53 protein-coding genes, 1 pseudogene and 1 riboswitch (1 of these 55 only partly in view) are annotated in these 46,475 nt (G+C 35.5%); of the genes and pseudogenes, 28 read left to right on the forward strand and 26 right to left on the reverse strand.

The genetic code is table 11. The annotated features are described in order from the left end of the window. Nucleotides 1-249, forward strand: partial view of an aspartate/glutamate racemase family protein gene (locus tag SB773_RS18885; protein WP_131246879.1) — the 3' portion only. The gene continues 426 nt to the left of window position 1, outside the view; 249 of the gene's 675 nt are visible here — the last part of the coding sequence; the start codon falls outside the window, past its left edge; it ends in the stop codon at nucleotides 247-249. 157 nt (nucleotides 250-406) lie between these two features. Further along, nucleotides 407-1,708 (forward strand): PepSY-associated TM helix domain-containing protein, encoded by a 1,302-nt coding sequence (locus tag SB773_RS18890; RefSeq protein WP_410591390.1) that lies wholly within the window; start codon nucleotides 407-409, stop codon nucleotides 1,706-1,708. A gap of 37 nt (nucleotides 1,709-1,745) precedes the next feature. Here SB773_RS18890 and SB773_RS18895 read toward each other — a convergent pair whose 3' ends face one another. Then, nucleotides 1,746-2,810 carry a tetraprenyl-beta-curcumene synthase family protein gene (locus SB773_RS18895; RefSeq protein WP_016102926.1) on the reverse strand — a complete coding sequence of 355 codons (1,065 nt, stop codon included), beginning with the start codon at nucleotides 2,808-2,810 and terminating at the stop codon, nucleotides 1,746-1,748. A gap of 37 nt (nucleotides 2,811-2,847) precedes the next feature. Then, nucleotides 2,848-3,651, reverse strand: coding sequence for an alpha/beta hydrolase (locus SB773_RS18900; protein WP_088032211.1), 804 nt, complete (start codon nucleotides 3,649-3,651; stop codon nucleotides 2,848-2,850). A gap of 74 nt (nucleotides 3,652-3,725) precedes the next feature. Here SB773_RS18900 and SB773_RS18905 point away from each other — a divergent pair, with 74 nt between their 5' ends. The 3 genes from SB773_RS18905 (at nucleotide 3,726) to SB773_RS18915 (ending at nucleotide 6,069) form a co-directional block, all read left to right on the forward strand. Next, on the forward strand, nucleotides 3,726-4,238 hold the full coding sequence (locus SB773_RS18905; protein ID WP_088032209.1) for a gamma carbonic anhydrase: 513 nt from the start codon (nucleotides 3,726-3,728) through the stop codon (nucleotides 4,236-4,238). Between the two features lie 145 nt (nucleotides 4,239-4,383). After that, entirely contained in the window at nucleotides 4,384-4,914 is a 531-nt protein-coding gene (locus SB773_RS18910; protein WP_410591393.1) for a phosphatase PAP2 family protein, read from the forward strand. A 12-nt stretch (nucleotides 4,915-4,926) separates the two neighbouring features. Continuing rightward, on the forward strand, nucleotides 4,927-6,069 hold the full coding sequence (locus tag SB773_RS18915; RefSeq protein ID WP_410591395.1) for a glycosyltransferase family 4 protein: 1,143 nt from the start codon (nucleotides 4,927-4,929) through the stop codon (nucleotides 6,067-6,069). A gap of 282 nt (nucleotides 6,070-6,351) precedes the next feature. Here SB773_RS18915 and SB773_RS18920 read toward each other — a convergent pair whose 3' ends face one another. Continuing rightward, nucleotides 6,352-6,951 carry a molybdenum cofactor guanylyltransferase gene (locus SB773_RS18920; RefSeq protein ID WP_410591397.1) on the reverse strand — a complete coding sequence of 200 codons (600 nt, stop codon included), beginning with the start codon at nucleotides 6,949-6,951 and terminating at the stop codon, nucleotides 6,352-6,354. Continuing rightward, complete coding sequence (locus tag SB773_RS18925) at nucleotides 6,948-7,457, reverse strand: MogA/MoaB family molybdenum cofactor biosynthesis protein (RefSeq protein WP_131246886.1); 510 nt, start codon at nucleotides 7,455-7,457, stop codon at nucleotides 6,948-6,950. The genes SB773_RS18920 and SB773_RS18925 overlap by 4 nt, the downstream gene beginning before the upstream one ends. A 427-nt stretch (nucleotides 7,458-7,884) precedes the next feature. On the opposite strand from SB773_RS18925, the gene SB773_RS18930 reads away from it, so the two are divergent. Further along, the gene (locus tag SB773_RS18930; RefSeq protein WP_410591399.1) at nucleotides 7,885-8,067 is read left to right on the forward strand and encodes a hypothetical protein; all 183 of its coding nucleotides are present in this window, start codon (nucleotides 7,885-7,887) and stop codon (nucleotides 8,065-8,067) included. A gap of 192 nt (nucleotides 8,068-8,259) precedes the next feature. Here SB773_RS18930 and metK read toward each other — a convergent pair whose 3' ends face one another. Further along, complete coding sequence (metK, locus tag SB773_RS18935; RefSeq protein ID WP_410591401.1) at nucleotides 8,260-9,459, reverse strand: methionine adenosyltransferase; 1,200 nt, start codon at nucleotides 9,457-9,459, stop codon at nucleotides 8,260-8,262. Nucleotides 9,460-9,628: 169 nt separating this feature from the next. Beyond that, nucleotides 9,629-9,750, reverse strand: a riboswitch (SAM riboswitch). A 228-nt stretch (nucleotides 9,751-9,978) separates the two neighbouring features. Between metK and pckA the strand changes: the two genes are divergently transcribed. Next, on the forward strand, nucleotides 9,979-11,565 hold the full coding sequence (gene pckA / locus SB773_RS18940; RefSeq protein WP_215576612.1) for a phosphoenolpyruvate carboxykinase (ATP): 1,587 nt from the start codon (nucleotides 9,979-9,981) through the stop codon (nucleotides 11,563-11,565). A gap of 296 nt (nucleotides 11,566-11,861) precedes the next feature. Continuing rightward, a complete protein-coding gene (locus SB773_RS18945) occupies nucleotides 11,862-12,059 on the forward strand; it encodes a hypothetical protein (protein ID WP_002089120.1) in 198 nt (65 codons plus the stop codon). 294 nt (nucleotides 12,060-12,353) lie between these two features. Here SB773_RS18945 and SB773_RS18950 read toward each other — a convergent pair whose 3' ends face one another. Beyond that, complete coding sequence (locus SB773_RS18950; protein ID WP_098779661.1) at nucleotides 12,354-12,737, reverse strand: ATP synthase subunit I; 384 nt, start codon at nucleotides 12,735-12,737, stop codon at nucleotides 12,354-12,356. Between the two features lie 289 nt (nucleotides 12,738-13,026). On the opposite strand from SB773_RS18950, the gene SB773_RS18955 reads away from it, so the two are divergent. Then, nucleotides 13,027-13,248: a hypothetical protein gene (locus tag SB773_RS18955; protein ID WP_002123250.1), complete on the forward strand. Its 222-nt coding sequence runs from the start codon at nucleotides 13,027-13,029 to the stop codon at nucleotides 13,246-13,248. Nucleotides 13,249-13,276: 28 nt separating this feature from the next. Here SB773_RS18955 and SB773_RS18960 read toward each other — a convergent pair whose 3' ends face one another. Next, on the reverse strand, nucleotides 13,277-14,182 hold the full coding sequence (locus tag SB773_RS18960) for a DMT family transporter (protein WP_410591405.1): 906 nt from the start codon (nucleotides 14,180-14,182) through the stop codon (nucleotides 13,277-13,279). A gap of 113 nt (nucleotides 14,183-14,295) precedes the next feature. After that, a complete protein-coding gene (locus tag SB773_RS18965) occupies nucleotides 14,296-14,619 on the reverse strand; it encodes an iron-sulfur cluster biosynthesis family protein (protein ID WP_131246941.1) in 324 nt (107 codons plus the stop codon). A gap of 123 nt (nucleotides 14,620-14,742) precedes the next feature. Between SB773_RS18965 and SB773_RS18970 the strand changes: the two genes are divergently transcribed. Beyond that, nucleotides 14,743-14,925: a hypothetical protein gene (locus SB773_RS18970; protein WP_002034443.1), complete on the forward strand. Its 183-nt coding sequence runs from the start codon at nucleotides 14,743-14,745 to the stop codon at nucleotides 14,923-14,925. A 27-nt stretch (nucleotides 14,926-14,952) separates the two neighbouring features. Beyond that, nucleotides 14,953-15,257, forward strand: a pseudogene (locus SB773_RS18975) (Nif3-like dinuclear metal center hexameric protein); the annotation flags it as partial. Nucleotides 15,258-15,309: 52 nt separating this feature from the next. On the opposite strand, the gene SB773_RS18980 reads toward SB773_RS18975, so the two are convergent. Together SB773_RS18980 and SB773_RS18985 are read right to left on the reverse strand one after the other, a co-directional pair. Next, complete coding sequence (locus tag SB773_RS18980) at nucleotides 15,310-16,527, reverse strand: ATP-binding protein (protein WP_088032190.1); 1,218 nt, start codon at nucleotides 16,525-16,527, stop codon at nucleotides 15,310-15,312. A 25-nt stretch (nucleotides 16,528-16,552) separates the two neighbouring features. After that, nucleotides 16,553-17,782 carry an ATP-binding protein gene (locus SB773_RS18985; RefSeq protein WP_410591407.1) on the reverse strand — a complete coding sequence of 410 codons (1,230 nt, stop codon included), beginning with the start codon at nucleotides 17,780-17,782 and terminating at the stop codon, nucleotides 16,553-16,555. 172 nt (nucleotides 17,783-17,954) lie between these two features. Between SB773_RS18985 and SB773_RS18990 the strand changes: the two genes are divergently transcribed. Both SB773_RS18990 and SB773_RS18995 read left to right on the forward strand, forming a co-directional pair. Continuing rightward, complete coding sequence (locus SB773_RS18990; RefSeq protein ID WP_410591409.1) at nucleotides 17,955-19,982, forward strand: catalase; 2,028 nt, start codon at nucleotides 17,955-17,957, stop codon at nucleotides 19,980-19,982. Between the two features lie 21 nt (nucleotides 19,983-20,003). Next, a complete protein-coding gene (locus tag SB773_RS18995) occupies nucleotides 20,004-20,813 on the forward strand; it encodes an alpha/beta fold hydrolase (RefSeq protein WP_033731489.1) in 810 nt (269 codons plus the stop codon). A 486-nt stretch (nucleotides 20,814-21,299) separates the two neighbouring features. Here SB773_RS18995 and SB773_RS19000 read toward each other — a convergent pair whose 3' ends face one another. Continuing rightward, nucleotides 21,300-23,366 (reverse strand): LTA synthase family protein, encoded by a 2,067-nt coding sequence (locus SB773_RS19000; RefSeq protein WP_131246895.1) that lies wholly within the window; start codon nucleotides 23,364-23,366, stop codon nucleotides 21,300-21,302. A 291-nt stretch (nucleotides 23,367-23,657) separates the two neighbouring features. Between SB773_RS19000 and SB773_RS19005 the strand changes: the two genes are divergently transcribed. Beyond that, complete coding sequence (locus SB773_RS19005) at nucleotides 23,658-24,911, forward strand: glycosyltransferase family 39 protein (RefSeq protein WP_131246896.1); 1,254 nt, start codon at nucleotides 23,658-23,660, stop codon at nucleotides 24,909-24,911. 41 nt (nucleotides 24,912-24,952) lie between these two features. On the opposite strand, the gene SB773_RS19010 is transcribed toward SB773_RS19005, so the two are convergent. Both SB773_RS19010 and SB773_RS19015 read right to left on the reverse strand, forming a co-directional pair. Further along, nucleotides 24,953-25,576, reverse strand: coding sequence for a YwbE family protein (locus SB773_RS19010; RefSeq protein ID WP_410591412.1), 624 nt, complete (start codon nucleotides 25,574-25,576; stop codon nucleotides 24,953-24,955). 434 nt (nucleotides 25,577-26,010) lie between these two features. Then, nucleotides 26,011-26,307: a DUF3986 family protein gene (locus SB773_RS19015; protein ID WP_044443916.1), complete on the reverse strand. Its 297-nt coding sequence runs from the start codon at nucleotides 26,305-26,307 to the stop codon at nucleotides 26,011-26,013. A gap of 120 nt (nucleotides 26,308-26,427) precedes the next feature. Between SB773_RS19015 and SB773_RS19020 the strand changes: the two genes are divergently transcribed. From SB773_RS19020 to SB773_RS19030, 3 genes are read left to right on the forward strand one after another with little or no spacing between them, the layout of a single operon-like run. Beyond that, a complete protein-coding gene (locus SB773_RS19020) occupies nucleotides 26,428-27,435 on the forward strand; it encodes an ABC transporter substrate-binding protein (RefSeq protein WP_410591415.1) in 1,008 nt (335 codons plus the stop codon). Nucleotides 27,436-27,446: 11 nt separating this feature from the next. Further along, a complete protein-coding gene (locus SB773_RS19025; RefSeq protein ID WP_016102906.1) occupies nucleotides 27,447-28,211 on the forward strand; it encodes an ABC transporter ATP-binding protein in 765 nt (254 codons plus the stop codon). Beyond that, on the forward strand, nucleotides 28,204-29,010 hold the full coding sequence (locus tag SB773_RS19030; RefSeq protein ID WP_061688350.1) for an ABC transporter permease: 807 nt from the start codon (nucleotides 28,204-28,206) through the stop codon (nucleotides 29,008-29,010). Before SB773_RS19025 ends, SB773_RS19030 begins: the two co-directional genes overlap by 8 nt. Nucleotides 29,011-29,044: 34 nt before the next feature. Here the strand turns inward: SB773_RS19030 and SB773_RS19035 are convergent, their stop codons facing one another. Beyond that, on the reverse strand, nucleotides 29,045-29,272 hold the full coding sequence (locus SB773_RS19035; protein WP_002129567.1) for a hypothetical protein: 228 nt from the start codon (nucleotides 29,270-29,272) through the stop codon (nucleotides 29,045-29,047). A gap of 226 nt (nucleotides 29,273-29,498) precedes the next feature. Then, on the reverse strand, nucleotides 29,499-30,617 hold the full coding sequence (locus SB773_RS19040; RefSeq protein ID WP_410591418.1) for a recombinase family protein: 1,119 nt from the start codon (nucleotides 30,615-30,617) through the stop codon (nucleotides 29,499-29,501). A gap of 93 nt (nucleotides 30,618-30,710) precedes the next feature. On the opposite strand from SB773_RS19040, the gene SB773_RS19045 reads away from it, so the two are divergent. Next, nucleotides 30,711-31,382, forward strand: a complete 672-nt coding sequence (locus tag SB773_RS19045) for an HAD family hydrolase (RefSeq protein WP_410591420.1) — start codon at nucleotides 30,711-30,713, stop codon at nucleotides 31,380-31,382. 47 nt (nucleotides 31,383-31,429) lie between these two features. Here the strand turns inward: SB773_RS19045 and SB773_RS19050 are convergent, their stop codons facing one another. The 3 genes from SB773_RS19050 to SB773_RS19060 all read right to left on the reverse strand — a co-directional run bounded on the left by SB773_RS19050 (nucleotide 31,430) and on the right by SB773_RS19060 (nucleotide 32,961). Beyond that, complete coding sequence (locus tag SB773_RS19050) at nucleotides 31,430-31,966, reverse strand: DUF3267 domain-containing protein (protein WP_107887320.1); 537 nt, start codon at nucleotides 31,964-31,966, stop codon at nucleotides 31,430-31,432. A 113-nt stretch (nucleotides 31,967-32,079) separates the two neighbouring features. Next, nucleotides 32,080-32,559 (reverse strand): antimutator 8-oxo-(dGTP/GTP)ase, encoded by a 480-nt coding sequence (mutTA, locus tag SB773_RS19055; RefSeq protein WP_002015736.1) that lies wholly within the window; start codon nucleotides 32,557-32,559, stop codon nucleotides 32,080-32,082. 84 nt (nucleotides 32,560-32,643) lie between these two features. Beyond that, nucleotides 32,644-32,961, reverse strand: coding sequence for a hypothetical protein (locus tag SB773_RS19060; protein WP_002089150.1), 318 nt, complete (start codon nucleotides 32,959-32,961; stop codon nucleotides 32,644-32,646). A gap of 83 nt (nucleotides 32,962-33,044) precedes the next feature. Here SB773_RS19060 and ytzI point away from each other — a divergent pair, with 83 nt between their 5' ends. From ytzI to SB773_RS19080, 4 genes are read left to right on the forward strand one after another with little or no spacing between them, the layout of a single operon-like run. Further along, nucleotides 33,045-33,194: a YtzI protein gene (gene ytzI, locus SB773_RS19065; protein ID WP_410591423.1), complete on the forward strand. Its 150-nt coding sequence runs from the start codon at nucleotides 33,045-33,047 to the stop codon at nucleotides 33,192-33,194. 1 nt (nucleotide 33,195) lies between these two features. Then, nucleotides 33,196-33,426, forward strand: coding sequence for a DUF3953 domain-containing protein (locus SB773_RS19070; RefSeq protein WP_410591425.1), 231 nt, complete (start codon nucleotides 33,196-33,198; stop codon nucleotides 33,424-33,426). Nucleotides 33,427-33,439: 13 nt separating this feature from the next. Then, entirely contained in the window at nucleotides 33,440-33,670 is a 231-nt protein-coding gene (locus tag SB773_RS19075; RefSeq protein WP_410591427.1) for a YczI family protein, read from the forward strand. Nucleotides 33,671-33,693: 23 nt separating this feature from the next. Beyond that, nucleotides 33,694-33,924 carry a YczI family protein gene (locus tag SB773_RS19080; RefSeq protein ID WP_410591429.1) on the forward strand — a complete coding sequence of 77 codons (231 nt, stop codon included), beginning with the start codon at nucleotides 33,694-33,696 and terminating at the stop codon, nucleotides 33,922-33,924. A 64-nt stretch (nucleotides 33,925-33,988) separates the two neighbouring features. Here SB773_RS19080 and luxS read toward each other — a convergent pair whose 3' ends face one another. Then, complete coding sequence (gene luxS, locus SB773_RS19085; RefSeq protein ID WP_001141371.1) at nucleotides 33,989-34,462, reverse strand: S-ribosylhomocysteine lyase LuxS; 474 nt, start codon at nucleotides 34,460-34,462, stop codon at nucleotides 33,989-33,991. Between the two features lie 128 nt (nucleotides 34,463-34,590). Between luxS and yidD the strand changes: the two genes are divergently transcribed. Next, nucleotides 34,591-34,827, forward strand: a complete 237-nt coding sequence (gene yidD, locus SB773_RS19090) for a membrane protein insertion efficiency factor YidD (protein WP_002112460.1) — start codon at nucleotides 34,591-34,593, stop codon at nucleotides 34,825-34,827. Here yidD and SB773_RS19095 read toward each other — a convergent pair. Continuing rightward, nucleotides 34,824-35,387 (reverse strand): beta-class carbonic anhydrase, encoded by a 564-nt coding sequence (locus SB773_RS19095; protein ID WP_002015742.1) that lies wholly within the window; start codon nucleotides 35,385-35,387, stop codon nucleotides 34,824-34,826. The genes yidD and SB773_RS19095 overlap by 4 nt on opposite strands. Before the next feature lie 224 nt (nucleotides 35,388-35,611). Between SB773_RS19095 and cydA the strand changes: the two genes are divergently transcribed. Together cydA and cydB are read left to right on the forward strand one after the other, a co-directional pair. Then, nucleotides 35,612-36,961 carry a cytochrome ubiquinol oxidase subunit I gene (gene cydA / locus SB773_RS19100; RefSeq protein WP_410591431.1) on the forward strand — a complete coding sequence of 450 codons (1,350 nt, stop codon included), beginning with the start codon at nucleotides 35,612-35,614 and terminating at the stop codon, nucleotides 36,959-36,961. After that, nucleotides 36,951-37,979: a cytochrome d ubiquinol oxidase subunit II gene (cydB, locus tag SB773_RS19105; RefSeq protein ID WP_410591433.1), complete on the forward strand. Its 1,029-nt coding sequence runs from the start codon at nucleotides 36,951-36,953 to the stop codon at nucleotides 37,977-37,979. Before cydA ends, cydB begins: the two co-directional genes overlap by 11 nt. A gap of 170 nt (nucleotides 37,980-38,149) precedes the next feature. On the opposite strand, the gene SB773_RS19110 is transcribed toward cydB, so the two are convergent. Together SB773_RS19110 and SB773_RS19115 are read right to left on the reverse strand one after the other, a co-directional pair. After that, entirely contained in the window at nucleotides 38,150-38,383 is a 234-nt protein-coding gene (locus SB773_RS19110) for a spore germination protein (RefSeq protein ID WP_002015747.1), read from the reverse strand. Nucleotides 38,384-38,467: 84 nt separating this feature from the next. Continuing rightward, complete coding sequence (locus SB773_RS19115; RefSeq protein WP_193662764.1) at nucleotides 38,468-39,280, reverse strand: S-layer homology domain-containing protein; 813 nt, start codon at nucleotides 39,278-39,280, stop codon at nucleotides 38,468-38,470. A gap of 734 nt (nucleotides 39,281-40,014) precedes the next feature. Here SB773_RS19115 and SB773_RS19120 point away from each other — a divergent pair. Together SB773_RS19120 and SB773_RS19125 are read left to right on the forward strand one after the other, a co-directional pair. Further along, nucleotides 40,015-41,049 (forward strand): YdcF family protein, encoded by a 1,035-nt coding sequence (locus tag SB773_RS19120; RefSeq protein WP_410591436.1) that lies wholly within the window; start codon nucleotides 40,015-40,017, stop codon nucleotides 41,047-41,049. Nucleotides 41,050-41,236: 187 nt separating this feature from the next. Continuing rightward, the gene (locus tag SB773_RS19125; protein WP_002138778.1) at nucleotides 41,237-42,109 is read left to right on the forward strand and encodes a YitT family protein; all 873 of its coding nucleotides are present in this window, start codon (nucleotides 41,237-41,239) and stop codon (nucleotides 42,107-42,109) included. Between the two features lie 606 nt (nucleotides 42,110-42,715). Here the strand turns inward: SB773_RS19125 and SB773_RS19130 are convergent. The 4 genes from SB773_RS19130 to SB773_RS19145 all read right to left on the reverse strand — a co-directional run bounded on the left by SB773_RS19130 (nucleotide 42,716) and on the right by SB773_RS19145 (nucleotide 45,226). Next, nucleotides 42,716-43,534: a DUF4247 domain-containing protein gene (locus tag SB773_RS19130; RefSeq protein ID WP_410591439.1), complete on the reverse strand. Its 819-nt coding sequence runs from the start codon at nucleotides 43,532-43,534 to the stop codon at nucleotides 42,716-42,718. A 13-nt stretch (nucleotides 43,535-43,547) separates the two neighbouring features. After that, entirely contained in the window at nucleotides 43,548-44,054 is a 507-nt protein-coding gene (locus tag SB773_RS19135) for a DUF4178 domain-containing protein (protein WP_410591441.1), read from the reverse strand. A gap of 21 nt (nucleotides 44,055-44,075) precedes the next feature. Then, entirely contained in the window at nucleotides 44,076-44,480 is a 405-nt protein-coding gene (locus SB773_RS19140; protein ID WP_107887314.1) for a DUF350 domain-containing protein, read from the reverse strand. A gap of 80 nt (nucleotides 44,481-44,560) precedes the next feature. Beyond that, the gene (locus SB773_RS19145; RefSeq protein WP_002015754.1) at nucleotides 44,561-45,226 is read right to left on the reverse strand and encodes a PspA/IM30 family protein; all 666 of its coding nucleotides are present in this window, start codon (nucleotides 45,224-45,226) and stop codon (nucleotides 44,561-44,563) included. A gap of 565 nt (nucleotides 45,227-45,791) precedes the next feature. Here SB773_RS19145 and SB773_RS19150 point away from each other — a divergent pair. Beyond that, nucleotides 45,792-46,370, forward strand: coding sequence for a lipoprotein BA_5634 family protein (locus SB773_RS19150; protein ID WP_410591444.1), 579 nt, complete (start codon nucleotides 45,792-45,794; stop codon nucleotides 46,368-46,370). Nucleotides 46,371-46,475 lie beyond the last annotated feature (105 nt).

Consider the following 46,475-nt stretch of genomic DNA (forward strand, 5'->3'; position numbering starts at 1 on the left):
TACATTCATCATGAAAAATGGCAGACAATGATTAATCAAATTATTACTTGTATTAAAAGCGGAGAAATTGAAGCAGCTCAAGAATTATGGAGCACGCTCGTTATACAGTTAAAAGATAAAGTAGATACTGCTATTATCGCATGTACTGATTTGAATGTTGTGGTGAGTGAGGATTTTGTGGATTCTGCTCAATGTCTTGCTGAGGCGATTGTTAGGATGTATCTATCAAATACTAAGAGATCCTCATAAAAATAGAAAACAGCCCTTTTGAAATGTGTTTTATGTTTGATGAAAATCCCAAAAACTTTTAACATTTTTCACAATTCCTTCAAAATATCCACACTTAATCTCGCTATATTAAAATGAGGAATCTATTCATATAGGGAAGGTTAGGGGAACTGAAAGTATGAAAGTAAATCGTTCGCTTCATTACATTTTTTGGCGTTGGCATTTTTATGCTGGGCTTTTTATTACGCCGCTTCTTATTACATTGTCACTGAGCGGAATTGGGTATTTATTTCGGGAAGAGGTTGAAGATTTCATCTATAAAGATTTATATTTTGGGAAGAGCGCCCAAACAGAGTCTATTTCGATGGCTGATTCGCTTTTCTTAACAGAGAAAAAATATCCACATTATAGTGTGGCGAAAATTAGTGAGTTTAATGGGGATTATAATACGAGGCTTACTATTGCAAATGAATATACTGGGCAACAAAAATATGTGTATTTAGATAGCAATAATCAAATTGTTGGAGATCAAAATGCAAGTGAAACGTTTGCCAATATAATGAGGGAATTACATAGTTCTCTTTTAGTTGGTGGTACTGTCGTTAACTACATTGTAGAGCTTGCGGCATGCTGGACAATCTTTTTAATTTTTACTGGGTTGTATATGAGTATACGCCAGTTCAAAAACACACCAGCATCCAATAAGCGAGAAAAAGCAAAACGACGTCATTCTATTATCGGTATTATATTTACAATTCCACTCATTCTGCTAGTCGCATCAGGTTTACCTTGGTCAGGATTTATGGGTAACCAAATTTATAAAATCGCAGCGTCGAATGAATCAATCGGATATCCGAAATTGTATATGGCACCACCTGAATCAAAGGTAAAAGAATTACCCTGGGCAACAAGAAAAGAAGCTCCTCCGGAATCAAACTCAAATGAACCAAAAGCCATTTCAATTGATGAGTTACAAAAAGGAATTGAAATAAAGAAGCCATATGTTATCTCACTACCGGCTGATCCGAAAGGTGTATTCACCGTTTCGAAATCAAGCGGTTCCGGTATTACGGGTATGCATGTCGCACCAAATGAAGAAATAACAGCTTATTTTGATCAATATAGCGGAAAACTTATTTCCAAAACGGACTATCGTGATTATGGATTATTTGCACAATGGTTCACTTACGGTATCCCGCTTCACGAAGGACATTTATTCGGATGGCCAAATAAAATATTATGCTTACTAACGACATTATCTTTATTACTTCTTATTTATTACGGAATAAAAATGTGGTTAGCAAGAAAGCCGAAAGGAAAATTAGCAGCACCGCCAAAACAAAGAGATAAAAAAAGCATAATCGTTTTCTTTATCATGATGGTTATACTAGGCGCTGTCATGCCTTTATTCGGACTATCTGTTCTAGTTATTTTCGCAATTGAACTTCTCATATATGTATTTGCAAAAATACGATCATAATAAAAAGAAAACCACTCTACAAGAGTGGTTTTCTTCATCACTGCGCCATTTTCTTTCGGTACATCTTCCCGTTCCAATAGAAGAATCGTGAAGTAAGCCCTCCGTATTTTACAATGCGCCGTGCCATTTTGTGCATATTCTTTTGTGCTGATACTTTTTGATCTGATAAATAAATACCAAGTAACCCTCGGCTTATGAGACGATGAAACTTCGCATGAGGTAAATCACCAATGCTCTTCTCTGCTTCTTCTACAAAATGTTTCATACGATCTAATATCGCTTGCTCGTTTTCATAATAACTACAGAAATTCAAATCCCCGCCTATACGGTCTTCTTCTTGATCGATGAAATAATCAAGTAAAATGTGAAGTCCTTGTACGTAAGGGAAGTATCCTTGTCTAATTTTCGCAATATCTTCATCATGTAATTCATCATGAAATGCATATGCTACAAGACAGAAGATTCCAAGTGTAGAACCGGCACATGCTGAAAATTCAAACCAACTCATCTCTGGTAAGTTTTCTTTATGTGCTTCAAACCATGTTTTTAAACGTGGTTCTCTTTCTTCTAACTTCACGTGTTTATGAATTTGCAAATCACAATAATAACAAGCAAGTTCATGAAGAATTGGAGCAATTTTATCATAATGCTTCGTTTTCTTTAAAACATCCTGACATGTTTCAACAAGCTCATCTAAATAACCACCATCATCTTGATCATCACGATAACGATAATAGTTACCGCCCCCTTCAACTTCAGGGCTTAATGCCATTACCATCGACTCATGAAGAGCCGCAAAGTCTTTCGGGTCAAGTGATGTACTACGATCACATAAATTATCTAAATAGTCGCTAATCGTTTGATAAGCTACGATAAAACGAATGCATTCCTCTCGGTGTTCATTTGCTAGTAGCGCTAAAATGCCACCGCCCTCGCAATGAAATGTTTTATTCTCAATACTTGCGATTGCCTGACTATGAAGCTCGTCATTCGGAATATGGTAGGCACGCTCTTTCCACATCGCTAGCTCATGGTGTACTACCGGAAACACATCACGGTATACTTTCGCCATGAGCGTTATGGGATTACTCGGTACGTTCACTTCTTCCTTCATCTCCTCTATTCAATGTACAAATAATTTACTTATTTGTTTCTATTATGTTATTGATGCGTATTTCAGTAAATGACTGAATATAATTCAAAATTTCATCACGCTCATACTCATTTAATAACTCATGATAACAATTCGGCCATTCTTTAAAAGCCTTATCACTTATTTTAACATTATCAAACCAAGTACGGACACGTGTTTTATCTACAAGTTTATCCTCACAAGCCTGCATTAGCAAGAGTGGAACGTCTGGAAAATCGCCTATTTTTTTATGCGCAATTTCGATAGACTTAATCAATTCACTATACCAACGTACTGATACTTTGCGCAAGAACAATGAATCATTCTCCATCGCATCTCTCACTTCATGATTACGAGTTGACATTTCCACTGTAAGATTCGTTGCAAATTGCAATTTTGGAGTAACAACATTTAATATTTTTGAGGCAGCTCGAAGCGGAGCAGAAGGTCCAGTTAATACACCTAAACATGGTGAACTTAAAATAATACCATCTACATCTTCTCTCTTCGTTTCTTGCATCATACGAATGACAATAAGACCACCCATACTATGACCAAATATAAAAATAGGTAATCGATACTTCCTTGCCTCTTTCACCCATAATTTAACTTCCTCTATGTATTCATCAAATGAATCAATATGTCCTCTATTTCTCGAAGTCGTTCCATGTGATGGAAGGTCTCCCATCACAACGTGGTAGCCGATATGATTCCACATTTCCGCTATAGCTTCGTAACGTCCGTGATATTCCATTGCGCCGTGCACGATAACGACTACAGCTTTCGCTTCCTCTGCTTCATAATTCCACATACGGACCTCCTCCATTTCACTCTTTCTCATAATTTGATACACTAAAACTAGTCTCTAGGAAAGGAAGGCTTTACATGATATACCCTTACAAAGAAAAAAATCCGAAAATTGCGAGTAGTGCTTTTATCGCTGACTATGTTACCATTACAGGCGATGTTTCCATTGGTGAGGAATCAAGTATTTGGTTTAATACAGTCATACGCGGCGATGTGTCACCAACAATCATTGGAGACCGAGTAAATGTACAAGACCAATGTACACTTCATCAAAGCCCGCAGTACCCTCTTATTTTAGAAAACGATGTTACAGTTGGGCATCAAGTTATTTTACATAGCTGTCATATTAAAAACGATGCTTTAATTGGAATGGGATCTATTATATTAGATGGTGCTGAAATTGGTGAAGGAGCCTTTATCGGTGCTGGTAGTCTCGTTTCACAAGGAAAGAAAATCCCTCCTAATACGTTAGCTTTCGGTCGCCCTGCGAAGGTCATTCGCGAATTAACAGAAGAAGACCGTAAAGATATGGAACGTATCCGCACACAATACGTTGAAAAAGGACAATATTATAAATCGTTACAAAAGTGATTTTATCGCTGCCATAAGACTGGCAGCTTTTTTTATGAAAAAATCTAACTTTTTCTTTACAAAACCTTATTATCCCCTCAATAAAATCTTATTAAAATAGAAGTTAATAACTCCATATATATGTAAATGAGGGAGGAAAAATCTCATGAAGGTCAGTGGACTATATAAAATAGAATGTTACATCTTCAAAGGAATTAATCGCTACTTTGATCAAAAAACATTAAACATCTTTTTCAGCAATATTACCCATATCGGTGGTGCAAGTTTTTCCATTTCACTTACCCTATTCTTTTTAATTTTCGCAACAGGGAATTTGCATCAAGCTGCAATTGCAACTGCTATTTCTTTAACAATTAGCCATATTCCTGTGCAAATATTAAAAAGATGGTATCCACGAAAACGCCCTTATTTAACAATTCAAGATGCGAAATATCCAGTACAGCCTTTAAAAGATCATTCTTTTCCATCCGGACATACAACGGCTGTTTTCTCTGTCCTCATTCCATTTATTTGCTATAATCCAAACTTGCTTGCTTTTCTATTACCGTTAGCATTATGCGTCGGTATTTCCCGTATTTATTTAGGGCTTCATTATCCGTCAGATGTATTTGTAGGCATGTGCCTTGGCACTTGCTCTGGCATCATCTCTTTTTATCAACTCATTCCACTCATGTAAAGGAGCGATATGATGAGAGTCGCCATATTTACCGATACATTTACACCACAAGTCAACGGTGTGGCGAAAACTTTGGAACGTTTAACTAAATATTTTCAAAAAGAAAATATCGCCTATTCTGTTTTCGCCCCTCAGCATACGGCAGAAGATAATTTCGTAGCGAATGTGAACAAAATGAGAAGTATCCCGTTAACAATATTATATCCAGAATGTCGCTTTGCCTTTCCTACTCCGCGCATTAAGCGGGAACTTCTTGCCTTTAAACCTGATATCATTCACATCGCTACGCCTTTCAATATGGGACTTTGTGGGTTATATTATGCCAAAAAGTTAAATATCCCAGTTGTCGGTTCTTATCATACTGATTTTGACGCCTATTTACGCTATTACAAAATCGAATTTCTCTCCAATATGCTATGGAACTATTTAAGGTGGTTTCATAGTCATATGCAAAAAAACTTTGTTCCTTCTCCTAAAACATTACATCAATTAAAGAAAAAAGGATTTCAACAGCTCTATATTTGGGGACGTGGTGTAGATTGTACTCTCTTTCATCCAACTTACAATAAAGACCTATTCCGAAAAAAATATAATATTACAGCGAAATATATTCTTTCCTACGTCGGGCGCCTTGCTCCTGAAAAAGATATCGATACTCTTCAAACACTTATTCAAACGACAAACAAAGAACGTGACGACATTCATTGGCTCATCGCTGGAGACGGGCCTCTAGCAACAAATTTGCGTGAAGCTGTTCCGAAAACAAATGTCACTTTTACTGGATATTTACAAGGCACGGATTTAGCTGAAGCATATGCTTGTTCTCATATGATGGTATTTCCATCAGCTACTGAAACGTTCGGAAATGTCGTACTTGAATCATTTGCATGCGGTACACCTGTCATCGGAGCAAATAGTGGCGGGGTTAAAAATATTATTACAGATGGAAAAACGGGAATTCTTTGTCCACCAAAAGATATAGATTCCTTTCTATCCTCCATCCATTCTTTATTGCAAAATGAAGATCAACTTATGCAAATGGGCATAGCAGCTTCGTCTTATGCTAAATCAAAAAGCTGGGATGAGATCCTTCGTGGCTTACTTGACCAATATGCAGAAGTCCTTCAGCACACTGCATCAGAATTACTCGCTTAAACAGAAAAACTCCCTTCCAAAAAACGAAGGGAGTTTATTACACAGTTATAAATTTTAGTTTAATAAATGATACATAAGGTGAAATATCATTTTATTCCTATATTCATTATAACAAAAAGATACATAACTAAACAGACTTGTAATAAAAACCCATAAAAATTAATATATGGTTATACAGTATTTTTTACTGTATGGTGATTTTAAGAAATCCCCTTAAAATCAACTTGCTCACATACCTTTATACAGCAATTGTTCTCCAATTTCTGTATATCAAAAAACCTTTCATTCATTTGAAAGGTCTTTTTGAGCCTGCACATATTCTTCTTTCGTATTCACATTTATAAACCAATCTACATTCGCTTGTACATCTTCACCAGCAATATATTTCACATTACATTGTGATAAAAGCTGGCCCATACTTCTTTTTTCTTCTTGAAGCAAAGCATAAATCTTTTCTTTCACGCGGTTATTATACGCTGCAAGTAACGGTTGTTTTCTTCCATTAATAATAGGGACAACAGCATCATATTCATCGCTCGTTTGCTCTAATAAAATGGTAATCCATTCATTTGAAACGTTCGGTGCATCACAAGGCATGATAATACACCAATCTGAATCTATGTATTCCATTCCTGACACTATTCCAGCAAGTGGCCCATTTCCTTTATAGTGCGACATATCTTCTATAACTGGAACTTGTACTAATTGCTCTACTCTCTCTTTTATATCAGTATGACTAATAACAACAACATCTTGCAAAATACTTTCCATTACTTGCACAATATGCTCAACAAAAGTAGTTCCCTTCCAAATCGCCAATGCTTTCGGCTCTCCAAAACGACTAGACTGTCCGCCAGCTAATACAATTCCTGCAATTTTCATTGACGATGCAGCTCAAATGTAATATGACCTAATTCCGGTAAAATTAACTTGTTCATCGCAAGACGAACCGCTCCGCTAGACCCTGGCATCGAAAAGACAACTTTACGCCCGATTGTACCACCGATTGCTCTACTTAACATCGCACTACTTCCGATATCTTCTAAGTAACTTATCATACGGAACAACTCACCAAATCCAACAATTTCTTTATCTAATAACACTGAAACTGCCTCAATCGTTACATCACGTTTCGTAATACCAGTTCCGCCATTCGTTAACACGACATCAACATCTTCCCTATGATAACCAGCTAACACAGCCTGCTGAATACTTTCTTTATCATCTTTCACAATTTCATAAGAGGTCACTGTATGTCCTGCCTCTTTTAACAATTCATGTAATAGCTGTCCGCTCTTATCCGTCTCTTCCGTACGTGTATCGGAAATCGTCACGATCTTGCAACGCACTTTTTTTGGAGCTTGTTTTTTATGTTCAGTTACGCTCATTTTTTATCTTTCCTTTCTTAAAGACTTTTCTTCATTTTATCATACATATCTTTACACAATTATGTATGAAGCCAACGATGCATCATGATACAATATAAGTATATACACCCACAAAAAGTAAAAAATTGTTTATACTCCTAGACTTCACATCATTAGCTACTCTTTAACTCCCCTTATATTTTCTACATAGTAGATTTTATTTTAAAACTTACATTATAAAATAATTTGGAGGTTCACACACTATGGAACTTTATAAAAAATTAACAACAACATTCATCCTCTTATTTGTTGCTTCCATCACTGTCGGTTTTCTCTAAAAGGAGCAATTCCATACGCCACATTAGTGAGTATTATATTCGCAACGCTATTTTTACTGAGCAGTGCTTTTTGCGCAGGAAAAGCACGCCAACTGAAAAGGTGACCGTCTATGTTCCGTAAGAAACCAATCCTTTGTAAATCATGTGAAAAGGAAATACAAACGTATGAAAAAGCATGGATTCATATGCCACTTCCGGCAAGTGGTATGACAAATATGAAAAAGTATATTGAGCTAGACGGAGAAGTTTATTGTAGTTCGTGCATCCAAGTAGTAAATAAAGTGAAACTTTAATCAGTGGGGGTTTTGTTCTTCCCCACTGATTATTAGCCCTCACCAATCAGGCTTTTACGGGCAGTTAGCCTCCTACCTAACTTTTTTGCTTTACAGCCGAATTTTGAGATGGGAGGCTTACTGCCCGTTAATGCGGGATAAAACCAAATAAAAAAAGCTTTGCGCACACAGCGCAAAGCTTTTTTTCATATATTATAGACCAGCTTGCTCTTTTAAAGTAGCTGCTTTGTCTGTACGTTCCCATGAAAGATCTACATCAGTACGTCCGAAATGGCCGTAAGCTGCTGTTTGTTTGTAAATTGGGCGACGTAAGTCTAGCATTTTAATAATACCAGCTGGGCGAAGATCGAAGTTGTTACGAACTAGTTCTACTAATACGTCTTCAGATACTTTACCAGTGCCTAATGTATCAACTGAAATTGATACTGGTTGTGCTACGCCAATTGCGTATGCAAGTTGTACTTCTGCTTTGTCAGCAAGACCAGCTGCTACGATGTTTTTCGCAACATAACGAGCTGCATATGCTGCAGAACGGTCAACTTTCGTTGCATCTTTACCAGAGAATGCACCACCGCCATGGCGAGCATATCCACCGTAAGTATCAACGATGATTTTACGTCCTGTTAAACCAGCATCACCTTGTGGTCCACCAATTACGAAGCGGCCAGTTGGGTTAATGAAGAATTTCGTTTCTACATCCATTAATTCTGCTGGAACTACAGCTTTAATTACGTGCTCTTTTAAATCGCGATCGATTTCTTCCCACGTAACATCTGGATGATGTTGTGTAGAAATTACAATTGTATCCACACGTACAGGTTTACCATTTTCATCATACTCAACTGTAACTTGCGTTTTTCCATCCGGACGTAAGTATGATAATGTGTCATCTTTACGTACTTCAGTTAAACGGCGAGCTAATTTGTGAGCAAGCGAGATTGGAAGTGGCATTAATTCTTGTGTTTCATTACATGCGAACCCAAACATTAAACCTTGGTCTCCCGCACCAATTGCCTCAATCTCAGCGTCAGTCATTTGACCTTCGCGTGCTTCTAGTGCTTGGTCAACACCCATAGCGATGTCAGCAGATTGCTCATCGATAGATGTTAAAACTGCACAAGTTTCTGCATCGAATCCGTATTTTGCGCGTGTGTAACCAATGCCTTGAATTGTTTCACGAACGATTTTTGGAATATCTACGTAAGTAGAAGTCGTAATTTCCCCCGCTACCAATACTAAACCAGTTGTTACAGTTGTTTCACAAGCTACACGTGCATTTGCGTCCTTTGCTAAGATCGCATCTAAAATTGAATCAGAAATTTGGTCACAAATTTTATCTGGATGTCCTTCAGTTACAGACTCAGATGTGAACAGATGACGTTTTTTTGTCATGTGGTAAACCTCCCTACAGTAATTGTATATATTGTACGGAACTCATCCTTAATTTGCCACAAACTGCGACATACATTTATTCTCCCACACAAGCATACAGAAAAACCTTTCCTACTTAACATAGAGGAAAGGTTTAATTTGCTACTTGCATACTGCTTTTTGCCCTTTGCTCTTATCGTTCGAGACCGTTAGCCTCGCACAGGTTTTAGCACCTATTCACCTGTATTTACCACTACAAGTGAGGTTGCTGGGCTTCATCGGGCCTGTCCCTCCGCCAGCTCGGGATAAGAGAGTATCCGTCCCAACCTATACTAAAGAAATGATATTCATTTGTCAATTAATATTCACATTTTCCTGAAAGTTTTTCTCAATACCCATAGAATGAAATATTAATAGGGAAATGATACATTCACACAAACAAAAATAAATAAATAGTATACATTATTTATATAATTGTGTTATACTATTGATGGGGATTACGAGAAATATTTCATTAAATGAAAAGGATGGTATATAAATATGAGTACTGTGAATGTCCAAATTGGTTTACATGAATTATTGAACGGAAGCAATGCACAGATTCAATTAAGTGTTCCGCAATTAGTGGAAAAAGTATTAATGCGAAACGAAGGGAAATTAACTTCTACTGGTGCCGTTTCTGCTTCAACAGGAAAATACACAGGACGTTCTCCTAAGGATAAATTTATTGTGAAGGAAGCATCGGTTGCTGACAAAATTGCTTGGGGAGCCGTGAACCAACCGATCTCTGAAGAACATTTTAATAAATTATATATAAAAGTTTTAGAATACTTAAAAGAAAAAGAAGAGTTATTCATCTTCAAAGGATTTGCTGGCGCTGATCGCAACTATCGCCTACCAATTCAAGTTGTTAACGAATATGCATGGCATAATTTGTTCGTACATCAATTATTTATTCGTCCAAATGAAGAAGAATTAGCAAATCACGAATCAGAGTTCACAATTGTTTCTGCACCAAACTTCAAAGCAGATCCAGCAATTGACGGTACAAATTCTGAAGCATTCATTATGGTTTCATTCGAAAAACGTATCGTACTAATCGGTGGTACAGAATACGCTGGAGAAATGAAAAAATCAATCTTCTCTATTATGAACTTCTTACTACCTGAACAAGACATTCTTTCTATGCACTGCTCTTCAAACGTAGGCGAAGAAGGCGACGTAGCACTATTCTTCGGTTTATCTGGAACAGGCAAAACAACATTATCTGCTGATCCAAACCGTAAATTAATCGGTGACGATGAGCACGGTTGGTCTGATAACGGCGTATTCAATATTGAAGGCGGTTGCTATGCAAAATGTGTAAACCTTTCTCATGAGAAAGAACCACAAATCTTCGATGCAATCAAATTTGGTTCAGTTTTAGAAAACGTTGTCATTGATGGTCAAACACGCATCGCTGACTATAACGATACTACTTTAACAGAAAATACACGTGCTGCATACCCTATGCATGCGATTGACAATATCGTACTGCCAAGTGTTGCAGGACATCCAAATACAATTATTTTCTTAACTGCTGATGCATCTGGCGTATTGCCTCCAATCAGTAAGTTATCAAAAGAGCAAGCTATGTACCATTTCTTAAGCGGTTACACTAGTAAGCTAGCAGGAACAGAGCGCGGTGTTACATCTCCGCAAGCTACATTCTCTACTTGCTTCGGTTCACCGTTCTTACCGCTTGATGCATCTCGTTATGCTGAAATGCTTGGTGAAAAAATCGAGAAACATGATGCGAAAGTATTCTTAGTAAACACTGGCTGGACTGGTGGCGAATACGGTGTTGGTAAACGTATGAACTTAGGTTACACTCGTGCAATGATTCAAGCAGCACTAAGCGGTGAACTTGCTAAAGCTGAAACTGCAAAACACGACATCTTTGGCCTTGAAGTACCTCGTCATGTTCCAGGTGTACCTGATGAAGTATTAATGCCTGAACAAACTTGGGCTGATAAAGATGCTTACAAAGCGAAAGCAATTGAGCTTGCAAACGAATTTAAAGAAAACTTCAAAAAATTCGATAGCGTTTCTGAAGCTATTATTAACTTAGGCGGTCCAATCGCTTAATTACAAATTTTCTGTTGGAATAACCCTTTTACTCATATGAATAAGTGTCGTGTAACCGTAAAGTTCCGCGTACTCACCGACAAAACCCAATGCGGCTTAACGGTTACACACACTTACATAAAAAAGAAGCTTACGTTAAAAACGTAAGCTTCTTTCTATATCTTATATAAAGTGAAACTTTAATCTCTTCATCTATTGCATACCACTACCTATGAACTTACAGAAAATTCATTTTATAACCATTCGTTTGTAGTTTCCTATGATATAATTTACATATAAAGGAAAGGGTGAGGCCCATGAAAAATTTTTCTCGTACAGGAAAAATTTTATTCAGTTATGGAGCGATTCAAATGTTTTGGGGACTTGTGATGCTTAACGTTAATTTATTTGAGCATACAAGTGAAACGATAAAATACATTATTCTAATTACCGGAATAGTTTGTTGTATTGTATCCAACTTTTTTAAAGAACCTAAAAGTCATACTACTAAGTGATTTCATATTAACTTATTGGAAGCGGAAACCTATATTTTATACAAAGTTACGCTTCCTGTTGTACTATCCATCGCCGGATCCCTTATTCCAGAGTAAGCCAATTTTTGATTTAAATAACCAGATTTTCATATGTACAAATTACGGCTTCGAACATATAAATTATATTCCTGCTCACTACCTTGCTCTGGTTTCACACCGCATGGGGCTAAAAAAGGCTCTGACCGCTTCTATCCCCCGCCGGATCCTCTATTCCATCTAAAAAGAGGCTTTTCATCTGTTCATCTTTTTATCTTTTTAGCTCTTCGTTAATTCTTCCTCATCCTTCATACTATAATACCCTAAATTAATAACGATTAAGAAATAACCACCCAGAATACCTACTGCAAATGCCCACATTACCATATGATGCTCAATTTCGTACATAATAATAGCACCCAAAATTGCAGCTGCAAAGCGATTAAACATACCAAGCGTCGGCGCTTTCGTCTTCTTTACTATACTATCTCCAAGCTTTTCGATACGCCTTCCTAAAATCCAAACACAATACATGCTTACAATAAGTCCAATTCCTGCACCTAGAAAATGTGCTGAAAACGGTGTTAACATCCAGCCTAATAACAGAATACCTAGTAGATAATACGATTGAATTTTAAACGACCTTAATGACATACTAATCATATTGTACTCCCCTTCAATAGTTTTTATCTATCCAACAAAAGCTATATAACTCATTTCTTTCGAGTCTATGCTACTTAAAATTCATTTCACTCAAATTTAAAAAACATAAACAGTATGTTTATGTTTTTTAAATGCTTTTAGGAAATAATATTATACAAGATTTCTAATATAGAATCCCTCATAAATGTGACGTTTTTCAAAACATTTTCGTCCAATTATGAAAAAATTGATATCAATCTATGAACATACGGATATGATGTAATAAGCACATAAATAAAGGGGGCGTCTAATGATTTATTTTTTAATGGCTCTCATTCATCTCATTGTTCCTGCACTTATTGGACTTTCATTATATTGGTACACGAAAAAACATAGTATTTTCTATGCTGTCCTCGGTGTTCTTCTTCCAGGTATTATTCTTATTACACTCTTCCGTATTCCATTTTTAAACTTAATTCCACTTATTACTGCTATCTTGTTTCTCATCTTCTTACCAAAAATAAAAAAATAGGAAAGCAGATCATAGATGATCTGTTTTCCTATTTTGATATAGGTTCTTGCACGATAGAATTAGCTTCTACTTTCTCTGATTTCACAAACCATAGACCGAAGAAAATGATAATTCCACCGATAATTTGTTGTAACGATACATATTCATTTGCCCATACTGCAGCAAATAAGACAGCAACGAGCGGCGTAATATACATATATACCATCGTATGTGATGCTCCAATTTTTTGAACACCAATATACCACATCACTAAACCGAATACAGTCACGAAGAAAATAGAATACAGCAAGGCAAACCATGTCATCCCTTGTGTAATGTGAAATGGCATTACAAATACATGTGGACCACTTAACAATAAGAGCGGAACCGCTCCAACTAATGTCGACCATGCAGTAACACGTAATGCTGAGTATTTTTTAATAAGCGGCCCTGCTAATACAGGATAAAGTCCCCAACATATTGATGTAATCAGTCCAATCCCATTTCCGTAGAAAGAACTAGCGAGTGAATGCCCCGCTACTAAAACTAATGTAGCACCAAAAAAGGCAATCATGGAACCAACTAACTTTCGAGAAGAAAATTTTTCTTGTTTCAAGAAAATCGAAAATAAAGTTGTAAAAATAGGTGAAATAGAAATGAGTAAAGAGGCATTTGTAGCCGATGTATATTGTACCGTTTCCATGAATAGCGTTTGATACAGTACAATACCTACCGTGCTAACAATGATTAATCTTGGTATATCTTTTCGCTCCATATAAAGTGACTTTTCAATAAAGAACGTAAGTAATAATAATAGTGGTGCTGCTGCCATCATTCGAACTGCAGTAAACTCAATCGCTGTAAATTCTAAAAGTCCATATTTCGCAATCGTATAGTTAATCCCCCAGATAATAACGACACTTAAAATTAATAACTCAATTCCCCATCTTTTCATGCGCAATCCCCTCCGCAAAGAGAATTATACAGAAAATTCAATTAGATGTACATTTCATTATGTGAAAAAATCCATAAGAAAAAGGAGCATATTATATACTCCCTCTCTCTTCATTATACTCGAACATGTAACTTCATATTCGGGTTATAAAACTGGCTTGGGCTCTTCAACTGAAAAGTCCCTCCAACTTCATGCCAATCAACTGTTAACTTATCATCCATAAATACAAGCTTTGTGCGATCTGCAATAAAGTTTAGTATACTCGATTCAACATCTACATCGCGCTCATCTTTCTCTGAAACGGCTACTAAATCAATAATCCCGCTCATGACACAACCGCAACCTTCATTATCATAAAATAACTTTATATATTTAGCTTCACTTGGAATCGTATCCATAATCTTTTTATATGCTGCTTCTGTTACAGTAACGTACATGCGTGAATCTACACCCTCTCTTCTCGTATCATTTATATATTGTACCACCATTTTTCTTAAAACTTATATACAGAAAATTAAGACTACTATACAATGTATTTGATAAAGGAGGTTGTATCACTGATGTTCAAACTACAACGATATCTCATTTTCTTAGGTCTATTAGGTAGCTTTTTTATTTCTAGCGGAATGGTATTACAACATATACTTCCCTATTCTCCTTCTATTGGCTGGATTCTAGGTTTTATTTGTTTCCTATCCGCTTCTTATTTTTCCATAAAAAAACAAAAACAACTAACAAAGTAAGAACTATCTTAAGGAGGATTACCAAACATGCCAGCCTTAAAAGAAATAGAACAATCACTTAATCATTTATTCCAAATTGAAAAATTATGATCAAATCCAATTTCCATGGCAACAATTTTTCGAAGCAAATTTTGTGGAGCTATTTAACGGTCTTATGATACGAGGTGCTGAAAATGTAAATACAGTATTTTTAGCTGTCTTCCCAACAGATGATGTTCTTGAAAAATTCATTGCACCATCCACTCGTGATGGAATGCGGTGATCCACTCGGAAAATCAGGGCGAGGATTTATTCCAATTCCATCAAAATATTTGCAGGCGATAAAAGAAAGGGGAAATCACTCTCAAGAAAGTGATTTCCCCTTTTTAAAATATCCCACTATAATTAAATCGGCAACATAATCTCAACAGTCGTTCCAACTCCAACTTCACTTTCAAAGTTCAATTTACCGTGGTGATCTTTAATAATTTTTTCCGTAACTACTAATCCTAAGCCTGTTCCAGTTTCTTTCGTTGTGTAAAAAGCTTCATTTAGCTTCGGAATTTTATCTTTCGGAATGCCGCATCCCTCATCTATAATTTGAACAATGATCACATCTTCCACTATAACTTTTACAGTAATAGTTCCGCCAACTGACATTGCTTCAATCGCATTTTTTATTAAATTAAAAAATACTTGTTTCAATCGTTTCTCCTCACATGTAATTGATGGTATATCTTTACTATAAATAGCATGCATTTTTATCCCTTGTTCTAAAGCTGGCTTTTCCATAACCCTGATAACATAAGAGATGATTTCTTTAATATTATGCGTTTCGGATTCTACCGATTTAGATTTCTCAAACCCATTTAGTTCTGTAGCAATTGTATGAATTCGCTCTACTTCCTGTCTCATAATTTCACTATAAATTTTATCTTCTGGATATTTTTTCGCTTGCTTATTCACAAGTTTTTTCAATTTTTCTAACGGTCTTCTAATCTTATCGCCAATTACTGTCGCCATTTTTCCAACCATTGCTAATTTCTCTACATTTCGTATTTCTTTATCCATCATTTCAAGTGTACGAACGTAAGATTGGAATCTTAAAAATATAATCCAACATATAATAACAAACACGCTATATAATGCTATTGGGATAAGAACAATAAAGGATTGAACAACGAATCCCATAAGTGCATATTTTCCAACAATAGTTCCGGCAACTAACCAAAAGTACCTCTTATTCACAAATATCGGTGCAAATAAAATAAAGAATCCTTCTACTATATTCCCGCCATCAAATTCCGCATCACTTCCGTAATAAATAATGAAGTTATTAATAAAATCCAATATATTATAGCCAATTAAAATAATATACTTCACAATATACGGCTTTTTCCATTTCATAAAATAAAGTCCTATAAAGAATAATCCAACCATCAAACTATATAGCCATAAACCTAATCCTTCTCCAAAAGCATCTGCTAGTTTTTGATTTTTATCTGATAAAAGGACAATAGCTTTTTCAGCAAAATCATACGCAAAAAATATAACGAAGAATAAGCTTAAAAATATTATTAATGCCTTTATCTCTTCTTTTTCAAATATATTGCCTTTTTCCATATGATAACTCCTTTAACAACACCTCTTAATCTTGTGTCACATTGCGCTCACATTTTTTCGGGAGCAGTATTTCTACTCTCGTTCCTTTCTTTACTTCACTAGAAATGTGTAATTCTCCAAGATGATCTGTCACAATTCGCTCTGCTACCGTAAGACCTAATCCAATTCTATCTTGCTTCGTTGTATAAAAAGCATCCTTAACTCGTCCTAAATTATCCTTTTTTATCCCAAAACCACTATCTACTATACTTACTATTACATAATCTCTTTTTTTATTTTCAACTTGTATTTTTAATGTTCCGCCATGTTCCATTGCCTCTAAAGCATTTTTAATAACATACAAAAATACTCCTTTTAATTTGCGTTTATCACATTCAATTTCACTTCTATTTTGCTCTTCATTAAAGGTGCAATTTATATTTAACTCGTTCATTTTTCCGCGCATGTTTTCTACCGCTTGTACTAAAACATCACTTACAATGTGTTTTTCATAAACAGAAGGTTTACATGTAGCAACCTCCATTAATTTACTAATCATATTATTCATATTTTCGATTTCAAGAATCATTTGTTCATATGTTGCATCTTTTTCGTGTTTCTCTTTTTGTAATTGCGTAAACCCTTTTAATGAAGCAAGTGGGTTTTTAATTTCATGTCCGACTGTCGCTGCCATTTTTCCGATAACCGCCAATTTTTGTGACTGACTTGCCTCTGCAATACGTCCTTTTACTGCTGAAAGATATTGTAAAAATCGATTTAAAATAATAAATGATACGAAAAGTAACACCATATTTATAACAAGAGACATAAACAGGTTAAGTTCTCCAAATACAAATAGGTATATCATATATTTCCCTATAAGGAATGGCGCTAAGACAAATAAATATCTTTTACTCAAAAAGATCGGTACGAAGAAAATGAAAATATATTCAATTACATTCCCTTCATCAAATGCTATTGTATTATGAAAAGCATACCATCCAATATTAAAAGTCTCTGCGATCATGTATGCAAATAAATATGTATATTTAACTAAATATGCTTTTTCTCTCTCAAATAAGTAAACACTAATACCTAATATAGCCATAATATATGCAAGCTTCCATATCCCTTTATGCCAATTTGCTAAAGGCATTGTATCTTCTAATATAATCGCGTATGCAACCTCGTATACAATTAAAATAACATGTATTACCCATAAGAAAATCTTAGCGTTTTTCTTTTCTTCTTTAGCTGATAGAAAACTCTCTTCCACTTCAACACCCCTTCAAAAGAATACCATTTATTATAATAAATGATTTTCATAGACAAACAAAGATAAATTGAACAAATGAGGAAAATCAATCCATAGATAATAGACTTCCCCACACCATATGTAAGCATAAAAACCATGAACAATAATACGTATAATATGGGAGGTGCTTTATATGGACGGTCGTGAAAATAAGAAGATAGAACAGTTACAATCCTTTACGAAAAACAATGAAGGAAAAGAGATGACAACGAATACGGGTGTCAAAATTTCAAATGATGAAAACTCTTTAACCGCCGGCGATCGTGGTCCTACACTTTTAGAAGATTTCCTGATGCGAGAAAAACTCGCTCATTTTGACCGTGAACGAATTCCTGAAAGAGTCGTTCATGCCCGCGGTTACGGAGCTCATGGTGTTTTTGAGCTATATGATTCTTTAGAAGACTTAACAATGGCTCATTTTTTACAAGACCCATCTAAAAAGACACCTATTTTTATTCGTTTTTCTGAAGTTGCTGGATCAAAAGGTGCAAATGAAACGAACCGAGATGTACGAGGATTCGCTGTTAAGTTTTATACAGAGGAAGGAAATTTCGATTTAGTGGGTAATAACATTCCGATTTTCTTCATTCAAGATGGTATTAAATTTCCGGATCTTATTCATGCTCTTAAACCAGAGCCACATAATGAGATTCCCCAAGGACAAACAGCACACGATACTTTTTGGGACTTTATCGCCAATAATCAAGAATCAGCTGCGATGATGATGTGGATTATGTCGGATCGCGCAATTCCGAGAAGTTTTCGAATGATGCAAGGGTTCGGCGTTCATACATTTCGTTTAGTTAATAAACATGGGAAGTCACGATTCGTAAAATTCCACTGGAAGCCAAAGCTTGGCGTTCACTCGTTAATTTGGGATGAAGCTCAAAAACTAGGCGGCGCTGATCCAGATTATCATCGCCGTGATTTATGGGAAAATATTAATGCCGGAAACTACCCTGAGTACGAACTTGGCGTTCAAATTTTAGAAGAAGAGGATGAATTTAAATACGATTTCGATATATTAGATGCAACAAAAATTTGGCCGGAAGAAGACTTCCCTGTTAAGATCATCGGAAAAATGACGTTAAACCGAAACGTTGATAACGTATTTGCGGAAACAGAACAAGTCGCACTGCACCCTGGAAGCATCGTCCGCGGTATCGATTTTACAAATGATCCTCTCTTACAAGGTAGACTCTTTTCTTATACAGATACACAATTAGCCCGCGTCGGTACAAACTATCAAGAGTTACCGATTAATCGTCCGGTATGTCCTTTTCATAACAATCAAAGAGATGGTGCGTCTAAATATATAATTGATAAAGGAAAAGTCGCTTACCATAATAACTCTTTAGCTAATAACTCTCCCTTTACTGTACCTGGTACGAAAGGCGGTTTCGTTACATATCCTTCTACTGTTTCTGGACATAAAACAAGAGAGACAGCCGCTAGTTTTAAAGACCATTTCTCACAAGCCCGTTTATTTTGGAATAGTATGAGCCACGTCGAAAAAATCCATATTATGCAGGCCTTTTCCTTTGAATTAGGAAAAGTAAAAAGTAAATCAGTTCGCCAACAAGTCGTAGGTATGATTGGTCATATAAGTACAGAATTAGCTACTTTAGTAGCTGAAGCAGTCGGGGCAACAGTGGCAAATGTTCAAGAATCAAATGTTACAAAATCCTCACCAGCACTAAGTATGGAACATACAACATTCAGCCCAAATACATTACGAGTAGGCGTCATTGTCGCAAATGGATATGACGGTCAAAACGCACAATATATTATAAATCAATTCAAACAAGCCGGTCTTCAGCCCGTTATTATTTCCGAACGATTAGGTTTTGTGCAAGGCTCTCAAAATGGACAGTGGGAAGTGAATGATACTTTCTTAACAGGATCACCACTTCTTTATGATGGGCTACTTCTTATTGGCGGAAATATTAATGATCATTTTCTTAACAAGGCAAGTTCATTCGTCGTAGAATCGTATAATCACTTTAAGCCAATTGGAGCTTTCCAAAATGGAACTACTATTGTTCAATCTTTAAACATCGAAGGAAAACCTGGCGTTATAACAGAACAAAATCCTACCTTACTTGCGAATGAATTTATTCAGGCAATGACAAAACAGCGATTTTGGGAAAGAGCCTATTAAAATGCATGAGGAGGATACGTCATGTTCGTTACAGTGGAAAAAGATGTACACATTTTTGTGCAAGATATGAACCCAGGTCCTGACAGTAAAACTGTTTTCTTTGTACACGGCTGGCCTTTAAATCACCAAATGTTTCAATATCAATTCAATGTTTTACCACAGCACGGGTTTCGCTGCGTCGCTATGGACATTCGCGGAAACGGGCAATCTGATAAACCATGGACTGGTTACACTTATGATCGTTTAGCTGATGATATCGCAATTGTATTAGAAGCACTTCAAATAGAAAATGCTACGTTAGTCGGCTTCTCAGTCGGTGGCGCTCTCTCTATTCGGTATATGTCACGATATAATGGGCGTCGTATTTCCAAACTTGCATTAGTGGATGCTGTCTCTCCTTCTTTCGTGAAAAACCAAGAATCCCCTTACGGCGTACCGAAAGAACAAGCAGATGCTCTGATTGCTCAAATGTATGCAAATTTGCCTAAATTTCTTAATGATGTATCTTTATCATTTTTTAATAGAAACTTAGGAGCTGCCACGTTAGAATGGTTTTCTTATCTCGGTATGCAGTCCGCTTCTTATGCTCTCATCAAAATTTTGCAAGCTGCTGCAAACGAAGACGTAACGAAGGACTTAAGTAAAATTAATGTCCCAACAAAAATATTCCACGGCGTGCACGACCAACTCATCCCTTATAAAAGTGCTGAGCTAACAAAAGAGCGAATTAAAAACTCTGAACTATATCCTCTTACAAATAGTGGCCACGGCTCTCCAATCGATCAAGCGGATGAATTAAATAAGGAACTGATAAAATTTTTAAATTCATAGTTCCTTTACAGTAAAAAAAGAATTTGCCCTTACGGCAAATTCTTTTTTCTTAACTACCTTTTGCACGAGCAAATTCCACATATGACTTATTCTTCTCTTCCATTAAAAATAAAACGATAATGCGGAAAAAATGAAGAGTTGGAACAATAGTCATACAAAGAATAGATAAAAAATAAACACGCTCATCGTTAAACGCTTAAATACTAACAACTCGAAATCCTGTTTGTTTATAAATCCACACAACAAATAACTGTAAACTAAAAATTAATAATAAATCTAGAACTGATTCTATTAAAATTAAACAAATTGTCCAATTATATATTAGATGAAAAATTCACACACTTCTCACAAATCAATTATTAAAACGACTCTATTTTAATTTATACTAAATGTACAAGTAATACTCCCTAAACCTAGCTTGTCTGGTTATCCCGTTAAATACTATGAAAAAAGAACTTGTATCGTATACAAGTTCTTTTTTGTCGCCTATTTAAATAATATATCCTTACTATATTGCTTTCCGATGAGTAAGTCATATTGAATAAACTCATATTGCTTTAACATTTCTTTTTGTTTTTCTGTTAAACTTTTTATTGCTTCTCCGTCTTTTCCTATCTTCAATTCATCACGAAGTACGGGAATTTCTTCATATAACTTCGATAAAAATTGATAGAACGGTACCTTATTTAATCCAGCATAATCAAAGACAAGATTTGAAAAATAGATTGGACTTACTAAACCTAAATTGTCATTTGGCATATCAAAATTTGCATACATTAATAACGGCGTTTGCGCCATCGCTAATCGTTCACTTGGCGTTTTTTCATTTGTTATATAACCAGTCTCTTTATAAAGAGATTTATTTGTTCCTAGTGATGGGAGATGGTCCCCAAAGAATACTAATAATGTAGGTCTATCTAAATTATCTAGCTCCTCTATTAAATATTGAAGAGCTTCATCTGAACGTCTTAACCCTTCTGTATAAGTCTCTAATTCAGCCTTCGACTCTTCATTTTCTAATCCACTAATCTCTATTTGATTTTCACCAAATCTTCCTTCTGTAAATGGAAAATGATTTTGCATCGTAACTGCATGAACAAACGTAGGTTTCTTTTGCTTCTCTAATTCAGCTATTATCTCTTTACTCATAGATAAATCGCTAATATAATCTCCATCAACTTCTACATTTTCCATCGTATCTTGTGCATTAAACTTATCAAACCCTAACACTTTATATACATCATCCCGTTTAAAGAATGAGCGACCGAACGAATGAATTGCACTTGTATAATACCCTTCTTTTTTCAAAGCTCGAGGAATTGATGGAATTTCTTTCTTATTTGTAACAACTTGCTGATACGGTATAGATCCTGGTTTTAACAAACTCATTGAATAACTCGTTAATACCTCAAATTCAACGTTCGCAGTATTTCCTCCAAATGCAGGAGAAATAGTTTGTCCACCAGGAAAACTTTCTATATAATGATGCAAATTAGGTAAAGGATCTTCACTAAAGGACAGGTTCGTTAACTTCGTTGGATCCCAAAACGATTCACTCATTACAAAAATAATATTCGGTTTCTCTTTTTGCTTCTGCGCCCCTATATTGCTACTATATTGTTTCTTTATATCGTTTGCTATTTGAAGCATATTTTCTTTTGAATAATCTTTCGGCTTTTCAATGACTGTCGTATCTAAATTACTTATAAATCCTAGCACAAAACCATTTGAAGCATAATTTTCATTTTGATCCCACAAAACGAACTCTATACCCGACTTTTGAAACAATTTATTCATAAACGTATTCGTAAAATTACCATACACATATAAAACAACAACAGATCCTACTATAAATAGAACTCGTACGCCTACATGAACTTTTACATTTTGAATATACTTCCTCACATACATACCCGCCAAAATACAGACAACAACACTTACAATAACGAGAAGAATATAACCCCAACTAAAATAATCCATCACCATTGGTATAACAGATTGCATATGTCCAATCTGTGTAAAATCAGAAGGATATAGTGGGTCTCCCCTAAAAACAATTTTGAAGTGATTTACAATAGCCAAAATGATTAGCAAAATGCTTGTCAAAATAGTACTCAAAAAAACTTTCCCAAGCACGTTATACACCAAAACATATATCGCATAAATTACAATTAAACTAAATATAAACTGTGCGTTATAATTGTAAATCCAATTCAGTGTATTTACGAGATTCATATTATTTTGCGTGAAAATAAAAAGCAAAGTAACCACATGCGCTACTAAAAACATTCTAATATAAATCCTAATAATACGTTTAAATTTATTAACAATATCTTTATTCAAATGCGCAACATACAATAGTACAATCCACATCAAAATTGTCATTATACTTAATACAATTTTTTGATTTAACATATCTTTCATCGTATCTAAACTAAAATATTTTAAAATCAAGAAAAGTGTGGGTACAACATATAAGGTTACTAAACCACTTAAAACCGCTGAAATTAATATACTTCTTCTTGGCTGATGAAATGAATAATTATCCCTCAATTCACTCCCTCTTTTCTGTTTATTAATTTCACCCCGCACCGTATAAACAGTTTCTATTAAGATAACATACTTCATGCATTTCGTCTTCACACTGGATTCTACTATAACTGTAGTTTCTTAATTCTCCCTTAACAAACAGTTAAATTTTGAAATACCAACTATTCATTCTTAAAAAACTAAATTCCTTCATTCCACTTTATGATATAATAACTATGTTTTGGAAAACCTTAATACTATTAGGGTTTTATCATGAAAATACGAAAGTAATAATAAAAAAGGAGATGCTCATTTTTGCTAAATAAGTTTAAAAATCTACCTAAAGCGGTATATGCGATTTTGGCGCTTTCTTTCCTACTGCACGTTTTTTGTCTAGTAAAACAGCCAGGATTAGATGGAGAGTTAGTCAAAGTAACATATGGTGCAAATGATGCCTTTAACTATTCGTTAACAGCTGAACAGCTATTAAAACATGGTGTATTTGGCTATGTTTATTTAGAACCTAGTGAAGTGCCTGGAAAAAATGCATACATTACACCAGGTCAGCCGCTATTATTAGCTGGCGCCATGATTATTTCTGATGTTACATCACTTCCTTACTATTACGTAGCAACTGTCATTAATATGATACTGAACCTTTGCACAGTGTTATTAGTATTCTTAATAGGAAAAGAGTTATTTGAAAAGAATATTTATGGAATTGTCGCAAGTATTTTATATGCTATTTATCCGAGTAACTATACATACTTCCGTACATTACTAACAGAAGTTCCTTCAATATTCTTATTATCGTTAAGCGTGTATGTATTTGTTCTTGCATGGAAATACAATAAAACAAAATTCCATATATGGTTTGGAATTGTTGTTGCTATTTTACTTATGTTCCGTCCAAACCCAGCCCCAATGATGCTTATTCCTGTTCTTGTCGTCTTGTTCACATATGGATTTAAAGACTCCATTCGAATTGGATTATTATGGCTCATTGGTCCGTTCCTTATCATCGGTGCCTGGGTTGTTCGTAACTATTTAGCATTCAATCAATTTATCTTATTCTCAACGCAAGGTGCAGACCCATTAATTGCCGGTGCAGATCCGTTTAACAAAATTGGCTATGAAAATGTAGTTAATCAAATGAAAGCCCAGGGCTTAGATGATAAAGAGGCATACGCAAAAGATTTAATCAAAAATGGATTTAAAACGGACTTCACATATTGGTTCTCTTGGTTCACTGTCGGTAAAACAATTGAATTATTCAAAACAGCTCCTGCTGTAGACCAATACCGTATTCATAACTTTATACAAATGTGTCATAGAGTCTTTATCATCGGTACATTCTTGAGCAGTTTCTGCTTCATGCTAAATTCATTTAAACATAAACGCGTTATGATGCTAGTAGCAAGTTCTGTTATTTACATCATCTTCTCAAACTTATTCTTAGCAATTAATCGCTACGGATTTTTCATTAACCCTCTTATGTGCTTAATTCTTGCATATGGGTTAGTTTACGCTGTGCAGAAGCTTCCATTTTTCCGCACTAGCCAAGCATAATAAAAAAGAGATCGTCCAAAAATGGACGACCTCTTTTTTATTTATCCAACACTTTGAACACGGCCAATTTGTCCATCTTGTAATCGAACTTTAATTCCGTACGTGTGTGTTTCTGTGTTTGTTAAAATATCTTTCACAACACCACTCACTGTTTTACTATAATCTTTATCCAATTGAATAACTACATGTGAACCAACCGAAATTTGTGATCTTGTCGGTTTGCCACCTATTGCTTCTGTTGTTTTTTCTTGTTTTTGTGTTCTCTCTTGTTGTGCAGACTGTTGTTGCTGAATCTTCTGTTGCTCTTCTTGCTTACGTTTCTCTTCCTCTACTCTTCTTTGCTGCTCTTCTTGCTTACGTTTCTCTTCTTCTACTCTTTGCTGCTCTTCTTGCTTACGTTTTTCTGCTTCTACTCTTTGCTGCTCTTCCTGCTTACGTTTTTCTTCCTCTTCCTTTTGCTGCTCTTCTTGCTTACGTTTTTCTTCCTCTTCCTTTTGCTGCTCTTCTTGTTTGCTTTCCTCTTCTACCTTCTTATCTTCTTCAACTTTCTTCTCATCTATTTTCTGTTCTTCCGCTACCTTCAGCTTTTCCTCTTCATCTTTACAAGCTGTTAAAACAACTACACATAAGCCCGTAAGTAAAAATAATAATAATTTTTTTAACATTAAAAAATCCTCCTATATATACATTACAAATAATGACCTTTAATAGAATAACAAATATGTATAAATCCCTTTGTCGTAATTTGTCGTATATATTGGATTTTCCATGTAACACTACATGCTCCAAATAGAGAAGAACCTGTCGTATGACAGGTTCTTCTCGTTATTTATTAGGATACGATGATTAGCATGTTTACTATACAAGAGGAAGCATCCATATTTTCCATATGATACTTACGATTACTATAAGTACAAAATCAAACAAATCTAATCTCGGACCCTTTTCATAGTCATGTCTAGCCACATATAAATCCATTTCATTTCCTTATATTTATGAATATTTTTCTTTGCGAATCGGTAAGTAAGCACTTACATGATGTAAATTCCAATTACGCAAATAAGCAATAAGATGAGAAATTCAAACACAAAATTCCTCCCTATTTTTGAAGCGTTCTTTCTACTATATGGTTCTTCAAAACCCATTCCTCAAACTGAGCACTTCCAAATTCCCAGCTCAAATCACGAGCATTTACAGAAAAAACGTAATAACCGGCATATTCGTCCATAAACCGACCTGTCTCTATCTCCTCTTTCTGAAGACCGTATACTCCAAAATTAAAATACACATCCCACACGTCTTCATGCTTCCTCTTATAAGCAATCGATTCCATATCACATTCAGTTCCGAAATAATCAAGATGTAAATGTACGCTATCATCGTATTCGTAATCCATTTTATCACCCCTTATATTTGTACTTCTTTATTACCCGAAAAATTCCTGCTATCTATACTCACATATGGGCACTTACCTACATATTATGCTTGTAGATTGACTTCTAGGAGGTGTCATATAGTGAAAAAATTAATAACCGTTTTTTGCATCATGTTACTAGCTGTTTTCACATTCGCTGCTTGTAGTAGTACAAAGGAAAGTACGAAAGAACAAGCTCAAAAAATTCGCGTTGGCGAAGTTACACACTCTCTTTTCTACGCACCATTATATGTTGGAATTGAAAAAGGTTTTTTTAAAGATGAAGGCTTAAATATTGACTTACAAACAACAGCTGGCGGAGATAAAACGATGACCACCCTTTTATCTGGCGGAATTGATATTGCTCTCGTTGGTTCAGAAACGTCTATTTATGTTCATCAACAAGGAGCAAAAGATCCTGTCATTAATTTTGCGCAGCTTACACAAACAGATGGTACATTTTTAGTTTCCCGTAAAAAATTAGACTCTTTTAATTGGAACGACGTAAAAGGCGTTACGTTTTTAGGACAGCGTAAAGGCGGCATGCCGCAAATGGTTGGTGAATACGTTTTAAAGAAAAATGGCATTGACCCTCGCAAAGATACGAACTTAATTCAAAATATCGAGTTTGCTAATATTGCAAATGCCTTTGCATCTGGTACGGGAGAATTTGTACAGCTCTTTGAACCGACTGCAAGTATACTTGAAAAAGAAGGAAAAGGTTATATCGTCGCGTCTTTCGGAGCTGAATCTGGTACTGTCCCTTATACAACGTTTATGGCAAAAGAAAGTTTCTTAAAGAAAGATAAAGCTGCTGCAGAAAAATTCACGCGCGCACTATATAAAGCGCAGCAATGGGTTGATACACATAGTCCAGAAGAGATTGCCGATGCCGTTTCACCACTATTTAAAGACACTTCAAAAGACATTTCAGTAAAAGTAATTGAGCGCTACAAAAAACAACATTCTTATGCGACAAATCCATTATTAGATGATACAGAATGGAAACAACTCCAAACGATTATGAAAGAATCTGGTGAATTACAAAAAGAAGTTCCACATGAAGCGCTCGTCAATACAAAAATTGCCGAAAGCGTTATTAAGAAATAGAGGCGAAGTGTATGAGCTTTTTACAAATACGTAACGTTTCTCACTGCTTTTTTGCAAAAGAAAATGCCAAACTTATTCTTGAAGATATGAGTTTGCAAGTAGACGAAGGCGAATTTATTTCAATCCTTGGTCCAAGTGGTTGTGGAAAAACAACGCTCCTCTCCATCATCGCAGGGCTACTTGATCCAATTGAAGGTATCGTATTTTTAGATGGTGAACCGATTACAACTAAGACCCCCTCTATGGGCTATATGCTCCAGCAAGATTACTTGTTTCCGTGGAAAACAATTGAAGAAAATATTATGCTCGGACTTCATATTCGGAAGGTTTATGATGAAAATACGAAAGAACATACATTAAAGCTTTTAAAACAAGTCGGCCTATATGATATAGAACAGCAATACCCTCGTGAACTATCCGGTGGTATGCGCCAACGTGCTGCACTCGTTCGAACATTAGCGACCGACCCAAAAATTTTATTGTTAGATGAACCATTTTCCGCTCTTGATTATCAAACAAAATTAAAACTAGAAGATCTCGTCTTCACATTACTACGTAACTATAAGAAAACATCCTTACTTGTGACACATGATATTGAAGAAGCAATTGCGATGAGTGATCGTATTTATTTACTGCAGGCGAACCCTGGAAAAATCGCAAAAACATTCATCGTCCCAGAAAGTATCCGTTCCTTATCGCCGTTAGAAGCACGCCACCACCATGACTTCCCATCCCTCTTCCAAGAAATATGGAAGGAGCTGGAACGACTTGGATAATATAAAACAACTACATGAACAGTTTCGAAAAAAAGAAAGACAACATGCATGGTTAGCTCGCTCTTTACAACTTGTACTTCTTGTTCTTTTCTTTGCAATATGGGAAATAGCTAGTAAAAAAGAATGGATTGATCCTTTACTCTTTAGCTCTCCTTCAAGTATTTGGGATCTCTTTTTAACGAAATGGATTGACGGTTCACTTTGGGTCCACATATGGACGACATTACTTGAAACAGGAGTAGGCTTCATTCTCGGAACTGTACTCGGAGCTATTATTGCTACTCTCCTTTGGTGGATGCCACTTTTGGCCCGCGTACTTGATCCTTATCTCGTCGTCCTAAATGCAATGCCAAAAGTTGCACTCGGTCCAATCATCATTGTTATTTTCGGTCCAAATATTTCATCCTCTATCGCAATGGGGGTAATCATCTCCATCATCATTACCATTCTCGTTATTTACAGCGCATTTCAAGAAGTCGATTCCAACTATATTAAGGTCATGGACACATTTGGCGCAAATAAATGGCAATGCTATAAGCACGTTATTCTCCCTTCATCTTTCCCTGCAATTATTTCAACGTTAAAAGTAAATGTTGGCTTATCATGGGTCGGTGTTATTTTCGGGGAACTCCTCGTTTCTAAACAAGGACTTGGCTATTTAATTAGCTACGGATTCCAAGTCTTTAACTTCACACTCGTCTTGCTCAGTGTATTGCTCACTTGCGTCCTCGCAACTCTTATGTATGTATTTGTCGAGGCATTTGAAAAACTCCTTATTGGAAAACGAAAAAAAAGCTGACTTAGAGCGATATGCTAGAGTCAGCTTCTTTCTCTTACCTTTTATCACACATTTTCGAATCATCTGCAATATTCCCATTAGCAACCGTAACTGTATGGAAACAATCTTTCACACGCACCGTAACGACATTATCTTTTCGATCAATAATATGATAATCATTAAACTCTTTATTTAATGCACTACGAATTTGCTCCCCTTCAAAAATCGGAAAACCGTGAGACATTACCCAAATGAGACCAGCAACAGCAAGAATCGTTTTCATACGTTTCATTACCTCCTCGAGAGTAAACTTATAGCCCCTATACTATGCGCATTATAATTGTGTCTAATTTGTGACGTTTTTATACTAATTCTATTTTAATGATTCAGTTCCTTCTTCTTTTTTAAAAAAAGACAGAATTTTCAATTTTATCAACATGAAGAAACGCAAAGAACTACAATTCTTCACGTTTTCCCTTGGCTAAAATATATCGAACACATAATTCGCATTAGTGTCCACTTGGTTGTTCTATCGTTTTCGAAACATCATATAATCCAGCTAACACTTCCGCTCTCATTTTTACAAGCTCGGGGAATTGATAGAAGAAGGCAATTTTTTTATATTTTAATTCTGTTCCTTCTTTTACCTTTTTTGAATCTTGTAATATAAACGCTGTAAATGTATCTGCGATATCTTCCGCTACATTTGTCGTTCCATACAGTGAAACAAACTCACTATGCTTTTCCTTAAAAAATTCAATTTGAGCTTCTTCGCTTTCTTCCACTTTCTTTTCTGTCCACTCCTGGTCAATTGGTTTCCAGAAAGAATTATAAAATTGATTTATATAAGAGCTCTCCTTCGCACATCCTTCTTGTAAGAAAAGATATTTACATTTATTTCGGTATGATGAAATATCTTTATCTTCGTCAAAAGCCTTTAAGTACTTTTCATTTACTGGTATTTGTTTATGTCCCAGTGTCAATACGTGAGCCGTCTCATGTATTAATGTTTTCATCACTTGATCGATATTTACTGCAGAATCAAGCGTATCTAAGCTAATGGTCCACTCTTCCGGATACTCCATACTCGGTATAACGTGGGCGACAATTCCTTCGTAACCATCTGTTACCATGTCAAACTCTTTTATGTCAGTGCGATACTTAGCTGGAATAAGAGTGCTATACATCTCCCATAACGATTCATGATAATCCCTATCTTGACGTTGCTTTAATACTTCTTCTTTCGCGTCCTTATCCTCCGCAAAAACCTTATTCAATCGTTTGCGGTCTAGTTTATCGAAATAAGGATCTACAATTTCATCACCATCGATATAATAAGAAGCTAAAAAGAAATAATTTTCATCATCCTTTTTTTTCATTTCTGCTTCTTTCATATCGTTACTTGAATGTCCTTCTAAATCATAATCCTCTAGTACTTCAAGTTCTGAAAGTCCATCTATCTTTTTATATACTTTTTGAAGTGTTTTATCACCTATTTGTGTGCATTCTTCTGTCGTTTCGCACACATCCTTTTTCTCTCTTTTCAAAGTTTGCTCCGACATATCACATCCAGCTACTAAGCCCGTTGAAATCATAAAACACATTAACTTGCCATACAGTTTCTTCATACGCACCTCCATTATTCCATTCTACAAAAATATCATAATCATTTTTTAAAGAATATGCGATAATTAATTATAAAAGCTGTATGGAGGTTTCCCATGATTCGAGCAGTCTTATTTGACTTAGATGGAACACTATTAGATCGTCGCCAATCTCTAGAGCAATTTATTCGTGATCAATATAATCGCTTCGCCTTTCATTTGATAAACATAGAAAAATCCGAGTATTGCTCTCGTTTTCTCGAACTCGACAATAATGGTTACACGTGGAAAGATAAGGTATATTCCACTCTCCTTTGTGAATACAACATTACCACTTTAACGCAAGAGCAACTGCTGCACGACTACATTACAAACTTCCAACATCATTGTATTCCTTTCCCAAACATGCATGAATTACTTCAACAACTAACTCAGCTAAACATTAAAATTGGTATTATTACAAACGGCTTTACTAAATTTCAGATGAGCAACCTTCGAGCACTAAACATACATACGTATACAAACACAATTTTCATTTCAGAAGCAGAAGGAATTAAAAAACCACATCCTGAGATTTTCGAACGAGCTTTGCAAAAGCTAAATGTTAAAGCAGAAGAATGTATTTACGTTGGAGATCATCCAGAAAATGATGTGCTTGGTTCTGAACAAGTAGGGATTCTTGGCGTTTGGAAGAGAGATTCATTTTGGGGTGACTTTGAACATTCACGTGTCGTGGATGATTTATTAAAGGTGCTTTCGTTTTTAGAGGTGGAAATAAAAAAAACATAAAGCAGTCCAAAGAACCACTCTACGGAAGAGAGGTTCTTTGGACTGCTTTACTCATAAACTGTAAACTGCGGTTTACTCGGATGATCTATCACTAGCGCATCATCTGGAAATTTTGAAACTTTTTGATATAAAGCAATGTCACCAATGCAGCCTGCTGTTAGTAGAATCCCTAGAAATGAGAGTGGCTCCAGATTCATAGCTAATCCCAATACAATTGGTAAAATTCCAGTTGGTAAAAATGGCAACATTAATACTTTCTTCATTTGCTTTACTGTAATTTCTTTTTTAGAATGAGCATATGCCACACCCAATTTCCAATTGACGCCCCATTTTAATTCACTCCACGGAACACCTCCGATATAGCGAAATCCTATTAAATGTAATGCCTCATGAATACAAACGAGAACAAGCATTGCGATAATAAAAAGAAACATGATCGGTAACGTAATTTCAATTTGAAACCCGCCTGAAAGAATTGTATGCAGATAACTAATTCCAATCGCCAGAGCGAATATTATAAAAAATGAATAGAAATTTAATTTAACCATTGAAACAGAAACTGTTGTTTCTTTTCTGTTATCCATCTTTTCCCCTCCTAACAAGTAAAGATATCCTCACGAAATTGTATAATATACCCAAATGTATATAAAGATATATTTACATTTATTCTTGAACGCAAAAAAAGAAACCGGCCACTTTACTTCGTAAAACAGCCGATTTCTTCTATATGTTTCATCGTACGCGCTAATACATCATCGCGCATAATAAAGCTAAATTTTCTATCAGTTTTAATATTATCAGGAATGTCTTTTAATAAAACAGACCCTTTCGTTTCTTCGTAATGCGTATGTTGCTCTACCGCACTAATTGTTGCAAAATAAATGTTTTTAATGATTATTTTGTCTTTTCCGGATACTTTGTATTGCCCTAAGTAAGTTAAATCAGAAACTATGCCGCCGGTTTCCTCATGAACTTCTCGAACTGCCGCTTCTTCCGGTGTTTCCCCGAGTTCTACTTTACCACCTGGAAATTCAAGACCACGGCGTAAATGATGCGTTAATAACCATTGATCCCCGTACCGGCATACAACCCAAACATGCTTTGGCTCAGGAGAAAATGGGTAACGTTCAAACGATAATTGTACAGTGTTGTGGTAATAATCTTTAAATTTGTACATGCCATTACTCCCCTATTGATGATTACAAGTTTTTCCTACCACAAATTGTAGCATATTCTCGCTTTTCTGCATAATATTATCCAATTACAATCCATTGATTATTCCCATTTGTGCGACTAATTCTTTCGTTTCATGATTCCCTAGATCATAAATCATTTTATATGCTTTTTGTAGTTGTTCATCATATCGATCATTATTCGAATCGTGATGATACTCAACGAATGGAACGTGGGAGCGTACATACGAACCTAAGTCCTCTTCATACGCTTGATCAAAATACTCTCTTAACTCCGTAATCTCTTCGTCATTTGCATAAATTTCAAAATTATACGTATCCGCCGTCTTCACTTGCGAAATTTGACCATTTCCAACTGATATATAATATGTTTTTTTATTCTCCATGTAACACCCTTCTTTCATCCTTTTAATTTCTATTGTTTTCATCAATTACAAAATTATGTAAAATAAAGAAAAGGAGGGATTTCATGCTCAAAATATTAATTATCGGCATTGTTATCGTACTTATCGTATTAGTGCTCTCTGTAATGACAATTAATAAAGGATATTCATATAAACATTCCGTTGATAAACCAGAAGATAACCCTTATACAAAAAACAGCAAAGAGAATTCATAATATGCTTCGTATACTACGTATTTTAATCGCACTCAGTGTCATCATCATATCCGCTATTAGTTTACTGACAGGTCAAAATAACTTTCTACCACTTTCACAATTTTTATTAGGAGCTTTAATGTTTCTCATCGCTATTGAGCAAATAAAGAAGAAAGATTCAGGAACCGGATTTATTTGTATTGTTGCCGGTGCTTTCATTTGGATTGTTCTCATCATTACCTACATAAAATAAAAGGGGTACATTTATGTTAAAAGGAGTTCGAATTACTTTTTCACTTATCGCTTTATCTATAGCCATTTATAGTTTTATCAGCGACAACAGAGATAGTATGCCCTACATGTTCATTTTCTTAGGATTAATGGCTTTCACTATAGGTCTAGAAGAAATAAAAAAAGACAGAAAATCTAGCGGCACACTTGCTTTCATGGCTAGCGCTGCTGCTTTATTGCTTGGCTTCTCAGAAATATTTCGTTAAATAATCTATTTAAGGAGGATTTCATGTTAAAAAACATTCGAATTATAATAGCTACTATTGCCCTCATTCTCGCTCTACTTAACCTCTTTGCAAACCTCCCTATGCTTTTACCATTCGTATTTATCCTTTTAAGTATTATGTTTATCCTTTTTGGAATTGATGAAATAAAAGAGCAGCAAAAAGCAAAAGCATTTGTTTATTTTCTCGTTTCCGCTGCTATTTTATATGTTGGAGTATCTAGTATACTTTCATAAAAAGAAGAGCATGTTTTCTCTTAACAAAATAAAAAACTGCCCTTTAACAGGCAGTTTTCCTTTTTTATCCAAACACTTTCTCAAGTTCATCTTTATCTTGGCTTAACCAGAAGTTCATTAAGCGTTGTGCTCCTTCTAAGTCGTGAAGCTTCGCTTGGCCACATTGTGTTTCATTTGCAGCTGGAATTTCTGTAATTTGAACCGCATCTTTTAATGTTAGTTCTAATAAATCAATGATTTCTCGAACCGTCGGTGTTCCGCTTACTACAAGATAATATCCTGTTTGGCAGCCCATTGGTGAAATATCGATAATATCAAAATGCGGATAACGATCAATATATTTACGTAAATTAAATGCTAATAAATGTTCTAACGTATGAATAACATCTGGTTTCATTGCTTGTTTATTCGGTTGGCAGAAACGAATATCAAATTTATTTACAATACCGTCACTACCTACATTGTGGACTCCGCAATGTCTTACATAAGGCGCCTTTACAATCGTATGGTCTAATTCAAAGCTTTCTACTGATGGCATACAACATCTCTCCCGCTTTTAATTTAATTCCGTTATATCCAATATGATATAACGGAAATCGACATTAGTAAAGAATTATGTACTGTCGTGCTATAATACTTTAAGACTATGCTGAAAAGGAGACTATTATGAAACAGATTTTTATCGGTATTATACGCTTTTATCAAAAGTTCATTTCTCCGATGACACCGCCAACGTGCCGCTTTCATCCGACTTGCTCTCATTATGGATTAGAAGCGTTTCAAAAACACGGTGCCTTCAAAGGATTTTGGCTTACATGTAAGCGTATATTAAAATGTCACCCTTTCCATCCAGGAGGATTTGATCCTGTCCCAGATAAAAAGGATGACAAAGTAAATTCTTAATTGTCGTAACCATTCACAACTAAATCTAATTTTCCTGTGTCAGGATCTATAACAAGACCGTGAACAGGTACTTCTTCCGGAAGTAACGGATGGTTGCGAAGTATTGACACACTATGTTCTACACTTTCTTCTACACTAGAGAACCCTTGTAGGAATCTTTCTAAATCGATTCCAGAATAACGAAGTGTATCTAATTTCTCTTCTGTTACGCCGCGCTCTTTCATTTTCTCAATTGTACTGCTTGCTTGAATTTTTGCCATACCACAATCATGATGACCGACAACACATACTTCATCAGCTCCAAGCTCATATACAGCGACTAAAATACTACGCATAATACTTCCGAATGGATGTGAAATAACAGCGCCTGCTACTTTAATAATTTTTACATCACCGTTACGCATATTCATAGCTTTCGGTAATAATTCAACAAGACGAGTATCCATACAAGAGATAATTACCATTTTTTTATTTGGAAATTTTCCTGTTTCATACTCTTCATATTTTTTCTCTTCAACGAATTTTTCATTGTATTGTAAAATCTCTTCTAATGACTTCATAGTAAAGAACCCTCTTTTCTCTCATTTACATTACATATGTAGTGTACCAAAATTTGAAAAACTCAAAAAGGATATTGCTTTATAGTAAAAATAGGATATTTTCAGATAATCGACATAATTCTTTCAAAATATACACACACCTTTGTAACAAGTCTCACATACTTTAAACGTATTTTCACTATAAACTGATTGTAGATAATGTAAAAAAGGAGTGAATATTTATTATGTCCGACGTTCTGTTACTAAGTCGTTTTCAATTTGCAATTACTATTTTTTATCACTTTTTATTTGTACCTTTGACAATCGGACTTGTTATTTTAGTAGCATGTATGGAAACTCAATACGCCCGCACATTGAATCCAACATACCGCAAAATGGCAAATTTCTGGGGTAAATTATTTACAATTAACTTCGTAATGGGAATTATAACCGGGATTACGATGGAATTCCAATTTGGAACAAACTGGTCTGAGTACTCCAAATATATGGGAGATATTTTCGGATCACCTCTCGCAATCGAAGCACTTGTTGCCTTCTTCTTAGAATCTACTTTCATGGGAATATGGTTATTCGGTAAAGACAAAATTTCACCAAAGTTCCGTGCTTTCTGTATGTGGATGGTTGCACTTGGAACAAATATTTCTGCCCTTTGGATTATTACAGCAAACGGCTTTATGCAAAATCCTGTTGGCTACGTAGTACGTAACGGCCGCGCTGAATTAAATGATTTCTGGGCCCTTGTTACAAATCCATATGCATGGAATATGTTCTTTCACACTGTAATTGGTTGTTATATTGTCGGTGCTTTCTTCGTTATGGCAATTAGTGCATATCACTTACTACGTAAAAATGAAGTGGAATTCTTCAAAAAATCATTTAAGTTTGGCTTAATGTTAGGGTTATTCGCGGCAACTATTACACCTTTTATGGGACATCAATCCGGTGTATCGGCTGCTAAATACCAGCCAGCTAAAGGAGCTGCAATGGAAGCTGTTTGGGAAACTGGAAAAGGACAAGGGTTCTCAATCATTCAAATTCCTGATGTGAAAAATGAAAAGAACTTTGAACTGCTTACAATTCCAAAACTCGGCAGTTTCTTCTATACAAACTCATTTGATGGAGAAATTGTTGGTTTAAAAGATATTCCGAAAGAAGATCGTCCAAACGTTAACCTTGTGTACTATAGCTTCCGCCTAATGGTTGCACTTGGCATGTTCTTTATGGCATTAACTTGGTTCGGTTTCTATTTAAACCGAAAAGGAAAACTAGTAAACTCAAAACGCTATTTAAAAATTACAATGTGGTCTGTCTTACTTCCTTATATTGCAATTAACGCTGGTTGGATTGTTGCTGAAGTAGGTCGTCAACCGTGGACAGTATATAAACTGATGCGTACAGCAGAATCTGTATCACCTATATCAGTTCCACAAATTTGGTTCTCATTAATTAGTTTAATATTGTTCTACACTTTACTCTTAATTGCAGACGTATACTTAATGCTGAAGTTCGCAAAAAAAGGACCAGCTGCATTAGAAGAACCTGCTACTGAAGGAGGTACAGCTCATGTCTCATGATATGCTTGCAGTCATCTGGTTCGGTTTATGGGGCGTAATTTGGACAGTTTACTTCATTCTTGATGGCTACGCACTCGGTAACGGGATGATTTTCCCATTCGTTGCGAAAGACCGACAAGAACGAAATCAATTACAAGAAGCTATTGGTCCGTTCTGGGGTGGTAATGAAGTATGGTTAATTACAGCTGGTGGCGCAACATTCGCTGCCTTCCCAATCACATATGCAAATATGTTTAGTTACCTGTATACACCACTATTTTTAGTATTACTGGCACTATTTGCTCGTGCCGCTGGACTTGAATTTATGCATAAAGACGATTCACCAATTTGGCAAAAAACTTGTAAATGGGCATTTGCAATTGGTAGTTTCCTAATCGCCTTCTTATTCGGTGTTACATTCGCTAACCTGTATTACGGGCTGCAAATCGGAAAAGATGGTTATGAAGGAACTTTACTTAGCTTACTAAACCATTATGGTATTTTAGGTGGTCTTTTCTTCACTGCTATATTCGTCGTATCTGGTGCCCTTTGGATTATGATTAAAACGACCGGTGAAGTATCTGATCGTGCTTATAAAATCGCAAGACCATTTTCAATGGCAGCTGCTATCATTTTAGCTATCTTCTATGTCGCAACTGCAAATCGTACAAATTTATTCCAAAACTTTACGGAATATCCTGTACTATTCATTCTTCCAGTACTTGCAATGTTAATGAGTGTACTCGCACTTATTATGGTGTACAAACATAAAATCGGCCTTGCCTTTACATTCGTTTGCTTAACAATCGCAATGTTTATGACAACTGGTTTTGCAGGTATGTTCCCAAGAATGTTACCATCACGTATTAACGACGCATACAGTACAACGTTATATAACGCAGCCGGTAGTGAATTAAACTTAAAAATTATGTTCTTCGTTGCAATCGTCATGGTACCAATCGTTATTGGATATCAACTTTGGAGCTACAGCATATTTAAAAATAAAATTCATAAAGACTCTGCTAAAGGGTATCACTAAAATGAAAAAAGACACTTCAAACGAAGTGTCTTTTTTCTTATACGTATGATTTTCGATAAGATGTTACATTTCTAATCTAACAACTATGATAAAGAAGAATCACTAACAGCTCACAACTAAATTGTATCACAGGGCAAGCACATCATTTTATGCAATTTTACATATAAAAATTATAACGTAGATTGAATTACTTGGTCATACACATCGTTATCCGTTACATCTGCCGTACTAATACCACTGAAGGTCCTCACATTTAATCCGGTATTTGAAGATCCCGATCCATTATAAGCTTTCGTTTTTTCAATTGGATGTACGTTATATTTATCACCTAAGTTAATTGTCCCGTTACAGTTCTCAATAATAACCCCTTCCACAATAGCTGGCATTTTATCACCTACTTTCATTTCGTTACTCCCATTCTATGAGAATCGCCTAAAAAAATAGCATGTGTGGATAAGAAAAAAGCACTCAGGCTGAGTGCTTTTTTCTTATTTACCGCTCTTCTTTCTCTCACAAGCAATTCCATCGCCATCACGATCTAAATGCTTACCGTAATACGGACTATCTCTTGTAATATCGTAAACTCCAGCATCATTTGCTTCTTTACAGTTAGCAAAGCGTTTTGGTTCTGGCTTTTGTTCCGGCTTCACCTCTGGTTGTGGTTGTTCTTGTCTTGCTCCTGGTCTTTCTTCAAGTGGTAATGTCGCGTTATATAAGAACTGAACATATTGCTCACGACTTACATGCATTCTAGGTGCGAATTTACCATCACCAGTTCCAGCTGTAATATAATTTGATTTAACTGCAGTAATCGCAGGATTCGCCCATCCATTTCTATCTACGTCCGGGAAATTATGATCCCCTCTTATTTGCAATTGGAACCCTTTTGTTAAAATTTGTGCCATTTCATCGCGAGTTAACGAATCTTTCGGTCTAAAGTTCCCTGTGCCATCTCCAGCAAATACACCCATCTCTGTTAAAGCAAGAATCTCTTTTTTAAACAGAGTCGAACGATCAGTAACATCTTTATACGGATTATTATACTGTTCTTTTACTGCTGGCTTTAATTGACGGAACATAAGGGCTGCAACTTGCTCACGAGTTACATCATCACCAAATCCAAAAATTCCATTTCCATATCCAGCAACAATGTTTTTATTTGCTAAGTCCATAATTGCCTTATACGACCAATGATTGTTTGGAACATCTTTAAACTCTATACTTGCCTGCGCTGTCCCAATTGAAGTAAATGCTGTAGTTGCAACAATTGCACCTGTTAAAAGTAATTTTTTAAATCCCATACTTAAGTCTCCTTCTCTTTTCCATAATAAACATTTAACAATATAACAAATTATATAAATTCATTTTGTCATATTCTGTCGAATACAAAAAAAGAACCCCGAAGGATTCTTTTTTTGCTAAGCACAAATGGCAATTTTGGAGACAGTTGACTTTTTCAAAAATTTATTAGGGGTAATATTTTGAAAAAGAAAGCCTTTCATATTTAACTTAACACCACTGGAATATATAGTAAATTGATAATATTTATACGGAAGATTGCTAATGTTTAGTATAGATATTTTCCACTATATTAACAGTGATAACTATCTATATTCAACAATAAAAAGGCGCCTTTTAAGAAGACGCCCTTTCCCCTGTTTATATATAACCCATCCCACTTTTCGTAAACACACACTAGAAAACAGAATCATTAATTGTTACAAGATTGTTAGATACAAAAAGAGTAGAGGCAAATGTTTGTATACAATTCTGCTTTATAGCATGTATCCACAATTTATATTTTAATCCTCTTTCATTAAAAAAGAACAAAATATGCAAAATTACATATTTCAAAGAAAAAGACACTCTACAGAGTGCCCTCTAAACCATTTTACTTTGAATACATTTTATCATATCTGTCTATATCATTTGTTGAGAAAATTCCAAATCGTTATTTTTATTATTAATAACTTCAAAATCATGTAGTATTAGGAGTGCAATAAAAACATCATAAAAATTGAGGTGTACAACATTTATGTATTTCGGAATTATTCCTCTTATATTGTTTATTATTTTTCTTTTCTCTTATTTAAAAGATCCACGAAAAATAATAAATGGCTTTTTATTTAATGCCTTTTTCTGTTCTTTTCTATTATTTTGTGCAGTCGTCTCGTTTGCATCTGGTAATAACGCTTTACATTTTATCGTTATTATTCCCATGATAGCGCTAATTGTAATGATACCTTTTGCTATAGTCGCTTTAATGTTTGGGCTATTTCTTAATGCGAGAATCTTGATGAAGCGTGAAGGAAGACGCTTTACAAACTCTTTAACTTTAATTGCAGCTTTAGGGATTTTATTCTTTATGCTACTCCCTATCATAAATCCAGCAAGTTTAGTCTCAACACACTTTCAATTTATTTTTGCTGGTATTTCTTTTATAACTGTATATTTCTTTATACATTTATCTAATTTTTTATCAGCATATTTTTTATACCAATTCAACAGACCAAGACGTAATCAAGATTTCATCATCGTTCTTGGCAGTGGCTTAATTAACGATAAAGTACCTCCGTTACTTGCAAGTCGTATTAATAAAGCAATCGACTTCTATTGGAAACAAACAGCTGTTACTACACCGCCAACAATCATTTTCTCTGGTGGGCAAGGTCCAGATGAAAACCTTCCGGAAGCAGAAGCAATGCAAAATTATGCTGTGGAAAAAGGAATTCCTTTTGAACATACCTTACAAGAAAATCGCTCTGTAAACACATATCAAAATATGTCGTTCTCTAAAGAAATTATGGATTCTTTAAAGCCTCAAGGTAAGTATAGAAGTATTTTTACAACGAACAATTTCCACCTTTTCCGCGCTGGTATATATGCAAGACAAGCTGGCCTTAATAGCCAAGGAATCGGATCAAAAACTGCATTTTATTACTGGCCTAACGCAATGATTCGCGAATATGTCGCAATTGTCGTTATGGGGCGTAAGCGCCATATGAAAATATGTGGAACTATTTTAGGTTTCGCTTTATTCCTAACAGTCGTTAGTTTTATATTTTCTTAACAACCTCCCATCCTTTGAACGGATGGGATTTTTTATACGAATTCCAAAAATATTTTAATGGTAATATGGTGATAATATCCCCTGCATACATCCATTAAAGGAGAATTTTTTCAAATTAAATGTTAAAATGGAATTTAGGTGTGAATTACGTAACAAATAAGAAACTAGTTTGAAACGAGGAAATTACATGAAGAAAATTGTCAAGAGTAAGCCCAATAAGCTGAAAATTGCTTCAAAAGCTTTGATGATTATTATTGGGGCATTTATCACAGCGTACGGATTAGAAGCTGTCTTAATTCCAAATAACGTATCCGACGGTGGTGTGACTGGTTTAAGTATCGTTAGTTCAAGATTATTTGGATTGCCATTAGGAGCTCTAATCGCAGTTATTAACATTCCTTTCGTTTGGTTAGGATATAAACAAATCGGTAAAAGCTTTGCAATTTATTCCATCATCGGGATTGCTTCATTAGCAATAGGTACCGTTGTCATGCACGGAATACCAACTATTATTGAAGGCGATACACTACTCGTTACAGTTGTTGGTGGTATTATTATCGGTTTTGGTATGGGACTAGCCTTACGTAACGGCGGCGCATTAGATGGAATCGATATGCTAGCTGTATTACTTTCTCGTAAGTTACCTTTTGGAACAAGTGACCTTATTTTATTCTTAAATATGTTTGTCTTTATTTTTGTTTCAACAGTATTTGGTCTTCAAGGGGCTATCCTTTCGGCAATTGCTTACTTTATCGCTTCGAAAGTGATTCATATCGTTGAAGTTGGTTTAAGTGGTTCGAAAACATTTAAAATCATCACGAAAGAGCCTGAATTAATGGTAGAAACAATTCGCGATCGTTTAGGCCGAAGCGCAACGTATAACGAAGTATACGGTGGTTATTCAAGAGAGAAATTCAAAGAAATTTCTTGTGTAATTAACCGTTTAGAAGAAAGTAAAATGAAGGACCTGATTAATGAAATCGATCCTAATGCCTTTATTACAGTTTATGACGTAGCTGAAGTAAAAGGCGGTAACTTTAAGAAACGTGATATTCATTAATCATTATGAAAAAAGAGGGTGTGCCAAAATATTGGTGCAGCCTCTTTTTATTATGAAGTTGGTAAATCGATATTCCTTTTCGAATCGTTGATATATTTTGAGCTACGATAGATATAATCGAAAAACCGTTGATATATTTTACTCCCCCCATCTTCCCCCGCTTTTAATCCAATCGACGTACTTTTGAAAGGCGGGCACTTCATGCTGAAAGCGAAGCGGAACATATAGAAAGAGAGTACATGTACACAGTATCCATAGAATACCTACTATAAAGTGAAACTATAATCAGTGGGGGTTTTGTTCATCCCCCACTGATTATTAGTTGAACCAATCGGGCGTTTACGGGCAGTTGATCTCCCACCTAACATCTTTGCTCCAGCCGAATTTTGAGGTGGGAGTTTTACTGCCCGTTAATGCGGGATAAAGTGAAATTTCATCGTTGTGCTAATAAACAAACTGAGGAATAAGACGAGGAACATAATCAAACTAAACCTTTTATATATACTCATAATAATCTCCTCCTTATAACTTAATTGTACCAGCTATAAGGAATTAATTCCCATAATAAAAAGACCGAAAAGCAAATTCCACTTTTCAGTCTCTATACTATCTTCTCTTCATAATTTTCCCTGAACCGCCAACCCTTGTTTTCGGGGGCGACGTATTCTTTGGTGGGGTTTTAATGGATGATTTCGGCTTCACATCAGATCCACTCGAGCCACCCGGGTTTTTCGTAATTTTCCCTTTGCTTCCGGTAGAAGGCGGTGGCGTCGTTTTACTTCCTTTTTCCGTAATACTTCCTTTATCACCTACAGATGATTTCGGATCTACATTATCGCCTCGCTTAATAATAGATCCTTTCCCTTCCTTCGTAATTGGAGGCGGGGTTTTCTTTTCCTCTTTCGTAGGTGGTCTTTCCGGGATCACCGGTTTATGATTTTGTCTGTCATTATATCCGCGATAATCACCGTATGATGATTTGCGTGAACCGAATATATCGTTTAATATACTCCCCATGATATATCCTTGTAAGAAGGATGGTTGGTAATTTTGACGGACAAATTCTTCATTGCTTATTTCAATTAACGTATCAGATGGTTTCTCTTTATCCTTTTGTAAATTATACATTTTATCAGAATAAACGAGGAACATTTGATTTTCGTCTTCTTTAGATGCTTGCTTCGGTTTCCTTTCGGCTATAAGTTCCTTTGCGACTTCAGGAACTGACCGATTGGCAGCCCTATACACGTAAGATTCTTGTTTACCATCCTTTGCGACAGACTCTAGCGGATAACGGTCTTGAATTGACTTCGCCTGACCACCTTGACAGCCCGATAAAGCATAGCCGGCAATAACAAGTAATGTAACGATAGCAAGTATAGGGATCACGAACGATTTAATCATGGTAAACAATCGGTTTGACATGATTACGCCCCCCTTATGTTGCTCTTATGATTTGTACATCAGCAGGAATAATTGATTCTCCCTCATACATCATCGTGCGACCATTTTGCCATTCAACACGTAATAATTTGCGGTTGTCAGACTGGAATTCCCATACGTACTGTTCTTCTGAAGCAGCGAATGGCGTTTTCCCCATAACAACAACACGTCCATTATATTGTTCTTCCATATGATACTCTATATCATCCATTTCAATCGTCGTCGGAATTTCATCGATTGAATCTAAACGACCATCAATCGGTGTATACAATTTGTAATACGTATTTTCACGGTCTTCAATTTTCAAATAACGAATATCTTTCCCATCCTGCAAAGTTAAAATAATCTCCTTGCGAGAATGCATGCTCGTTTTCCCAGTTAATTCGTACATGACTAACGAGACTTCAATCATATCGCCAGGAGCCAACGTTAAAAGACTCTTTTCTGGCTTCGGCGGCTCCGGACTCTTCATTATATTTTTAATACGTTTAAATAAACTCACAATCTACCCCTCCTTTTCTCTTTATAAACAAGCACCTAAAATAAGTGCACCAACGATATGTAATGAACCAGCTAACAACGCATGTGCTAAGCTGCCTTCTTTCGTTCCTTCTTCTAAATCTAAACCAGACATTTTCTTTAACACAAACTCAATGAACATTTCTACAATTAATAAAATAACGAATGAAACTGCTGAGGCAAGAAGCGCTTGCCATAAGTCATTCGCTTTCGTTATAGATTGAGATAAAATGTACCCTTGCGCAAATAATTTCATAACGAAACGCGTTGCCACTGCTGTATTTCCATTTTTCATTTCTTTTAAATCATTGTATTTTGTAAAAATCGAATCAACCCACATAATTGCAAATAAAAGTACCGCACTCGCTCCAGTCCATACAAGCATAGCTAAAACATTCATCCACGTCATTACAAAACCTCCTCTAAAAAAGTAATAGAAAACCGACATGAATTCTCTTCAGACATGTCGGTTTCTTTGTCTATTCTATATTATTTCTCGTACTGCTTCATAATACGAGCTAATTCATCGTCAACAACAGAATTTTTGTTTAAGCTTGCGAATTCATCATCTAACGACTTTTCTTTCTTGTAAATTTCACCGCTTGCTTCTGCTTCAGCCTCTAATTGAAGTGCTTTCTCTTCCATACGGCTTAAACCAGCTTTTGCTGAATTTGAATCAAATCCAGACATCGCCTGATTAATATTCTTTTGTGCTTTCGCTGCATTTACACGTGCAACAAGTGTTTCACGTTTATTTTTCAGCTCTGTTAATTGCTTACGCATTTCTTCTAGCTTAAGACGAAGGTTATCAGCAGCTGCTTTGTTTTGCTCATAGCTCGCTTTATACTCATTCATCTTTTGCTCTGCATTTTGTTTTTCTTCTAAAGCACGGCGCGCAAGATCTAAGTTGCTAGCTTGAACAGCCATATGAGCTTGCTCTTCACGTTTTTTCACAAGTGCTTCTTGCTCTTCAAATAATATTTTGAATTTCTTCTCAAGTGCAATTTGAGCTGCTACACTTTTCTCAGCTTCTTGTACATCCGCTTGCATATCGCGTAAATATTGATCCGTCATCTTAACTGGATCTTCCGCTTTTTCAATTAATGAATATACATTCGACATTGTTAAATCTCGTAATCGTTTAAATACAGACATTCTAATTCCTCCTATGACTTACCTCATATTTCAAATTCACTACTTGGAAAACTGAAAAATCTCCCTTAACAGTAAAGAATATTCATTTTTACAGCCTATGTGTTTATTATAACAAAACTAATATGTCCTTACATGTTATTTCCAAAATACAGCCAATATAATATGACATTCTAGATAAAACATTGTATTCCTAATATATTCTCATTAACCCTCTTCAGAATTGACTTATTTTTATGCACTTTCACTAAATTACATTATTGTAATGTTACTGTAAGCTAACTCGATAGTTACGTTTCAATATTTCTTATACACTAATACCAGAAGCAACGGAATAGCAAAAAAGCTTCTCATACTGTAAGGACTAATACAAAAACTGTATTTGCTATAAAGTGAAACTATAATCAGTGGGGGTTTTGTTTATCCCCCCACTGATTATTAGTTGAACCAATCGGGCGTTTACGGGCAGTTGACCTCCCACCTAACTTCTTTGCTCCAGCCGAATTTTGAGGTGGGAGTTTTACTGCCCGTTAATGCGGGATAAAACATATAAAAAGGAGAAATCATCATGAAAAAATTAGTAGGAATCGGGTTAGCAGCAGCAATTTCATTCGGAGCATTATCAGGTTGTTCTTTATTAGGAGAAAAAGCGAACGGCTTTGTATTATACGGAACAGAAGAGCAAGTTCAGCAAATTGCAGATAAAAATAAAAAAGAAGTGAAAGAAAAAGACTTCTATAAAATGAAAATGACAACATTAGAGGGTAAAAAAGTTCTTGTAATGGATAAGAAAACTGGTGAAGAACTTGTTAAAAAAGAATTACTACAAAAAGTTGATGAAAAAGACGACACGAAACCACTTGATAAATTACCAGCTGTAACAACAGAACAAGGCGTGTTATTCGCAAAAAATAAAGTAGAAAATGCTACAATTGATGGTGCGAAATTAAAATATGAAGGCAACACAATTATTGGTAGTGGCCGTGCATATGCAGATATGTTCGTGATTGTTGATGATGCAACTTACGGCAATGTAAAAGGTGAAGAAAAATCTGTGGGTGTATTAAAATTTGATAAAGACCCTAGTAAAGAATTCCCTGGAAAAAATGGTGTAGAAGGAGCACAACTTGTAAAAATTAAGAAATAATAAAAAAGCTTTGCGAAATAAAATGTATCCTATAGAATAGACACTGAAAAAAAGTCTATTCTATAGGGTATTTCTTGTATAATGAGAGAAAATTGGAATCGGAGA

Origin of the sequence: Bacillus sp. SIMBA_074, assembly GCF_046534555.1 — a bacterium.
Lineage (GTDB): Bacteria > Bacillota > Bacilli > Bacillales > Bacillaceae_G > Bacillus_A > Bacillus_A mycoides.

What these genes read in the sequence shown, in the direction of transcription:
- cydB (WP_410591433.1), top strand. Translation starts at nt 36,951, where the DNA reads ATGTCTCATGATATGCTTGCAGTCATCTGGTTCGGTTTATGGGGCGTA.
- cydA (WP_410591431.1), top strand. Translation starts at nt 35,612, where the DNA reads ATGTCCGACGTTCTGTTACTAAGTCGTTTTCAATTTGCAATTACTATT.
- SB773_RS19150 (WP_410591444.1), top strand. Translation starts at nt 45,792, where the DNA reads ATGAAAAAATTAGTAGGAATCGGGTTAGCAGCAGCAATTTCATTCGGA.
- SB773_RS18950 (WP_098779661.1), bottom strand. Translation starts at nt 12,737, where the DNA reads ATGATTAGTATGTCATTAAGGTCGTTTAAAATTCAATCGTATTATCTA.
- SB773_RS18925 (WP_131246886.1), bottom strand. Translation starts at nt 7,457, where the DNA reads ATGAGCGTAACTGAACATAAAAAACAAGCTCCAAAAAAAGTGCGTTGC.
- SB773_RS19075 (WP_410591427.1), top strand. Translation starts at nt 33,440, where the DNA reads ATGTTAAAAGGAGTTCGAATTACTTTTTCACTTATCGCTTTATCTATA.
- SB773_RS19095 (WP_002015742.1), bottom strand. Translation starts at nt 35,387, where the DNA reads ATGAAGTCATTAGAAGAGATTTTACAATACAATGAAAAATTCGTTGAA.
- SB773_RS18905 (WP_088032209.1), top strand. Translation starts at nt 3,726, where the DNA reads ATGATATACCCTTACAAAGAAAAAAATCCGAAAATTGCGAGTAGTGCT.
- SB773_RS19010 (WP_410591412.1), bottom strand. Translation starts at nt 25,576, where the DNA reads ATGTTAAAAAAATTATTATTATTTTTACTTACGGGCTTATGTGTAGTT.
- SB773_RS18995 (WP_033731489.1), top strand. Translation starts at nt 20,004, where the DNA reads ATGTTCGTTACAGTGGAAAAAGATGTACACATTTTTGTGCAAGATATG.
- SB773_RS19035 (WP_002129567.1), bottom strand. Translation starts at nt 29,272, where the DNA reads ATGAAAACGATTCTTGCTGTTGCTGGTCTCATTTGGGTAATGTCTCAC.
- SB773_RS19050 (WP_107887320.1), bottom strand. Translation starts at nt 31,966, where the DNA reads ATGGATAACAGAAAAGAAACAACAGTTTCTGTTTCAATGGTTAAATTA.
- SB773_RS18920 (WP_410591397.1), bottom strand. Translation starts at nt 6,951, where the DNA reads ATGAAAATTGCAGGAATTGTATTAGCTGGCGGACAGTCTAGTCGTTTT.
- SB773_RS19015 (WP_044443916.1), bottom strand. Translation starts at nt 26,307, where the DNA reads ATGGATTACGAATACGATGATAGCGTACATTTACATCTTGATTATTTC.
- SB773_RS18890 (WP_410591390.1), top strand. Translation starts at nt 407, where the DNA reads ATGAAAGTAAATCGTTCGCTTCATTACATTTTTTGGCGTTGGCATTTT.
- SB773_RS19120 (WP_410591436.1), top strand. Translation starts at nt 40,015, where the DNA reads ATGTATTTCGGAATTATTCCTCTTATATTGTTTATTATTTTTCTTTTC.
- SB773_RS19140 (WP_107887314.1), bottom strand. Translation starts at nt 44,480, where the DNA reads ATGACGTGGATGAATGTTTTAGCTATGCTTGTATGGACTGGAGCGAGT.
- SB773_RS19130 (WP_410591439.1), bottom strand. Translation starts at nt 43,534, where the DNA reads ATGTCAAACCGATTGTTTACCATGATTAAATCGTTCGTGATCCCTATA.
- SB773_RS18910 (WP_410591393.1), top strand. Translation starts at nt 4,384, where the DNA reads ATGAAGGTCAGTGGACTATATAAAATAGAATGTTACATCTTCAAAGGA.
- mutTA (WP_002015736.1), bottom strand. Translation starts at nt 32,559, where the DNA reads ATGTACAAATTTAAAGATTATTACCACAACACTGTACAATTATCGTTT.
- SB773_RS18990 (WP_410591409.1), top strand. Translation starts at nt 17,955, where the DNA reads ATGGACGGTCGTGAAAATAAGAAGATAGAACAGTTACAATCCTTTACG.
- pckA (WP_215576612.1), top strand. Translation starts at nt 9,979, where the DNA reads ATGAGTACTGTGAATGTCCAAATTGGTTTACATGAATTATTGAACGGA.
- ytzI (WP_410591423.1), top strand. Translation starts at nt 33,045, where the DNA reads ATGCTCAAAATATTAATTATCGGCATTGTTATCGTACTTATCGTATTA.
- SB773_RS18955 (WP_002123250.1), top strand. Translation starts at nt 13,027, where the DNA reads ATGATTTATTTTTTAATGGCTCTCATTCATCTCATTGTTCCTGCACTT.
- SB773_RS19080 (WP_410591429.1), top strand. Translation starts at nt 33,694, where the DNA reads ATGTTAAAAAACATTCGAATTATAATAGCTACTATTGCCCTCATTCTC.
- SB773_RS18915 (WP_410591395.1), top strand. Translation starts at nt 4,927, where the DNA reads ATGAGAGTCGCCATATTTACCGATACATTTACACCACAAGTCAACGGT.
- SB773_RS18900 (WP_088032211.1), bottom strand. Translation starts at nt 3,651, where the DNA reads ATGTGGAATTATGAAGCAGAGGAAGCGAAAGCTGTAGTCGTTATCGTG.
- SB773_RS18930 (WP_410591399.1), top strand. Translation starts at nt 7,885, where the DNA reads ATGTTCCGTAAGAAACCAATCCTTTGTAAATCATGTGAAAAGGAAATA.
- SB773_RS19125 (WP_002138778.1), top strand. Translation starts at nt 41,237, where the DNA reads ATGAAGAAAATTGTCAAGAGTAAGCCCAATAAGCTGAAAATTGCTTCA.
- yidD (WP_002112460.1), top strand. Translation starts at nt 34,591, where the DNA reads ATGAAACAGATTTTTATCGGTATTATACGCTTTTATCAAAAGTTCATT.
- SB773_RS18945 (WP_002089120.1), top strand. Translation starts at nt 11,862, where the DNA reads ATGAAAAATTTTTCTCGTACAGGAAAAATTTTATTCAGTTATGGAGCG.
- metK (WP_410591401.1), bottom strand. Translation starts at nt 9,459, where the DNA reads ATGACAAAAAAACGTCATCTGTTCACATCTGAGTCTGTAACTGAAGGA.
- SB773_RS19145 (WP_002015754.1), bottom strand. Translation starts at nt 45,226, where the DNA reads ATGTCTGTATTTAAACGATTACGAGATTTAACAATGTCGAATGTATAT.
- SB773_RS18980 (WP_088032190.1), bottom strand. Translation starts at nt 16,527, where the DNA reads ATGGAAAAAGGCAATATATTTGAAAAAGAAGAGATAAAGGCATTAATA.
- SB773_RS19070 (WP_410591425.1), top strand. Translation starts at nt 33,196, where the DNA reads ATGCTTCGTATACTACGTATTTTAATCGCACTCAGTGTCATCATCATA.
- luxS (WP_001141371.1), bottom strand. Translation starts at nt 34,462, where the DNA reads ATGCCATCAGTAGAAAGCTTTGAATTAGACCATACGATTGTAAAGGCG.
- SB773_RS18965 (WP_131246941.1), bottom strand. Translation starts at nt 14,619, where the DNA reads ATGTACGTTACTGTAACAGAAGCAGCATATAAAAAGATTATGGATACG.
- SB773_RS19025 (WP_016102906.1), top strand. Translation starts at nt 27,447, where the DNA reads ATGAGCTTTTTACAAATACGTAACGTTTCTCACTGCTTTTTTGCAAAA.
- SB773_RS19045 (WP_410591420.1), top strand. Translation starts at nt 30,711, where the DNA reads ATGATTCGAGCAGTCTTATTTGACTTAGATGGAACACTATTAGATCGT.
- SB773_RS19040 (WP_410591418.1), bottom strand. Translation starts at nt 30,617, where the DNA reads ATGAAGAAACTGTATGGCAAGTTAATGTGTTTTATGATTTCAACGGGC.
- SB773_RS19060 (WP_002089150.1), bottom strand. Translation starts at nt 32,961, where the DNA reads ATGGAGAATAAAAAAACATATTATATATCAGTTGGAAATGGTCAAATT.
- SB773_RS19115 (WP_193662764.1), bottom strand. Translation starts at nt 39,280, where the DNA reads ATGGGATTTAAAAAATTACTTTTAACAGGTGCAATTGTTGCAACTACA.
- SB773_RS18970 (WP_002034443.1), top strand. Translation starts at nt 14,743, where the DNA reads ATGTTCAAACTACAACGATATCTCATTTTCTTAGGTCTATTAGGTAGC.
- SB773_RS19110 (WP_002015747.1), bottom strand. Translation starts at nt 38,383, where the DNA reads ATGAAAGTAGGTGATAAAATGCCAGCTATTGTGGAAGGGGTTATTATT.
- SB773_RS18960 (WP_410591405.1), bottom strand. Translation starts at nt 14,182, where the DNA reads ATGAAAAGATGGGGAATTGAGTTATTAATTTTAAGTGTCGTTATTATC.